Source organism: Pseudomonas arabinosi (assembly GCF_047758675.1).
Lineage (GTDB): Bacteria > Pseudomonadota > Gammaproteobacteria > Pseudomonadales > Pseudomonadaceae > Aquipseudomonas > Aquipseudomonas arabinosi.
In genome coordinates, this window is record NZ_CP180480.1 from 346,029 (window position 1) to 402,781 (window position 56,753).

Below are 56,753 nucleotides of genomic sequence, written 5' to 3' on the forward strand. Positions count from 1 at the left end.
CCGAGCCGACAAGCAGAGCTTCCAGATCGTCAACATGGACGTGCGTTTCGTCTATCGCATCGGCCTGAGCGATCAAGCGGCATTGGCGGCGACCTACAACAGCGCTGATGTCCCGACACTGATCCGCAGCACCGCCAGCCGAATTCTGGTCCACGATTTCGCCTCGCGAACCCTCGACGGTTTGCTCGGCGAAGACAGGGTAGGGCTTGCCGAAGAGATTGGTCGGGCGGTACAGGCTGACTTGCAGAAACTCGACAGCGGCGTGGAAATTCTCGCCACCGTGGTCGAGGCGATTCATCCGCCGGCCGGTGCCGCCAATGCCTATCACGGCGTCCAGGCTGCGCAGATTGGTGCCCAGGCATTGATTTCTCGTGAGCGTGGGGCGGCGGCGGAAGCCACCAACCAGGCGCAATTGCAGGCCAGCATCGCTCGCGATCAAGCGACGGCCAGCGCTCGTGAAATCAGCGCTACCGCTCAAGCGGCGGATCTGCGATTCAGCGCCGAACAAAAGGCCTACGCCAGCGCCGGCCAGGCCTTCGTGCTGGAACAGTACTTCAGCCAACTGTCCCAGGGCCTGGCCAACGCCAGGTTGCTGGTGCTCGATCATCGTCTGGGCGGCAGCAGTAACGCGCCGACCATCGACTTACGCACATTCACGCTGCCGGCTGATCCTGCGCCGGCGCGTAAAACTGCTCAGCCAGGAGCTGCCAATTGAGCCAGTCGCACACTCACGATCACGATGACCACACTGGCCACGATCACGGCCATGGCGGGCATCACCACGGCCATCACCACCACGGTGACCCCCAAGAAGCGGGCCCGTTTCCATGGCGGCGAATGGGCTGGGCAGCGTTGCTGGTGGCGTTCGCCATTGCGGCAGCGAGCCTGGTGCAAGTGCGTTCGGGGGAGGCCACGGTGATCACGCGTTTCGGTAATCCGTCGCGGGTACTGCTGGAGCCGGGTCTTGGCTGGCGTTGGCCTGCTCCTTTTGAAGCAGCGATTCCTGTCGATCTGCGACTGCGCACGACCTCGAGTGGTTTACAGGATGTGGGGACGCGGGACGGTTTGCGCATCATCGTTCAGGCTTACGTGGCGTGGCAGGTTCAGGGCGATCCGGACAACGTGCAACGCTTCATGCGCGCCGTACAGAATCAGCCGGACGAAGCAGCGCGGCAGATTCGTACGTTTGTGGGTTCGGCTCTGGAAACCACGGCCAGCAGTTTTGATCTGGCTAACCTGGTGAACACCGACGCCAACAAAGTACACATCGCTGATTTTGAAGCGCAGTTGCGTCAGCAAATCGATCAACAGCTGCTCACGACCTATGGCGTGAGGGTGCTGCAAGTTGGCATCGAGCGTCTGACCTTGCCGTCGGTTACCCTCACCGCTACGGTCGATCGCATGCGTGCCGAGCGTGAAACAATCGCCACCGAACGCACGGCCATCGGCAAGCGCGAAGCGGCGCAAATCCGTTCCGCTGCTGAGCGTGATGCACGAATCGTCCAAGCCGATGCCACGGTGAAAGCTGCCGATATCGAAGCACAGTCGCGGGTTGAAGCCGCGCAGATTTATGGTCGCGCCTACGCCGGGTCACCACAGCTCTACAACCTGCTGCGCTCCCTCGACACACTAGGCACGATCGTCACGCCCGGTACAAAACTGATTCTGCGCACCGACGCCGCGCCGTTCCGGGTGTTGGTTGACGGTCCGCCGACCCTCGATAACAAGTCCGGGTCGCAGCCATGAATTTAGTTCCACGTGGAACAAATGAGTTAAGCAGTCCCTGGATTCAGGCGGGGCGATTGGCTTTTTTGGCCCTTTACGCCGTGACAGTGTTAGCCGCTTTAGCGTGGGCATTTTCCAATGTGCGGCAGATCGATCCGCAAAATCGCGCGGTGGTTTTGTACTTCGGCGCGCTGGATCGCATCCAGAATGCTGGCCTGCTATTGGCTTGGCCCCGTCCGTTTGAGCAGGTGATTTTGTTGCCTGCGGCGGATCGGGTAATTGAGCGTCGGGTGGAAAACCTACTGCGCACTGATGCGGCGTTGCAGGCAGACCGAGCGGCGAGTTTCGCTACACCGATCAGCGATGCACTCGCCGGCTCTGGTTATTTGCTCACCGGTGACGCGGGCGTGGTGCAACTGGATGTGCGAGTTTTCTACAAAGTCACCGAGCCGTATGCCTTCGTTCTTCAAGGCGAACATGTATTGCCGGCATTGGATCGATTGGTAACTCGCAGCGCGGTGACCCTCACTGCCGCGCGAGATCTGGACACCATTCTAGTGGCGCGACCGGAACTCATTGGCGCGGATAAACAGGCTGCCGAAAGACGTGAACGTCTACGCGGTGATCTGGTGCAAGGCATCAATCAGCGCCTGGCTGACCTGACCGCGACCGGGCAGGGATTAGGAATAGAAGTGGCGCGAGTCGACGTGCAATCGAGTCTGCCCGGTCCGGCGGTCAACGCCTTCAACGCTGTGCTGACTGCCAGTCAACAAGCCGACAAAACCGTGGCCAATGCTCGCACTGAAGCCGAGAAACTGACTCAGACTGCCAACGAACAAGCCGATCGCACGCTGCAAGTCGCTCACGCCCAAGCGAGTGAACGCCTGGCCAAAGCCTCGGCTGACACGGCCACGGTATTGAGCCTGGCCAAGGCGCAACAACAAGGCACCGACCCGCAAATGCTGCTGCGCATCTACCGCGAGCGGATGCCGAAGATTCTTGGTCAGGCCGGCTCAGTGACCACGGTCAACCCGAAAGACGATTCCCGCCTGATCATTCAGGGAGCAGCACAATGACCACCCAAACCGCCGCCGCACCGAGCATGTTGTCCTCGGCTGAACAACGCAGCGCCGCCCGACAATTGACCCTGGCCATGCTCGCATTGGGCCTGCTCGCGCTCGGCCTGACCTGGCGCTGGTTGTCGCCGGAGCAGACGGGCGTCAGTCAATTGCTGCTGGGCTTTGCTTCGTTATTGGTGGCCGTGCCCGTGATGCGTTCAGCTTGGTACAGCTTGCGTTATCCGAGTCTGCACGGGATCACTGATCAATTGATCGCCCTGGCTATGCTGGGGGCGTGGGCAACGGGTGATCTGCTGACCGCAGCGTTGCTGCCGATCATCATGATCTTCGGCCACGTGCTGGAAGAGCGCAGTGTGATCGGCTCGCAGGAGGCGATTCGCGCCCTCGGCAAGCTGACGCGCAGCCACGCGCGCAAGGTTCAGGCCGATGGCTCCATCGTCGAAGTGGATAACGGCACACTCAAGGCTGGCGACCTCGTCGAGGTGCGCGCGGGTGACCGGGTGCCGGCGGATGGTCGGGTGTTGTCCGGTCAGGCGAGCCTGGACACCGCTTCGATTACTGGCGAATCGGTGCCGATGGAGGCGGGCATCGGCATGCAAGTCTTCGGCGGCGCGATCAACCTCGACGGTCTGCTGCGTATTGAAGTGACTCGCACCGGCAATGAGTCGACCCTCGGTAAAGTCATCGCGCTGATGCAAAGTGCCGAGCGTTCCAAACCACCGATCACGCGACTGCTGGAACGCTACGCTGGCAGCTACATGGTGCTGGTGTTGCTGCTGGCCGCTGTGACCTGGTTCGTCACTAACGATGCTCAGGCCATGCTCGCGGTGTTGGTGGCTGCCTGTCCTTGCGCGTTGGTGTTGTCCGCGCCGGCCACGGCGATTGCCGGGGTGGCGGTGGCGGCTCGTCACGGGATTCTGATTCGCAGCTCTGCGTTCCTCGAAGAGTTGGCAGACCTGACTTCACTGGTGGTCGACAAGACCGGAACCCTGACCTTCGGCACCTTGCGTTTGCAATCCATCGACAGTCCGCTCGAGGATCGCAGCCACGTCCTTAAACTCGCCGCCAGCCTCGGGTCCGCCAGCAGTCATCCGGTCAGCCGCGCGCTCGCCGGGTTGGTCACCCAGGAACATTTTCTGCTGCTCTCCGATATCCACGAGCGTCAGGGGCTGGGTGTGGTGGCGATGACGGAGCAGGGCGAGGCGGCGCTCGGGCGTCCGGAGCTGTTCGCGCAATTGGGCATCGCCACTTCAAGCGTCCCCGACCACGATGGCCCGATTGCCGGGTTGGCGCTCAACGGTGAATTCCTCGCCTGGCTTTTGCTGGCCGACAGCGTCAAACCCGAGGCTCGATTTGCCTTGAGCGAGTTACGTGAATTGGGGTTGGGCCGGCAGTTGCTGCTGACAGGTGATCGACAAAGCGTCGCACACACACTGGCGCGGGATGTCGGGATCAGCGACGTTGAAGCTCAAGCGTTGCCCGAGGACAAACTCAATCGCGTGCTGAAGGAAATCGGCAGCGGCTTCCGGCCGATGGTCGTAGGAGACGGGATCAACGATTCGCTGGCGCTCAAGGCCGGTGTGGTCGGCGTGGCCATGGGCGCGGGTGGGGCGGACATCGCGCTGGCCTCGGCCGATATCGTCCTGATCGGCAGCGACCTGCGTCGACTCGGCACGTGTGTGCGCTTGAGTCGCCAATGCCGGCACACGTTGCAGGTTAACGTGATCATCGGTCTGGGCTGGACGCTGGCGATTGTAGTCTTCGCCGCCTTCGGCTGGCTTGGTGCTGCGGGAGCGATGATTGCTGCGCTGTTGCACAACTTCAGCACCTTGCTGGTGTTGGGGAATGCCGGGCGTTTACTGCGTTTTCAGGAACCATTGCTCAAGCTTGAGGATGAGGATTGAGTACGCCGGTTGAATGCTCTAAACAGCGCGATCACGGGCGGTTTCAAGTTTTCAGAACTGTGCGATGAATTCGTAGTCATCTAGGGTGAGGGCAATCACTTTTGTGAATTCGCGACGGTGGGTTCGAGCGTTACGAATCATAGAAAAGGGCTATCAATTCGGTAGCCGGCTATTTTTCAAGGATGGACTACCCTCACATCAGACGTCTGAAACAAGAGGGTCTATCCATGCTCGCGCATCTTCCTCCGGCCTTACAGAATCTGCAGTTACCGCTACGCCTGCGACTCTGGGACGGCCATGAATTCAATCTGGGGCCGACGCCAAGCGTCACTATTGTGGTCAAGGACCCACAAATGGTTACCCAGTTCACTCACCCAAGCCTGGACGCGCTCGGAGCGGCGTTTGTCGAAGGTAAACTTGAGCTGGAAGGCTCCATCAGCGACGTGATCCGCGTCTGCGATGAGTGGAGCCAGGCGTTGCTCGGCGATCAAGACAGTCAGCCAGTGCGCACCGCTCACGACAAAGAAGCCGACGCCAAGGCGATTTCCTACCACTACGACCTTTCCAATGCGTTTTATCAGCTGTGGCTCGACAGTGACATGGCGTATTCCTGCGCCTATTTCGAGACCGGCAGTGAAACGCTGGAGCAGGCCCAGCAAGCCAAATTCCGTCACTTGTGCCGCAAGCTGCGGCTGCAACCAGGGGAATACCTGCTGGATGTCGGCTGCGGTTGGGGCGGACTGGCCCGGTATGCGGCTCGGGAGTTTGGCGCGAAGGTATTCGGGATCACCCTCAGTAAAGAGCAACTGGCACTTGCCCGTGAACGGGTGACTGCCGAAGGCCTGGACGATCTGGTCGAACTGCAACTGCTCGACTACCGCGACCTGCCTCAGGACGGTCGCTTCGACAAAGTGGTCAGTGTCGGTATGTTCGAACACGTTGGTCACGCCAATCTGGCCGAGTACTGCAACACCTTGTTCGGTGCGGTGAAGGAGGGTGGCCTGGTGATGAACCACGGGATCACCGCCAAACACATCGACGGCCGTCCGGTGGGGCGCGGTGCCGGCGAATTCATCGAGAAATACGTGTTCCCCAATGGCGAGCTGCCGCATCTGTCGATGATCTCTGCCGAGATCAGCGAAGCAGGGCTGGAGATCGTCGACGTCGAGAGTCTGCGTCTGCATTACGCGCGTACCCTGGACCACTGGAGCGAACGCCTGGAAGACAATCTGGAAGCGGCTTCCAGGCTGGTGCCCGAGCAGGCCTTACGGATCTGGCGGCTGTACCTGGCGGGATGCGCTTACGCGTTCGCCAAGGGCTGGATCAATCTGCACCAGATTCTCGCGGTAAAAGCCCACCCCGATGGCAGCCATGAACTGCCATGGACGCGAGACGATATCTACAACCCTTAAAGTATCGGTGAAATAAGCCGGGCGACCCGCATGCCGACCTGTTGCAGGCGGCGGGTCTCCCGGCTTTCTTCTTTGGCGATCTCGTGAGCCTGGGCGAAGTCATCGTTGAGCATCTGTTCTACTTCGGCGGCAAACGCGCTGTCGACCGTCAACAGCATCACTTCAAAATTCAGCCGGAACGAGCGGTTGTCCAGATTGGCACTGCCAATGGCGCTGATTTCGCTGTCGATCAACACCACTTTCTGATGCAGGAACCCCGGCTCATAGCGGAACACCCGCACGCCAGCGCGCACGGCTTCGAAGGCATAAAGGCTGGAGGCGGCGTAGACGATCCGGTGGTCCGGTCGAGAGGGCAGCAGCAGCCGTACATCCACGCCTCGCAGAACCGCCAGCCTTAACGCTGCGAACACGGCTTCGTCGGGGATGAAATACGGACTGGTGATCCACACCCGCTCGGTGGCGGCATGGATGGCTTCGACGAAGAATAACGAACAGGTTTCGTAGGAATCCGCCGGACCGCTGGCGAGCAATTGGCAGAGCACGCCGTCGTCCGGGTAAACGTCCGGCAGGATCAGCGGCGGCAATGAGCGGGCAGCCCAAAACCAGTCTTCAGCAAACGATTCCTGCATGCAGGCAACTACCGGCCCGCGTACTTGCACATGGGTATCGCGCCACGGGGCGAGGGGTGGTTTCTCGCCCATGTACTCGTCGCCGACGTTGTGCCCCCCGACGAACCCCAGCACTCCATCGACCACCACAATCTTGCGGTGGTTACGGAAGTTGACCTGGAAGCGGTTAAGCCAGCCGCTGCGGGTGGCAAAGGCTTTGACCTCGACGCCGGCATCGCGCAGCGGCTGCACGTAACTGTGCGGCAGGGAATGGCTGCCGATGCGGTCGTACAATAAATAAACCGCCACGCCTTCGGCGGCTTTCTGCAGTAGTAAGGTTTGCAGGCGTTGGCCGAGGCGATCGTCGTGGATGATGAAAAACTGAATCAGCACCGCTTCCTTCGCATTGCTGATGGCTTCAAAAATGGCGTTGAAGGTGGCTTGGCCGTCGATCAGCAAACGCACTTCATTGTTCGCCAGGCACGGCATGCGCCCCAGTTTCGGCATGGCCCTCAAGGACGCGTAAGCACTTGAGGCGCGAGCGGTCAGCGCCTCTTCTACCCAGGGGCGCCAGTTCAGCTCGGAGATTGCCTTGCGCATTTCTTCGTTGGCCTGGCGCCGCGCCTTGATGTAGCCATCGAAGGTACTGCGGCCGAAGACCAGATAGGGGATGAGCGTGAGGTAGGGAATAAACAGCAACGACAGGGCCCAGGCGATCGATCCCTGGGCGGTCCGGACGGTGAGCACGGCGTGGATGGCAGCGATCAGGCCCAGCGTGTGAAGCAGTGCAATCATGTAGCCGAAAATATGCGGTCCAAAGTAATCCATGGGGCAGCCTTGCTCCTGAAGATTCAATGCTTAACAGACCATGTTCCGTGCAGAATGTCGCTATTTAATTGGCCCATGAACCGAAGCCGCTGGCTGACGTCTAACGGCCACTACTGATCAGGAGTTACTCGATGAACGTTCGTCTTCTGGGTTTGGCCATGGCTGTTGGTTTGTCACTTCCTGTGGCTGCTCAGGCGCAGATGTTGCAGCCCGGTTTGTGGGAAATGACCACAAGCAACATGAAGGTCGATGACCAGAATCTCCCGGATTTGCAGCTGATCCTTGGCCAGATACAGAGCCAGATGACCCCTCAACAGCGCGCGCAGCTCGAAAAGCAGGGCATCACCATGGGCGGCAAGGGGATTCGGGCTTGCCTGACTCCGGAGCAGGTGAAGACAGACAATATCCCGCTGACCGATCCACAGTCGGGCTGCAAGCAGGAAATCACCGACCGCACCGGGAACCAGTGGAAATTCCGCTTCAGCTGTCCGAAAGCGCAGGGCACCGGTGTCGCCACTTTCCTAAGTGATCGTGAGTTCACCACTAAGGTTAACGGCACCTTCAATGCTACCGGCATTCAGCAGAAGGGCAGCCTCGATAGCCGCGCCGTGTGGTTGGGGCAGGATTGCGGGACCGTCAAGCCAAGAGCTTAAAAGCCCGCCAGCAGGCCCGCGCCCTACATGACTGTGTGGGAGCGGGCCTGATTCAACCACTCACACACCGTTTCAACGCTCATCCTGCCGAAATCCTCCCCAGTGCGGCTGCGCACACTGACAAACCTGCCTTCTTCTTCTTTCTCCCCGATCACCACCAGATACGGCACGTGCTGACTGTGCTCGCGAATCTTTTGGCGGACTTTCTCGTGACGCAGATCCGCGCGGGCATGCACTCCACTTCTGCGCAATGCCTCGGTTACTGACTGCGCATAATCCGCCTGACGTTCGTCCATGCTGACGATCATGACGTGTGGCGGTGTGCGCCAGTTATCGAGCTCTTGTTGGCAGGACCAGCACGTACCGTAAATCCGTTGCGGCACCGTACCGCTGATGTGGTCGAGGGTGAACGCTTGCAGCACTCTGGTCGCGGGGACATGCGGGCCAGCGGTCGTCGATTCGAAGTTCCCCAGGCGGTACAGCGATGTCTTTCCTTGACGGCGAATCGAGTGATTGGTCGCCGCCAGCGTCTGCATGCGGGCCTCGATCAGTGGCAAGTCTGTCTGCGTTAAGGATCGCTCGGCAGAGAACTCATGAAAGAACCCGTCGCCTAGCGCCGTTCCTGAGTGCAGTTGCACTTGTGGATGGAGTTGTTTAACGGCCATGGCCAGCATCAGTACACAGGAGCGTCGCAGGATCTCCAGCCCATCAGGCTCTCGAGGCGTGACGATGCTGACCCGGGCATCGGCCTCGATCATGAACTCACAGTCCACCAGGATGCCGTCCACTCGGCCGGCCACCGCCGCTTTTGCCAGCTCGGATCCGATACTCGCGGCGAGCTCGTACACCGACAGTGGCTGGTCGTATTCACGCAATGAACCATCGCTCAGGGTGATGTGAATCATGTCGGTGCTCTCGAGTGCTAGCGCATAAACCGTAGTGGTAAACCCTGACAGTTGTCATTAAGACGTTGGTCGTGCCAGGCAATTTGCCCCGACACGATCGTGCTGCTGACGCTGTGGCGGAAACGCTGTCGGGCAAAAGGTGTCCAGCCGCATTGAGACAGGATCGGCTGCTGGGAAACGGCGACGCCACCGGGTTCCGGTTTGATCAGAACGAGGTCGGCCCAATAGCCTTCGCGCAGATAACCGCGGTCGGGAATGGCGAACAGATCGGCGACCCGGTGACTGGTCTTGGCCACGAGCGTAGTGATCGGCAACACTTCATCCGCGACCAGTTCCAGCAACGCGGGCAGGGCGTGTTGCACCAACGGCAAACCGGAAGGCGCCTGGCTGTACGGCCGCTGTTTTTCGGCCCAGGTGTGGGGCGCATGATCGCTGCCGATCACGTCGAGCCGATGGCTCAGCAATGCTTTACGCAAGGCATCGCGGTCGGCCTGGGTTTTGATCGCCGGATTGCACTTGATCAGGTTGCCGAGGCTCGGGTAATCCCGGTCATCGAACAGCAAGTGGTGCAGGCAGACTTCGGCGGTGATGCGTTTCTGGGCCAGCGGCTTGTCTTCGAACAACGCCAGTTCACGGGCGGTGGTCAGGTGCAGAACATGCAGTCGGGTGCCGTGACGCCTGGCCAGGTCCACGGCCATAGAGGAAGAGCGAAAGCAGGCCTCGGCGTTGCGGATCAGCGGGTGGGCCGCAGCAGGAATGTGTTCACCGAACAAGTCACGCAGGTTCGCGGCGTTGGCGTCGATGCTGGGCGTGTGTTCGCAGTGGGCCAATAAAAGGGTCGGCACCTGCGCGAATAACCGCTCCAGAATCTGTGGGTCATCGACCAGCATGTTGCCGGTCGAAGCGCCCATGAACACTTTGACGCCGGCGACTTCACAGGGATTGAGCCTGGCGACGGTGTCGAGATTGTCGTTGCTCACGCCGAAATGAAAGCCGTAATTGGCGACGGAGTTGATCGCGGCTCGACGCTTTTTGTCGGCCAGTGCGCTGAGGGTCAGGGTCGCCGGATTAGTGTTGGGCATGTCCATGAAGCTGGTGATGCCACCGGCCACCGCAGCCCGGGATTCGGTGTAGAAGCTGCCTTTGTCTGGCGAGCCTGGATCGCGGAAATGCACTTGGTCGTCGATCATTCCGGGCAGCAGCCATTGCCCTTGTGCGTCGATTTCCACGTCGGCATTTTCACCGTGGATGCTGCTGGCGATCTTCACGATTCGACCGTTGCTCACCAACAGATCACCCTCAAACTCACGACCTTCATTCACCAGCCGGGCATTGCGAATCAGCACGCTGCTCATGGTCAGAACTCGTTCTGCAGGGCTTTGTAGCCGCGCACCAGGTCGACGTTGGTACGCGCCACGTCCTCGGAAAACTCCGAGGCGCTGACGCTCACCGGTGGGAACTGCGACAGATCGGTGTTCGGGCCGATGCGGGTGGTGGAGGGCACATAGAAGTCTTCGGGCAAGTCGCGACCGTCGACCACCGAGTTGTGCCGCACCACGCAACCGTCACCGACGGCGCAGTTGAACAGCACGCTGTTGAACCCGATAAACACCCGGTCGCCAACCTTGCACGGACCATGAACGATCGAGCGGTGTGCGATGGAACTGAACTCGCCGATGGTCACTGCCGCGCCGGACTTGGAGTGGATCACCACGCCATCCTGGATGTTCGAGTTGGCGCCGATGGTGATCGGCTCCATCTCGCCTGAGGCATCCACCTCATCAGCACGAATCACCGCGTAAGGACCGACGAAGACGTTCTCGCCGATCACCACTTTGCCGCAGATGATGGCGGTTTTATCCACGTAGGCAGATTCCGCTATCACCGGTAAATCACCGGAAGGATTCTTGCGGATCATGGCTTGCTCAACGCGTTGTACAGGGTGTTGAGGTTGTACTCGAACAACCCGACGAAGGTGCTGGCCGGACCGTTAGCCGCGAGCGCATCGGAATACAACGTGCCACCGATGTGCGCGCCGCTTTCATCGGCAATCTGCTTGAGCAGGCGTGCATCCTTGATGTTTTCCATGAACACCGCTTTGACCTTGGCCTGGCGAATCTGGGTGATCAGCGCAGCGACTTCAGCGGCTGACGGTTCGCGCTCGGTGGACAGGCCTTGAGGCGCCATGAAGTCGATGCCATAAGCCTGACCGAGATAACCGAAGGCGTCATGGGACGTCACGATTTTACGATTGCCCGGTGGCAGCGAACCGAGTTTGACCTTGGCTTCGGCAAGCAGCGCGTAGATCTGTTTCAGGTAGGCCTGACTGTTGCGTTCGTAGTCGGCTTTGTTCGTCGGGTCGGCGGCGATCAGCGCCTTGGTGATGTTGCTGATATACAGCTCAGCGTTCGCCAGATTGTGCCAAGCGTGCGGGTCGGGAATCGTCTCGCCATCTTCATCCAGGGAGCGCGGGATGACGCCGCGGCTCGCGCTGATCACCGGCGCTTTGGTCTCGGTGCTGGTCACCAGACGGTCCAGCCATGGCTCGAAACCCAAGCCGTTTTTGATGATGAGTTTGGCGTTGAGCAACGCCTTGGCATCGTCAGGTGTCGGCTCGTACGTGTGAGCATCGGCATCCGGGCCGACCATGTTGGTGATCTGGATATGGTCGCCGCCGACTTGATGGGTCATGTCGGCGAGGATGCTGAAACTGGTGACTACCTGAAGTTTCTCCGCAGCAGACAGCGACATCGACAGCAGCAAACTGAACACCACGAGTAAAACGCGCATCGGGTAACACCTCATTGGGATGTGAGCAAAGGCGGGCGCCGCAGCAAACCGTGCACCGGTCCGAACACCACGGACAGCAGATACAAACCGCCAGCCACCAGCACGATCGCCGGGCCACTGGGCAGCGAGAAGTAGAAGGACAGCAACAGTCCGAGCCACACCGAGAGGCAGCCGAGCAGAGCGGCGATGGCAATCAACGTCGGCAAGTGACGACTCCAGAAGCGCGACGCGGTGGCGGGCAACATCATCAATCCGACGACCATCAGTGCACCGATGGCCTGGAAACCGATCACCAGATTCAGCACCACCAGGGTTAGAAATACGCCGTGTGCCAGGGGACCAAGTCGGCTGACGGTTTGCAGAAAGAGTGGGTCGAGGGTGTCCAGCAACAGCGGTTTGTAGATGAACGCCATGGCGATCAGGCTGAAGCCGGAGACCCAGAGCATGCCCGTCAACGTCGGGCCATCGACCGCCAGTGCCGAGCCAAACAACAGGTGCAACAGGTCCAGACGTTTGCCGGCGATGCCGAGGATCAGCACACCGCAGGCAAGAGAGATCGGGTAGATCGCGGCGAGGCTGGCGTCTTCCCGCAGGCCGGTGCGACGGGTGATCCAGGCGGCGAGTCCGGCCATGCCGAGACCGGCACCGAGGCCGCCGATGGTCAGCGCCGGCAGACTCAATCCGGCGAACCAGAAACCCAATGCCGCCCCCGGCAGAATGCCGTGAGCCACCGCGTCGCCGATCAGGCTCATCCGTCGCAGGATCAGAAACACGCCCAAGGGTGCGGTGCTGCACGCCAGAACCAACCCGCCGAGAAGTGCTCGACGCATGAACACGAACTCGTGGAACGGTTGCCAAAGATGAGCGGCCGCGAGCATCAAGCCACCCGCGCTTGTGGTTGTTGATGGATCAGATCAACGCTCGATCCGAGGACGCAGCCGGTGCTTTTGATCAGCAACGTTTGAGGAATGTGTTGGCGAACGGCGGCCAGGTCATGGCACACGATCACTTGGGTTCGGCCCTCGGCATGCCAGACGTGAATGTGTTTCCAGAGCAGCGCTTGGCCGAGCTCGTCGAGGGCGGCGTGGGGTTCGTCGAGCAACAGCAGTGGCGAATCCGCGAGACTCAAACGGGCGAGCAGGGCACGTTGTAATTCGCCGCCGGACAAGGCCATCAACGGGCGCTGTTCCAGTCCACTCAGACACCAGTTTTCCAGCACGGCTTTGAGGCGTTGTCTGCGTATCTCGGGAGACTGCGTGCTACCCCAGAAACCGGCGGCCACTAACTCTTGCAAGCTGATGGGGAATTGGCGATCCAGGTGTTGTTGCTGTGGAAGGAACGAGAGGCTGCCCTTGCGTGGAACATCCAGGATGACTTTGCCGGTCAATGGTTTTTGCAACCCCGCGATGACTTTCAGCAGGCTGCTTTTACCCGAACCGTTCGCACCGATTACGGCGGTGAGACTTCCTTGGGCCAGTTCGAAATCCACGGGTGGAGTCAGTGGCTGGCCGGGTGCACCCCATCGCAAGGCTTGGCAATGAATCATGCGGCCTCCCAATTCCAGCGGCTTTCGGCTACCGCGTCGTGTGCGTGGAGGCTTTCCGCGTGGACGACTCGTAGGTGGAAGGCGTTGATGCCGGGGGAGCGTTTCAGGGCCAGGTTCAAACGTCGGGCGGCGTCTTCGCAGAACATCAGGTTCTGCCCGTTGGCCAGTGCGAAGGCTTGTTCGTCGGCGCGTTTTACGGCGGTTTGTACGGCGGTGCCGAGGGCCGCTTCGGCGTCGTTGATGATCGCGATCAGCGGCAAGTCATCCAGATAGTCGTCCAGTCGAAGCCGCAATTTCGCAGTGCTCCGTTGGCTGTGAGGCGTTGCGACGATGCCTTTTGTGGAGCCGAGCCAAGCCAAGACATCGGCGTGTTGCAGCGGCGTGTTGGCGAAGTCATCGACGAATTGCTGTTGAATCAACTGCCGGGAAAGCGCAGCTGAACAGGGACAGGTCGAGGAATAAGGCACCTCGATTTTTAGTTCCACGTGGAACATCGCGTTTTTCAAACGTGCTTCGATGCTTACTGGATAGGTTTTCCAGCCGGCCAATGGACTGACCAGCGCCGGTCTTTTGAGGAGTAAATCGGTGTGGATTTTTAAGTACGCGCTGTTGGACAGTCCCTCATGAGTCTCGAGAAAACGTTCCAAAACTCGCCGCATCAAGGCGGGTGTCAGGTTTTCTCGCTCAAGCATTTCCAGCGCCAAGTACAGCCGCGACATATGAATCCCGCGCGCCTCTCCATCGTCGAGGCTAACGCCCGCGTCGGCCTTTGCACTCATTCGTTGGCCATCGAATAAAACAGGAAGAGCAATGCCGCACATGCCCACCCACTCAAGTGGCAGGGCTTGGCGTGAGGCCTGCGCGGCAATATCCGGCAGAGACGCATTCATGAGCAGGTCCATCGTGGGAGTCGATGCCTTATGTTATGTTATTACATCTAAATCGACCATGCCTTTTTCATGAACAGGCTTTCATCATGCACAGACGTCATTTGCTAAATCTTATCCTGGCCAGCGCGGCCTTCGCTTTACCGCTAGGCGTCTCGGCCACTCAGATTCGTAATGCGCGGCTCTGGCGTTCGGATGACAAGTTGCGATTGGTGTTCGATCTGAGCGGGCCGGTGCAATACAAGACGTTTTCCCTGAGCGCTCCCGAACGGCTGATCATCGATCTGAGAGGTGCCAACCTCAGTGGCGATTTCAGTCAGTTGGCGCTCAGCAACACTGTGATTCGTTCGATCCGCTCTGGGCCCTTCAGGCAGGGCGATACGCGAATCGTCCTCGACCTCAGCGGCCCAGTGCAGCTCGCCAGTTTTTTGCTGCCGCCACAGGACGGTCAGGGACATCGACTGGTACTCGATCTGAAGACGGCTGCGCCGATACAAATGGCGGCTACGCCCGAAACGGCCATCGACAAGGCTCACCCCAAGCGCGACATCATCGTCGTGGTCGACCCCGGTCACGGCGGCAAAGACCCCGGCGCGGTCGGCGCCAAAGGTGAGCGTGAGAAAGACGTGGTGCTGTCCATCGCCCAGCTGTTGGCCAAACGGCTGAAACGCGAGAAGGGCTTCGACGTGAAACTGGTGCGCAACGACGACTTCTTCGTCCCGTTGCGCAAGCGTGTGGAGATCGCTCGCAAGCACAACGCCGACATGTTCATCTCGGTGCATGCCGATGCGGCGCCGCGTCTCACTGCGTCAGGCGCTTCGGTCTACTGCCTGTCCGAGGGTGGAGCAACCTCGGCGACGGCGCGTTTCATGGCGCAGCGTGAGAACGGCGCAGACCTGCTGGGCGCTACCAGCCTGCTCAATCTCAAGGACAAGGACCCGATGCTCGCCGGGGTCATTCTCGACATGTCGATGAACGCGACCCTTGCCGCCAGTTTGCAGTTGGGCAGTACGGTGCTCGGCAGTCTGGCGGGCATCACCACATTGCATCAGAAGCGTGTGGAACAAGCGGGATTTGCGGTGCTGAAATCGCCGGATGTGCCGTCGATCCTGGTAGAAACCGGCTTCATCTCCAACGCTCGTGACAGTCAGCGACTGGTCACCGCGCGTCACCAGCAGGCCGTAGCCGATGGCTTGTTCGAAGGTTTACAGCGCTATTTCCAGAAAAATCCGCCGGTAAACAGCTACATCGCTTGGAAGCAGGAGCAGAAGAAATCCCAGGCCTAACATCCCGTAATTCGGCTACAGGTGAACTTGCCGCTACTGCCACCGGAGCTGGAAAACCGATTGATCGTGGTCCAGCCGACGCGACGGTTGTAGCCGACCCAGGCCTCGCCATCGGAAGCGAGCCCAGTGAAGAACGTGAGTTGTTCGTAGCGACTGTTGGTCTGCGCCCAATGGCGTTTTCCGGCCGCTTCGAAGCCCCGCAGATAGATCGTGCTGCCGACGGTGTTGACGCTGTAGGCGTTGCCGTCGCCATCCACGCAGGCCAGCAGATTGGCGCTTCGGGTGCATTTGGCCAGGCTCGGGATCTGCGCCCAGGCATCGACAGCGACCAGCAGCGAAACGCTCATCAGCGTTATTTTCAGGGCTACACGCATAGGATTTCTCACGGACCGAACGGGCTTGAGCATCGTGCTCTTTGTCATCGTGGGCAAGAGGAGAGTGGCTTGATTGTGTTGTTATACTATAACATCAAGTTAAGCCCGACACTGCGACCGGGCATCCTTGTGAGGAATACCTGATGCCCAATCGTCTCCCCGTCACCGTCCTGTCAGGCTTTCTCGGCGCTGGTAAAAGCACGCTGCTCAACTACGTGCTGCGCAATCGCGACAACCTGCGCGTCGCCGTGATCGTCAATGATATGAGCGAAATCAACATCGATGGCGGCGAAGTCCAGCGCGATGTCACCCTGAATCGCGCGGAAGAAAAACTGGTGGAGATGAGCAATGGCTGCATTTGCTGCACCTTGCGCGAAGACTTGTTGGAAGAGGTGAGCAAACTCGCCAAGGAGGGGCGTTTTGATTATTTATTGATCGAATCCACCGGCATTTCCGAGCCACTGCCCGTGGCGGAAACCTTCACCTTCCGCGATGAAGAAGGGCAGAGCCTGGCCGATATCGCCCGGCTCGACACCATGGTCACCGTGGTCGATGGCATGAACTTCCTGCTCGACTATCAGGCCGCCGAAAGTCTCGCTTCCCGTGGTGAAACCTTGGGCGAGGAGGACGAACGCTCGATCACCGACCTGTTGATCGAGCAGATCGAATTCGCCGACGTGATTCTGATCAGCAAGATCGACTTGATCAGCAGCAGCGAACGCCAGGAGTTGATCGCGATCCTTGAGCGGCTTAACGCCCAGGCGGAAATCATCCCGATGGTCATGGGCGAAATTCCCTTGGAGAAGATCCTCAATACCGGTCGTTTCGACTTCGAGAAGGCCGCTCAGGCGCCGGGCTGGTTACAGGAACTACGTGGCGAACACGTGCCGGAAACCGAGGAATACGGCATCGCCTCGACAGCCTACCGAGCACGCCGACCGTTTCATCCGCAGCGCTTTTTCAGCTTCATCGACCGCCCGTGGGTGAACGGCAAACTACTGCGCTCCAAGGGCTTCTTCTGGCTGGCCAGCAAGCACATGGACGCCGGTAGCTGGTCCCAGGCCGGTGGATTGATGCGCCATGGTTTCGCCGGACGCTGGTGGCGTTTCGTGCCGAAAACCCAGTGGCCGCAGGACGAAGAAAGCACCGCCGGGATCATGGAAAACTGGACCGCAACCAGCGGCGATTGCCGCCAGGAACTGGTGTTCATCGGCCAGAACATGGACTTCGCGCAACTCACCAGCGAGCTCGACAATTGCCTGCTGACCGACGATGAAATGGCGCTGGGCGTCGAGGGCTGGCGATTGATGCCAGACCCATTTGGCCCGTGGCACGAAGAGGAGGCAGCCTGATGTTGGCACCCAGTCTGAAACTGCGGCCGATCATTTATCAGGTTCAAGGTGAGACGCCGAAAGCGCTGACCCGAATACTGGATGACGGCGTAAACCTCGCCGTTTGGCAGCGCCAACTGCCGGCGCACATCGCTGATTTCGGGCGTTTGCTGCTGTCACTGAATGAGCCGCTGGCCGAGTCGCTGGTCCTGGAACTGCCCCGCGATGACACCGAGCCCAACCTTCACGGATTGGCCTCAGGTTTCAGTGATCTCGAAGGTTACGAAGGTTTCATCGCCGACGTCTCCTGGCTGGTCAGTGCTTTCGCCTGTTTGCTGGGCGCCAAGCGTGTCGGCCTGCGCCTGCGAGTCCTGGACAAGGCCATGTGCCCGCGTTTTCACGTCGATCATGTGCCGGTGCGGCTGATCACCACGTATTGCGGGATCGGCAGCCAGTGGCTGAAGGAAGGTGCGATGGATCGCCGACAACTGGGTAAAGCCGAAGCCGAACCCCAGGACGGTCCGCTGATCGAGCAGATCGTCAGCGGCGAAGTCGCGTTGCTCAAAGGCGAGAAATGGCATGGCAACGAAGGTTTCGGCCTTATTCACCGCTCGCCACAGCTTGCGTCCGGGGAGCGGCGGTTGATCCTGACGCTCGACTGGCTAAGCTAGCGGCTCACGGCTTGAGCCAGGTTCCCTGGCTCTGGGCTTCGCAAAACGGCTTCAAATACGCCGCATCCGTGGCTACGCCGTAATAGTGAATATCCTGTCGGTAAGGCATATTGGCGACTTGGGCGTTGTTGCACACGCCGAACGCGCCGGTGGGGCATTGGTCGACGTACTGCACCTCGACTTTCTGGCCGGGAAGGTTCGGCTGGCAGAAACCATCGGCGAACAGTTTTTCCGGGATGTTGCGGTTCTGCTGGCAGACTTTCACGTCGAGTCGCGCAGCCGTGCTATGTACCACGCAAGCCTGGGCCAGCGCGTCGCCAGATATGAGCGCCAAGAGCACCGACAACCCCATCAACCGCATCGTTTACCTCCTCAGAAAACTTCGACCATGTTGCAGAATATTCCCACGCACGTCATTGCTGGTCCCTTGGGTGCCGGCAAGACCAGCCTGATCAAGCACCTGCTGGCGCAGCGGCCGGCGAATGAGCGTTGGGCGGTGCTGATCAACGAGTTCGGCCAGATCGGCCTCGACGCTGCGTTGCTGACCCGGGACGCCGATGGTATCGCACTGGGTGAAGTGGCCGGGGGCTGTTTGTGTTGCGTAAATGGTGCGCCGTTTCAGATCGGTCTCGGGCGTTTGCTGCGCAAGGCGCGGCCGGACCGACTGTTTATCGAACCCTCCGGGCTGGGGCATCCGGCGCAATTGCTCAGGCAGTTGAGTGAGGCGCCGTGGCAAGGCGTGTTGGCTGTTCAACCCTGCGTGCTGGTGCTGGACGCCCAGGCACTTGCTGCCGGCAAACCGCTGCCGGTTGCGCAACAGGAAGCGCTCAAGAGCGCCGGGCTGTTGCTGATGAATAAAGCCGAAAACATCGACGACGCTGATCGCCAGCGAATCGCCGCCCAGTTGCCGACGCGTCCGTTGTATTGGACGCAGCAAGCCGCGTTGCCATTGAGTGAGTTACCAGGGCTTGGGGTTCAGGCCGTAGCGGGTGTGGATAACTTCGTTGCGCCCAAAGGATTGGCGCAGTTGCCGGCCATCTGGACCGATCCTGCGCTGCCAATTTGCTTGAGCCAGGAACAGGAGGGTGGCTGGAGTGTTGGGTGGCGCTGGCATCCAAGTCAGACTTTCGATGCGACGCTTCTTAGCCGTTGGCTTGAAAGCCTTGCCTGGCGGCGGGCGAAGCTGGTTATCCACAGCCTCGACGGTTGGGTTTCGGCGAATGCGCTGGAAAACTCGGTGCTGGACTGGCAGCCCAGCGAATGGCGGCGTGATTCGCGAATCGAGCTGATTTTCAGTGAGCCGCAGGATGTTGATTCATTGCAAAGAGAGCTAACCGACTGCCGGTCGAGCCCGACTTGAATCAAGGACGCCATTTAGTGTGTTCTTGCCGCCACTGGCTCATCTCGATGACCTCAGCGCGCGGTTTCACTACATCGGCCACCGCAGGCGTGTCGTCGAACGGCATCGGGTAGGGCGCCAGCTCAATCTGCGCACTGTGGGCGCCAAACTGGGTGATGGTGCCGTTGTGACGGCTTTCACCGGTCACGGTGAATTCGAAGTTATACACACGGGCGAGGCGCCGCCGGTCGTTTGCGTCTTTAATGAACGCGATCTTCTTCAAGGCCACGTTGCCGTCCAGCAGCTCGATTCCGAGCTTTGCGCAATGCAGCTTGACCCGCTCCAGCGCACGCTCGCGCAAGCCATGGTTGTGCCACAGCCACGCGCCACCGGTGGCAAGCAGCATCAGGACGAAGATATTTCCAAGGGTCAGCATCAACACGTTGCTCCAACAAGATAGTGTCAGCTTAACTGCGTCGCCGGTCTGTCGTACAGGCTGTGTTTAGTCGCATACTGCGCGGCTTGAATTTCAATCGTTTGACGGAAAACTCACCGCATGAAACGTACGCCCCATCTGCTCGCCATCCAGTCCCACGTGGTGTTCGGCCACGCTGGCAACAGCGCCGCGGTTTTCCCGATGCAGCGGGTCGGGGTGAATGTCTGGCCGCTCAATACGGTGCAGTTCTCCAACCACACCCAGTACGGCCAGTGGGCCGGTGAAGTGCTGGCGCCGCATCAGATTCCCGACCTGATCGAGGGCATCGCGGCGATTGGCGAGCTGGGCAACTGCGACGCCGTATTGTCCGGCTATCTCGGCAGTGCTGCCCAAGGCCGGGCGATCCTGACAGGTGTGGCGCGGATCAAGTCGATGAATCCCAAGGCACTGTATCTGTGTGATCCGGTGATGGGCCATCCGGAGAAGGGTTGCAGCGTGCCTGCGGAAGTCAGCGATTTCCTGCTGGAGGAGGCGGCTGCCGTGGCGGACTTCATGTGCCCGAACCAGCTGGAGCTGGACAGTTTTTCGGGGCGCAAGCCGCAATCGTTGTTCGATTGCCTGGCCATGGCGCGAGCGTTGCTGGCGCGCGGTCCGAAGGCTGTGCTGGTCAAGCATCTGGACTATCCCGGTAAACCGGCGGATGTTTTCGAGATGTTGCTGGTGACGGCTGAAGACAGCTGGCATCTGCGCCGTCCGCTGCTGGCGTTCCCGCGTCAGCCGGTGGGCGTCGGCGACCTGACCTCCGGATTGTTTCTGGCTCGCGTTCTGTTGGGCGATAGCCTGGTGGCGGCTTTTGAATTCGCTGCGTCGGCGGTGCATGAAGTGCTGCTGGAAACCCAGGCGTGCTCCAGCTATGAGCTGGAACTGGTACGGGCTCAGGACCGGATCGCCCACCCGCGCGTGCGGTTCGAGGCGACGGCGATCAGTCTCTGATCGGCGTAGACCCCATCGCGAGCAAGCTCGCTCCCACACAGATCTTCAGTGGACACAGAAATTGTGTCCGTCGTAGATCACTTGTGGGAGCGAGCTTGCTCGCGATGACTCACTCAAAAACCCCATCAAACTGACTGAACAGCTCAGGCGTCGCCCTTGATGTCCTGATAGCGCTTTTCCAGTTCCTGACGAATCTGCCGACGTTGCTGGGCCTGCATGAAGCGGCGTTTGTCTTCGCTGTTCTGCGGTTGCAGTGGCGGGACAGCAGCCGGTTTGCGGTCGTCATCCACTGCGACCATGGTGAAGAAGCAGCTGTTGGTATGGCGCACCGAGCGCTCGCGGATGTTCTCGGTCACGACCTTGATGCCCACCTCCATGGAGGTGTTGCCGGTGTAGTTCACCGAGGCCAGAAAGGTCACCAGTTCGCCGACATGAATCGGCTCGCGAAAAATCACCTGGTCCACCGACAGGGTCACTACGTAGCGGCCGGCATAGCGGCTGGCGCACGCGTAGGCCACTTCGTCGAGGTATTTGAGCAAGGTACCGCCGTGGACATTGCCAGAGAAGTTGGCCATGTCGGGGGTCATCAATACCGTCATCGACAGTTGTGCGTTTCCGGGTTCCATAGCGTTCTCACGGTTCAAGGCAGAATTTCGGGAGGGCGGCACCTCTGCGGGGGCCTCGTCAGCTTTTTCAAACCAACAGTTATCGGGACGCCGGGCAGGTGGCTGCCGTCACGCCCGTTTCGATCTGTTTCCATATATTGCACCGCCTTTGCAGTGCAAGTCCCGGTGTTAACCTCCAAAAGTCCCCCTTAAGGAGCCCCACGCCATGCATGCCATCAGTTTTATTCAAGATCTGGCAGTGATCATGTTGATCGCAGGTGTGGTGACCGTGCTGTTTCATCGCTTCAAACAACCGGTGGTACTCGGCTACATCGTCGCCGGTTTCATCATCGGTCCGCACACCCCGCCGTTCAGCCTGATCCACGATGAAGAAACCATCAAAACCCTTGCCGAACTCGGGGTGATTTTCCTGATGTTCTGCCTGGGCCTGGAGTTCAGCCTGCGCAAGCTGTTCAAGGTCGGCGCCACGGCGTTCATTGCGGCGTTCCTGGAAATCGTGCTGATGATCTGGATCGGCTACGAGATCGGTCGCTGGTTCGACTGGAACACCATGGACTCGCTGTTCCTCGGTGCGATCCTGGCGATTTCCTCAACCACCATCATCGTCAAGGCACTCAACGATCTGAAGATGAAGAACGAGCGCTTCGCACAGCTGATTTTCGGCGTGCTGATCGTTGAAGACATCCTTGGCATCGGCATCATCGCCTTGCTGTCGAGCATCGCGGTCAGCGGCACGGTCAGTTCCGGCGAAGTGTTTTCCACGGTCGGCAAGCTCTCGCTGTTCATGATCGTCGCACTGGTCATCGGCATCCTGCTGGTGCCGCGATTGCTGGCCTACGTGGCGAAGTTCGAAAGCAATGAAATGCTGCTGATCACAGTATTGGGGCTGTGTTTCGGCTTCTGTTTGCTGGTGGTCAAACTTGAGTACAGCATGGTGCTCGGTGCCTTCCTGATTGGCGCGATCATGGCTGAGTCCCGGCAATTGCTGAAAATCGAGCGCTTGATCGAACCGGTTCGCGATCTGTTCAGCGCGATCTTCTTTGTCGCCATTGGGCTGATGCTCGATCCTATGATCCTGCTGCAATATGCATGGCCGATTGCGGTGATCACCGTGGCCGTGGTGCTGGGCAAGATGTTTTCTTGCGGCCTTGGCGCCTTTATCGCTGGCAATGATGGACGCACCTCACTTCGCGTCGGGATGGGGCTTTCGCAGATTGGCGAGTTTTCTTTCATCATCGCGGCGCTAGGCATGACGTTGCAGGTCACCAGCAACTTTCTTTACCCGGTCGCCGTAGCCGTCTCGGTGATCACCACGTTGCTGACGCCTTACCTGATCCGCGCGGCTGATCCGCTGTCGATCAAGCTTGCCGCGGTGATGCCGAAGCGACTGGGCAGGGTATTGGGGATGTACGGCGAATGGCTGCGCAGCATCCAGCCTCAGGGCGAGGGCGTGCTGTTGGCGTCGATGATTCGGCGGATTCTGTTGCAGGTGGGCGTCAATCTGGCGCTGGTGATTGCGATCTTCTTCTCGGGCGCTTATTTCGCCGAGCGCATGTCCGCATACCTGCAAGACTGGATCAGTGACCCGAGCTGGCAGAAAGCGTTGATTTGGGGTGGGGCGTTGCTGTTGTCGCTACCGTTCCTGATCGCCGCCTATCGCAAGCTCAAGGCGCTCTCGATGCTGTTGGCGGAGATGGGCGTGAAGCCGGAGATGGCCGGCCGCCACACGCAACGAGTGCGTCGGGTGATCGCCGAAGTGATCCCGATCCTCTCGCTGCTGGTGATTTTCCTGCTGCTGGCAGCCTTGTCGGCCAGTATTCTGCCGACCAACAAGTTGCTGGTGCTGATCGTCGTCGTCGCGGCCGCTGTAGCGGCACTGCTCTGGCGCTGGTTCATCCGCGTGCACACGCGGATGCAGGTGGCGTTGCTCGAAACATTGGACAACCACAAGGATTCGTCCGGGCATTAACCCTGTGGCGCGTCGTCTTAGCTTTCCAGCCAGACGTCCCGCGCCCAGTGCCACACCGATTCCCAGGTTTCTTCGGCGATCAGCTCTTCTTCGGCCAACCACAGCACCACGGTGCCGTCTTCTTCGACCAGGTAGTAGTTGTCACCGTCCTGGCAGATCGGAATCATGCTGCGATCAACACCCGCATCCCAGGCGTTGGCGGCAACGTCCGGCAGGTAGGTGTGGGATTGCGGGTCGGTAACGGTTACCGGTTCCAGGCTGCCGTAGACGACGTCGCTGACGGTCAGCAAAAACTCTCTGAAGACAAACGGGATGTCGATGAACAGCTGTTCTTCGATTTCCACCAGTTGATCTTCGTCGGGCAACTCCAAGGGGACCGGTACCGGTTCGTTGGCTTCACGCAGTTGTTCGATGATTTCTTCCACGTCCGGGATCCTCTTGCTTGATGGCGCGGTTTAGTTGGGGCGGTTTATACAGTAGCTCGCTATAGATGCAACCGCGAAATAGAAAACCCCAGCCGAGGCTGGGGTTTTTATTACAACATGCTTAACGCGGGAGGGATCAGCCGTTCTGGCGGATACCAGCGACCAGCCAAGGCTGGTTCTCGCCCTGCGGACGTTCCATGTTCCAGCTTTCGCTGAACACTTCGCCCTGGTCGAAACGCGAGGTCTTCGACACACCGGTGAAGGTCAGGGTGGCGATGGTCTTGTCGGCGCGATCATCCACGCCGTCCAGTTGAACATTGAGGTTATCAATGTAGGTGGACTGGAAACCGTCGCCCAGATCGGCACGTTCGCGCTTGAGGAACTCCAGCAGTTGCGGGGTCACGAACTCGGCGATCTTGTCCATTTCGTTGGCGTCCCAGTGCTGCTGCAGGGACTGGAAGTGGTTGCGGGCCGCTTCAATGAAGTTCTTCTCATTGAACCAGGCCGGAGCATTGATTACCGGACGAGCGGCAACCGGTGCTGCCGAGCCGCCGAAGATCGAACCCATGGCCGCTGGCTTCTGCTCGAATACTTCACGCTGCATCGGTGCGCCAGCTGGAGCCATGTGCTCTTGCTGCTTGCGACGACGAGCGGCGATGAAGCGGAAGATCAGGAAGGCGATGACCGCCATGATCAGGATGTCGAAGATCTGCATGCCCTGGAAGCCGCCGCCCATGAACATGGAGGCCAACAGGCCACCGGCCGCGATACCGGCCAGAGGGCCGAGCCAGCGCGAAGCACCGCCGGCCTTGGCGGCAGCGCCAGCGGCACCGGCCGCGCCCGCAGTGGCGGCAGCGCCACCTGCGGCAGAAGAAGGAGCCATTTGGCTGGTCTGGTGAGTCGGCGCAGCGCCGGAGCTCTTGCCGCCACCAAAGCGCTTGGCGTTGGCGTCGAGGCTCATCGTCAGGCCAATGCACAACGCCATGGCGATGCTAAGAAAACGTTTCATAAAGGGAATTCCCATTTGTGGATGGCACGCGCGCCATGTTGCACAGCTGAAGTGTTACTGGCTAGCGGCAGAGTGTTTCGGGCTTTTGCCTGACAGGTTGCGTTCAGCTTCAGTCAGCGCAACAAGGCCTGTTAACTTTGGTCCGTAGGACGAGTGGATTAGTTCTGTAGGAAGGGTGTCCGGTCGGATGAACCCTGTGGGAGCGAGCTTGCTCGCGATGAACGATGACGCGGTATTCCTGATACACCGCGTCGGCGCTATCGCGAGCAAGTCGAATCGTCGCTCCCACATTGAATCACTGGTGGGTTTTAGATCGCTTCCAGCTTGGCGTAACCCAGCATCAGCCACTTGCTGCCTTCGCTGAAGTTCACCTGCACCCGAGCCTGAGCCCCGGCACCTTCGAAGTTCAGGATCACGCCGTCACCAAACACCGAATGCCGTACAGCCTGGCCGAGGCTGAAGCCGGTGTCCGGGATCTCGCTACCGCCAAACAGGCTGCTGGAGCTCTGCTGCTGGCCACCGCCGAACGGACGGCTGACGCTGTTGGACAGCCGCACTTCCTGGATCAGGCCTTTCGGCACTTCACGTACGAAACGCGACACCTTGTTGTAGGTCTCGCTGCCGTACAGGCGTCGGGTTTCAGCATAGGTCATCACCAGGTTCTGCATCGCTCGGGTGATACCGACGTAGGCCAGACGGCGCTCCTCTTCAAGACGACCCGGTTCTTCAAGGCTCATCTTGTGCGGGAACAGGCCTTCTTCCATGCCCACCAGGAACACGTAAGGGAATTCCAGGCCCTTGGCGCTGTGCAACGTCATCAGCTGAACGCTGTCTTCGTGCTCGTCAGCCTGAGTGTCACCGGCCTCCAGCGACGCGTGACCGAGGAACGCCGCCAATGGCGTCAGGTCTTCGTCTTCTTCAGCGTTTTCGAAGTTGCGCGCGGCGCTGACTAGTTCCTCAAGGTTTTCTACCCGAGCCTGGCCTTTCTCGCCTTTTTCCGCTTCGTGATAGGCGATCAGCCCGGACTGCTCGATGACGGTCTGGGTCATCAGATGCAGCGGCATTTCCATGCACTTGGCAGCGAGGTTCTCGATCAACTCGATAAATGCACCGAGCGCGCCAGCAGCGCGACCGGTCAGGCCTTTATTGGCGACCAGCAAGCGCATGGCTTCCCACATCGACACATCGCTGTGACGGGCATGGTCGCGAATGGCTTCGACGGTTTTCTCACCAATGCCACGGGCCGGAACGTTGATCACCCGCTCCAGCGCTGCATCGTTGCCGCGACCTTCCAGCAAACGCAGGTAGGCCATGGCGTTTTTGATTTCTGCCCGTTCGAAGAAGCGCTGACCGCCATAGATGCGGTACGGAATGCGCTCACGCAACAAGGCTTCTTCCAAAACGCGCGATTGGGCGTTGGAGCGGTACAAAATCGCAATATCGCTGCGGGCCAAGCCGGTTTTCAGCGCGCTTTCGATGGTTTCCACCACGTAACGTGCTTCATCGTGTTCGTTGAACGCGGCGTACAGGTTGATCGCTTCGCCTTCGCCGCCGTCGGTCCACAGCTCTTTGCCCATGCGCCCGGTATTGTTGGCGATCAGGGCGTTGGCCGCTTTGAGGATACCGGCGGTGGAGCGGTAGTTCTGCTCCAGACGAATGGTTTCGGCATCTGGAAAATCGTCGGAATACTGATAGATGTTTTCGATTTTCGCGCCGCGCCAGCCGTAGATCGACTGATCGTCGTCGCCGACCACCATCAGGCTGTCGCCGCCCTTGGCCAGCAACCGCAACCAGGCGTACTGCACGGCGTTGGTGTCCTGGAACTCGTCCACCAAAATGTGCCGGAAGCGCTTCTGATAGTGCGCCAGCAGGCCAGGATGATCGCGCCACAGGTCGAGGGCGCGCAGCAGCAATTCGGAGAAGTCGATTACGCCAGCGCGCAGGCACGCAGCCTCATAGGCTTCATAAATGCTGCGCATGGTCGCCAGGAACAGATCGCCGCTGGCTTGAATGTGTTGCGGACGCAGACCTTCGTCTTTCTGCCCGTTGATAAACCACTGGGCCTGACGGGCCGGCCAGCGTTGTTCGTCCAGGCCCAGCTCGCGGATCACCCGCTTGACCAGTCGTTGCTGGTCGTCGCTGTCGAGAATCTGGAAAGTCTGGCTCAGGCCGGCTTCCTGCCAGTGCGCCCGCAGCAAGCGGTGCGCCAGGCCGTGGAAGGTGCCGACCCACATGCCGGCCGGGTTGATACCCATCAGCTGCTCGATGCGATGGCGCATCTCGGCAGCGGCCTTATTGGTGAAGGTCACCGACAGGATGGAGTGGGGCGAGGCGTTTTCGACCTGGATCAACCAGGCGATACGGTGCACCAGCACTCGGGTTTTACCGGAACCAGCACCGGCCAGGACCAACTGACGACCCACGCGGGCAGCTACGGCCTGGCGTTGGGCATCGTTGAGGGGGTTCAGCAGAAGGGAGAGATCATCGCGCATCGGGGCATTCTAGGGTGCGCCGTCACACCGGGCAAACCGAGCTTTGCATTAGCCGATGAAAGAAGCACGGATGACGACCGGTCGGTCACTGGCTGCAGGCGTTGGCGGGGCTCGCTTGGCTGCTTTTACACAGGGGCCAGGCAGTCGATACTTTGGTCTATTTATGATCTGGAGCAGTTTGGTCCGGGCATTTGCTTGTGTATGCTCCGTCGACGTTTCGGGCGCATGCTCACCATTATAAGAACAAGAACATTGCCTATGACCCTCAGCACCGACCTGTCGGGCCCCGTTGTGGAGCCCCGGGTTATCCGCAAACAGTACGCCATGGAAATGGCGGTCGAACGCACGCGTCTGCTTTATCAGGGCTCATTGCTGCCCACATTATTCATGTTGATCAATGGTCTGGTCTGCGCTGGCTTGCTTTGGAGTCCGCAGCGTTACTTCCTGGTCAGCGTCTGGCTGGTGTGGCTGTTGTCGCTGGTGGCGTTGCGGGTGATTCAAGTCGCGGCCTTCGATTCGGCGATACCCAATCGTCAGGCCCATCCGATCTGGCGTCGCATGTTTCTACTGGGTTCGGCCATGACCGGCCTGACCCTGGCCGGCGCCGGCATTGCGCTGGTACCCGCCGATAACTTCATGCAACAAGCCTGGGTGTTCGGCCTGATCGGCGCCGCAGCGCTTTCGGCCAGCGTTGCCTACGCGGTCAGCCTGCCGGCGTTCCTGTCCTTTACCTTGCCCTGTCTGTTGCCGGCCATCGGCTATCTGTTCTGGGGCGGCGATGAACAGAGTCAGGGCTGGGGCTGGTTTGGTCTGATTTTACTGGGTGCGTTGAGTGTGGTCGCCTGGCAGGTCAATCGGCTCATCGATAGCGGACTGTTGCGGCGCTTCCAGAATCAGGCACTGATCGAGCATTTACAGCAAGCTCAAAGCTGCAGCGACCAGCTCAATCAAAAGCTGGCCAAGGAAATCGACCAGCGCCGTCGTGCTGAAGACGAGCTACGTCAAATTCAGATCGAGCTGGAAAGCCGTGTTGCCCAGCGCAGCCTGGAGCTGGACGCTGCCAATCAGGCCCTGAGCAAGAGTGAAGCGCGTCTCGCCCTGGCGTTGAAGGCCAGTGAACTCGGGTTGTGGGACTGGAACCTGCAAACCGACGAAGTCCATCACACCCATCTTCAGGAGCTGTTCGGCCTGGAGCCGGAATTCGTGACGGCGATGCTTCGCCACCTCAAGCCGCGCCTGCACCCTGATGACTTGCCGTCGCTCAAACGTGCACTGGTCGAGCATTTGAAGGGCCGCAGCGAGGACTACCAGATTGAGTACCGCGTGCGCCACGGCGATGGCCATTGGGTCTGGATCGAAGACCGTGGCCGAGCGGTTGAGCGCGGCGAAAATGGCCGGGTGATCCGCATGGTCGGCACCCGTCGCGACATCAGCGTCAGCAAGGCTCTGGAGGAGCAACGGCAACTGGCCGCGACGGTGTTCGAAGCCGCCAGCGAAGGTATCGTGATTTTCGATCCGAATTACGCGTTGATCGCGGTTAATCAGGCCTTCAGCCGAGTCACTGGCTATGACATTGAAGACATGATCGGACGCAACGTGGTCGAGTTGGCTTGCAGCCGCGATGCCCGCCGCCACTACGCGGCGATTCATCAGGCGCTGGAGCAGCACGGCAGTTGGCAGGGCGAGCTGGTAGAAACCCGCAAGAATGGCGAGTTGTATCCGCAATGGTTGCAACTGAACGCTGTGCGCGATGCTCGGGGAAATGTGAGCCATATCGTGGGCTTCTTCGCCGATCTATCGGCTCGGCGCGAATCCGAAGAACGCATGCGTTACCTGACGCATTACGACGAATTAACGGGGCTGGCTAACCGTTCTCTGTTCCGCGAACGGCTAAGCGAAGCTCATCAGCGGGTGCGCCAGGGCGGCCACCGCAGTCTGGCGTTGCTGCACATCAATCTGGATCGTTTCAAGCTGCTCAATGACAGCCTTGGCCATGAAATCGCCGACCAGCTCTTGCAGAAAATGGCTCGGCGGCTGGTGAATGCGTTGCCTGAAGCAGACACCATCGCTCGCTTGTCCGGCGATGAGTTTGCCGTGTTGTTCAATGCCTACGGCAACCTGTCGAGCCTGGCGCGGGTGGCGACCCGACTGTCGACCAAGCTGCGCTTGCCGATCACTGTCGACGGCCATGAACTGGTGGTTAGCGCGTCCATGGGCATCAGTATGTTGCCGGACAACGCGCGAGAAATTTCCGCGCTGGTCCATCAGTCAAATATGGCCATGCAGCACGCCAAGCATCTGGGCGGAAATAACTTCCAGTTCTACACCGACAGCCTGCAAGCCAGCACGCTGGAGCGCTTGCAGCTGGAAAATCAGCTGCGTAAGGCCATCGAAGAGAAGCAGCTGAAGGTGTTTTATCAACCGAAGTTGTGCCTCGCCACGGGCCGACTGAATGCCGCCGAGGCGCTGGTGCGCTGGGATCACCCGACCATGGGCCGTGTGCCGCCGGGGGACTTCATCGGCCTGGCCGAGGAAACCGGGTTGATCGGCCCGATCGGCGAGTTCGTGCTGCGTCAGGCTTGCTGGCAAGCCTGTGAGTGGCAGCGTCAGGGACTTGAACCGATACGGGTGTCGGTCAATCTGTCGGTGCATCAATTGCGTCAGGGCAAACTGGTCAGCCTGGTGCGTCAGGTGCTGGAAGAAACCGGTCTGGCGCCGCACTACCTGGAGTTGGAACTCACCGAAAGTCAGTTGCTGGACAGCGTCGAGCACATCATCGCGACCTTCCAGCAATTGCGTGATTTGGGGGTTAAGTTGGCGATTGATGACTTCGGCACCGGGTATTCGTCCCTGAGCTACCTCAAACGCATCCCGGTGGATTACGTGAAGATCGATCAGGCATTTATCCGCGGTCTGGGGGAGGGCAGCGAGGATGCGGCGATCACCCGGGCAATCATTGCCATGGCGCACGGCCTGTCGCTCAAAGTGGTGGCCGAGGGTGTGGAGCGGGCAGAGCAGTTGGCGTTTTTGAAAGCCGAGCACTGCGATGAGGTGCAGGGCTATTTGATTAGCCGCCCGGTCGAGGCCGATGGCCTGGCGGCGCTGTTGCGTGCGGACGCGAAACCCTTGTAAGGGCTACATGGAGCGCATGTGGCGTGAAATGGGGACATCGAGTTACGCATTGAGCAGGCAAAAAGCCGATTCATGTAGTATAACTACAAGCGTGCTACATCCCCGGCACCTGCCAATAACAAAGAGTCCAGCCCTTTGAATCTGCTGCAACACATCGCCCAGTCACGCCACCTCTTACGCAAGTCGGAGCTCAAGGTCGCCGACCACGTGCTGCTCGATCCTGCGGCGGTGATGCACAGCTCCATGGCCGACCTGGCCCACAACGTGGGCATCAGCGAGCCGACCATCGTGCGGTTTTGCCGCGCCATCGGTTGCTCCGGTTTCCAGGATTTGAAGCTGAAGCTGGCGCAGAGCCTGGCTGCCGGCGCGAGTTTTGGTCAGTTCGCGATTCATGAAGACGACTCGGTCGCTGATTACAGCCTGAAAATCTTCGACACCACCCTGCACACCCTGATGGAGGTTCGCGAGAAGCTCGATCCGGTGGAGTTGCAGCGTGCTGTATCGCTCATGTCACAGGCCCAGCGAGTCGAGTTCTATGGCTTTGGTGCGTCGGGTGCAGTGGCGGCCGATGCCCAGCACAAGTTCTTCCGTTTGTTGCTGACGGCGGCGGCGTATTCCGACCCGCACATGCAGGCGATGTCGGCGGTCACGTTGAAACCGACCGACGTGGCGATCTGTATTTCCCAGTCCGGCCGTTCCAAAGATTTGCTGATCACCGCCAATCTGGTGCGCGAAAGCGGCGCTTCGCTGATTACCTTGTGCCCGAGCCAGACACCATTGGCCGAACTGTCGACCGTCAACCTGGCGATCGATGTGCACGAAGACACCGAGATCTATACGCCGCTGACCTCGCGCATTGCCCACCTGGTGGTGATCGACGTGTTGGCGATGGGCGTGGCCATGGCGCGCGGGCCGAGCCTGGTCAATCACCTCAAGAGCGTCAAGCGCAGCCTGCGTAGCTTGCGGCTGTCACCTAAATCGGTCAAAGCGCTGGACGACTGACGTCGTCGTAAGGTCGTTCCGACCTTAATCGCCGGCAAGCCGGTCTCGCTCCCACATTGGAATGCGTTCCCCCTGTGGGAGCGAGCCTGCTCGCGATGGCGTCCTCGAAAACGCCGAAGATTCACATCCCTGTAACCCGCCCGCCGCCAAACCGTCATCCCTCGCGCCTATCTTGAAACTCCCGTAATCGCCTTGGGAGACTCGAAATGGCCCAGCCCTACGAAGAACGCAACAGCGCCGTCAGAACCCGTCGTCAGCAGGAAGACCAGCGCCGCATGGAATTTCGCCGCGCTATCGAAGATCGCTGCGAACGTCGCCAGCTGCTGGCCGACATCGGTGATTTCCCTGAGCTGGAGCTCAACTACTGGCAGGCGGCACCGACAACTTCCCGTCGAAACGCTCAACCAGCACGCTGATCTGCACCCGCTCGCTGCGAATAAACGCAAGGAACGCGTGCGCCACCGGTGACAGCCGTTTTGCCTTGGCTTGCACCAGGCACCAGCTGCGGTACAGCGGCAGCTCTTCGACCGGCAACTCAATCAATCCGCCGGTCGCCAACTCAAGGTTCAGGGCGTGACGCGTCAACAGCGCCACGCCCAGACCCGCCAGCACACATTCACGCTGGGCTTCGGCTGACGAGACTTCCTGGGTCTGGTTGAAGTGCACGCGCTTCTCTTTGAAATATTCTTCGCACGCCAGCCGCGTCCCGGAGCCGGATTCGCGCATCAGCAGTGTGTAGGGTTCAAGATCTTGCAAACGCAGCGGGCCCATGTGGCACAGCGGATGGTCCGGTGGCGCCACGGCAACGATCGGGTTGTTGAGGAATGGCAAGAACTCCAGCCCCATGTCCTGCGGCACCATGGACATGATCACCAGGTCGTCGCGGTTGTCCGACAGTCGTCGAATGACCTGCCCGCGATTGACCACCGTCAGTTGCAGGTTTACTTCCGGATGCTGGCGCTTAAACGCTGCAAACAGGTGCGGCACGAAATACTTGGCGCTGGATTCCACCGCCAGTTTCAGCTGTCCTTGCAGCGATCCCTGCATGTCTGAAAGCTGCATATCGAGGTTTTCCAGGCGTCCGAAAATGTCCCGGCTGGCGCGTTGAAGGGCTTCGGCTGCCTCAGTCATGTAGAGCTTTTTGCCGACGTAATCGAACAACGGCTGACCAATCAGCTCTTCAAGTTGACGAATCTGAAGGCTCACGGCAGGTTGTGTGAGAGACATTTCATCGGCTGCTCGGCTGTATGACCGTAAATCACAGACTTCATTAAAGATCTGTAATTGACGCAATGTCATACGCATCAAAGACTTACGCATTTTATAGACACTCTCGCCGCAGGCTGATGCGCCAACTATAAGTCTTTACTTATGGCTGACCCAATAATTAATCATTTTTGTTAATCCCTTGTGAGGGCTAGTGTGGGGCTGCGACTGAATCGAAACATTTGGTCACGCGTCGACCTGGTCTAGCAGGTCGTGGGTACCACCGGCTCAAGGGAACCTCCAAGTGATAAAAAAGATCCTGATCGCCAACCGTGGTGAGATTGCCGTACGAATCGTACGTGCCTGCGCCGAGATGGGCATTCGCTCGGTCGCGATCTATTCCGACGCCGACCGCCATGCGTTGCATGTGAAGCGTGCGGACGAGGCCCACAGCATCGGCGCCGAGCCACTGGCCGGCTACCTGAATGCGCGCAAGCTGGTGAATCTGGCAGTAGAAACCGGTTGCGATGCGCTGCACCCCGGCTACGGTTTCCTCTCGGAAAACGCTGAACTGGCAGATATCTGCGCCGAGCGCGGCATCAAGTTCATCGGTCCATCGGCTGAAGTGATTCGCCGCATGGGCGACAAGACCGAAGCCCGTCGCAGCATGATCAAGGCTGGCGTACCCGTCACCCCGGGGACCGAAGGCAACGTCGCGGATATCGCCGAAGCCTTGGTTGAAGGCGACCGCATCGGTTATCCGGTGATGCTCAAGGCGACTTCCGGTGGCGGTGGCCGTGGTATCCGTCGCTGCGACAGCCGGGAAGAACTTGAACAAGCATTCCCACGGGTTATTTCCGAAGCCACCAAGGCTTTTGGTTCGGCGGAAGTGTTCCTGGAAAAATGCATCGTCAATCCAAAACACATCGAAGCGCAGATCCTCGGCGACAGCTTTGGCAACGTGGTGCATTTATTCGAGCGTGATTGCTCGATCCAGCGTCGCAACCAGAAGCTCATCGAGATCGCCCCGAGCCCGCAACTGACCCCGGAACAGCGCGCCTACATCGGCGACCTGTCGGTGCGCGCAGCCAAAGCCGTGGGTTACGAGAACGCCGGCACCGTGGAGTTCCTGCTCGCCGAAGGCGAGGTGTACTTCATGGAGATGAACACCCGGGTGCAGGTGGAACACACCATCACCGAAGAAATCACCGGCATCGACATCGTTCGCGAGCAGATTCGCATCGCGTCCGGCCTGCCGCTTTCGGTGAAACAGGAAGACATCCAGCACCGCGGTTTCGCGCTGCAATTCCGGATCAACGCCGAAGACCCGAAAAACAACTTCCTGCCGAGCTTCGGCAAGATCACCCGTTATTACGCGCCCGGCGGCCCCGGCGTGCGCACCGACACGGCGATCTACACCGGTTACACCATTCCGCCGTTCTACGACTCAATGTGCTTGAAGCTGGTGGTCTGGGCGCTGACCTGGGAAGAGGCGATGGACCGTGGCTTGCGCGCCCTCGACGACATGCGACTGCAAGGGGTCAAGACCACCGCCGCGTACTACCAGGAAATTCTGCGTAACCCGGAATTCCGTAGCGGCCAGTTCAACACCAGCTTCGTTGAAAGCCACCCTGAACTGACCAACTACTCGATCAAGCGCAAACCCGAAGAGCTGGCCCTGGCCATCGCCGCCGCCATCGCCGCCCACGCAGGCCTGTGAGGAATAGAACAATGAGCAACCCCCCTGTTTCTAAAAAGATAAACGTTACCGACACAATCCTGCGCGACGCCCACCAATCGCTGCTCGCGACCCGCATGCGCACCGAAGACATGCTGCCGATCTGCGACAAGCTCGATAAAGTCGGCTACTGGTCGCTGGAATGCTGGGGCGGCGCGACCTTCGACGCCTGCGTACGCTTCCTCAAAGAAGATCCGTGGGAGCGTCTGCGCCAACTGCGCGCTGCGCTGCCTAACACTCGCCTGCAAATGCTCCTGCGTGGCCAGAACCTGCTGGGCTACCGCCACTACAGCGACGACGTGGTTAAAGCCTTCGTCGCCAAGGCCGCGGTCAACGGCATCGACGTGTTCCGCATCTTCGACGCCATGAACGATGTGCGTAACCTGCGCGTAGCCATTGAAGCCGTAAAAGCGGCGGGCAAACATGCTCAGGGCACCATCGCCTACACCACCAGCCCGGTGCACACCATCGACGCGTTCGTGGCGCAAGCCCGGCAAATGGAAGCCATGGGTTGCGACTCGGTGGCAATCAAGGACATGGCCGGCCTGTTGACTCCGTACGCCACCGGCGAACTGGTCAAGGCGTTGAAATCCGAGCAGTCGCTGCCCGTGTTCATTCACTCCCACGATACCTCTGGCATGGCCACCATGTGCCAGCTCAAGGCTATCGAAAACGGCGCCGACCACATCGACACCGCGATCTCCAGCTTCGCATCCGGCACCAGCCACCCAGGCACCGAATCGATGGTCGCTGCCCTTAAAGGCACCGAATTCGATACAGGCCTGAACCTGGAACTGCTGCAAGAGATCGGTCTGTACTTCTACGCCGTGCGCAAGAAGTACCACCAGTTCGAAAGCGAGTTCACCGCCGTCGACACCCGCGTTCAAGTCAACCAGGTACCGGGCGGGATGATTTCAAACCTGGCCAACCAGTTGAAAGAGCAGGGCGCCCTGAACCGCATGAGCGAAGTGCTTGCCGAAATCCCGCGCGTTCGTGAAGACCTTGGTTTCCCGCCGCTGGTGACCCCGACTTCGCAGATCGTCGGTACCCAGGCGTTCTTCAACGTGCTGGCCGGCGAGCGCTACAAGACCATCACCAACGAAGTGAAGCTTTACCTGCAAGGCGGCTATGGCAAGGCGCCGGGCACCGTGAACGAAAAACTGCGTCGCCAGGCGATCGGCAGCGAAGAAGTGATCGACGTGCGTCCGGCTGACCTGCTCAAGCCGGAGATGACCAAACTGCGTGCCGAAATCGGTAACGTCGCCAAGTCTGAAGAAGACGTGCTGACCTACGCCATGTTCCCGGACATCGGTCGCAAGTTCCTCGAAGAACGCGCCGCCGGCACCCTGACGCCTGAAGTGCTGCTACCGATTCCTGAAGCCGGCGGCGTGACCTCGGCCGGTGGCGAAGGCGTGCCGACCGAGTTCGTCATCGACGTCCACGGCGAAACCTACCGCGTCGACATCACCGGTGTCGGCGTCAAGGCTGAAGGCAAGCGCCACTTCTACCTGTCGATCGACGGCATGCCGGAAGAAGTGGTGTTCGAACCGCTCAACGAATTCGTCGGCGGCGGCAGCAGCAAGCGCAAGCAAGCCACTGCACCGGGCCACGTCAGCACTACCATGCCGGGCAACATCGTCGACGTGCTGGTCAAGGAAGGCGATACCGTGAAAGCCGGCCAGTCCGTGCTGATCACCGAAGCGATGAAGATGGAAACCGAAGTCCAGGCGGCCATCGCCGGCAAAGTCACCGCCATCCACGTGGCCAAGGGCGACCGGGTGAACCCGGGCGAAATCCTGATCGAGATCGAAGGCTGAGTTAACAGCCTCGATATACCGCTTTAAACCTCGGGGGGGCACGTGCTCCCCTTTTTTTTCGCCCCGGGTTTGTGGCTGTTAGAAACTCATTCGCCACTGACCCGTCACGCCGTGGTTTCGGCTATCGGTGCCGATCTCACCAGTGAGGCCGACGCCCAGGGTGTGTTTTGCTGACAATCCAAGGTCCAGCCCAGCATCGACCAGCAGACTGTCACGATCCAGCGGCGCGCCAGAAACGGTGAAGTTTTTTCCGCCCGTCACCAATCGTTGGCGGGTATCGCTGTAGACGTCCCCGTAAGTGTGTTTCCAGCCGGCACTGAACCGTGGCGTCAGTTTCATGCCGTTATCCAGCGTGTTGAGCTTCGCCAGCCGCAGGCCAAATGTGCTGTTCATGTTGTTCTGGGTTTGACCATGGACCTTCAGCGCCGCTGCGCCGCCTTTTTCTGTGTAAGTGTCGCGCTGATAGCGTTGGTAGCCCAGGCTGGCAAACGGTTCGATGCTGACGTTCGCTTGGCCCAGGTTGTAACCCAATTCCGCAAAAGCCTGCTGGGTGTTGGCATCGTAACGGCCTTCGGGGCGGTCGCTGAAACCTTTGAAGGCAACCCGGCGTTTAGTGCTGCCGTCGTGGCTGCTATAGGTCGCGCCCAGGCGCAGTGACATGGGTCCGTTTTGACGCAGGGCATAAGCTCCCAAATGCCAGCTGTCGAGATCGCCGTCGAGTCCGCGGCTGTCCAGGCGCGTTTCGGATTTGCCGCTCATTACACCGATGCGCCATTCCTCATCAATGCCCCAATCTGCGCCCAAAACCAGGCCTTGGGTGGAGTGTTTCAGAGCGTCGTAATCGCGATCCAGCGTCCCGCCGTGACCCAATGCTTGAAGCCAGACTCGGCCATTGTCCTCGCTGCCGGCGGCCAGGCGTGGTGCATTGCGCCTGGTGGAATTGCTGTAGCTACTGGCGCTGTCCAGCTGACGCATGGCCGAGAGCATGGTCGCGCTGATTGGGCTGTCACTGTTCAGGGTCGCCTTCGCAAGGTTGGCGTTCTGGCCGCCGTCCAGTTGGTCGATGGCCTGGGAGGCTGTTTCGGTGGTGGAGGCAAGTAGGGCCGTGACAGCGGCATTCGCGGTATTAGGAGGTGTCTGCGCCGTCGGACTGGTTTTGGGCTCTTCAATACTGCGGGCGAGTTCCCGACCGTTATCGCTGGTCGCGGCATTCTCGATAGGCACTTCGTTGCGAGCGTAGGTCAGGCGGACGGCCTTTTCGTCGCTGTAATCCGGGTTGGCCGTCATGAATGCGAGATTGTTTTCGATATTGCCGAAATGCCCATCGACCTTATCGGCCTCGATAACGGTGTACTGGGTGGTTTGCGGATAGTCACCCGGTGCTGCGATGATTCTCAGGGTTGCACCGCCCAGGCTGGCGGTACCGTCGACTTTGATTGTTTCGTGACGGCCGTCGGGATTGACTTCATAGGCGAGTACAGCGGTCTTGGAGCGGTTCAAGTCACCTTTGACCTTTGGGGCGCCATGCAAGCTGTTCACGTTGAGACGGCCCTGCACATCCAGGCTAGCGACGGTGCCCGCTCCTGCAAAAGTGCCTTCCTCGTAGACGTCCACATGGCCCTTTATATCGCCGTTGTTGAAGAGCGTTCCGGCTGCAATCGCTCCGCCTTCGATTTCTCCTTTATTGGTCAGTATCCCGTCATTCAGCACCAACACACCTTCGTGAAAATCTCCTGTGCTGGTTAGTGTCCAAGATCCTTGGGAAACATACAGACCGTTGAAGTTGCGGGTGTTCCCCAATTGGCCACCGTCGGTACCAATAAGTTGTATGGCGTTGGTTCCTTTGCCGCCATCGACCCGACCTTCGAAGCTTCCACCATTCTTGATGATGATGAGGTCATCTCGGTCTTCCGGTCTTACGGAAATACCTCGCCGAGCAGGTTGGGGCGAATCAATCTCCTTCTTGAAGGTGCTGTCCGCATTGATAAAGGCTTGGAGCCGGGAAAACGGTTTCGGTATAGATTCCGGCCGCTTGGTTTCCTCAGCGAGGCCCGTCGGTTCAGCTTGCTCTGGTAGTTCTTGGGCGTTTGTAAATTAAGCGCAACCCAGCGCAAGCGCAACGGCCAGCGCCAGGTGTTTTGGTCGGTATTTATGTTGAACGGACATCGAATTCGGCCTCTGTTGACTGGAGGCCAAACTCTAAGAGGCAGGCTATAGGTGCCGATGTCAGCTGCTTCCCGCAGGTTTGCGGGGGTTGTCAGAAGGTTGTGTAGAAAATTGCCAGTCTCCTGAGGAAGGCTGTTTTTACTGTTCGAGCTGACGCTTTTTCTTACAACAAATCGAGACATGGTCGGCTATCGCAACTCGGAAACTCATCTGCCTTTCGCTAACTACGGCTCAAATACGCCTTCCCATAATGCCGCTCCATCCGCGCCTGAATCAGCTCCAACCCGATCGACATCACCCAATAAATCACCGCCGCCGTCGTCAGCATCTCGATGTAGCGATAGCTCGAGCGCCCATACGATTGCGCCAGAAACATCACCTCCCAAACCCCCATCACCGAGATCAGCGACGAGTCTTTGAGCATCGAGATGAATTGGTTGGTGGTCGGCGGGATGATGGTGCGCATGGCTTGGGGCAGGGTGACGCGCCAGAAGATCACGGTTTCGCGCATGCCCAGGGCCAGGGACGCTTCGCGTTGGCCGTGGGGGACGCCGAGGATGCCGGCGCGGAAGATTTCGCTCAGGTACGCGCCGTAGTTCAGCGACAGGGCGATGATGCCGGCGGCGATGGCGCCCGGGACGATGCCGAGTTGTGGCAGGCCGAGGTAGATCAGCAGGATCTGGATCAGTAGCGGTGTGCCACGAAAGAACGAGGCATAGAAGCTCGCAATCCCGAAGGCCACGGCGCTTTTCGACAGCCGCGCCAGGGCGGTGATGAAGCCCAGCAGCGAGGAGGTCACGATCGAGCACAGGCACAAGAACAACGTCAGCGCCGCGCCCTGCAAAAAGCCGTTAGGTGCCAGGTGCAGACCGATCAGGTTCGGCAGTTTGTCGAGGATGATCGAGAACTTCAGGTCGAAGCTCAGGAAGAAACTGGCGAACAACCCGAGCATCGCTGCCCAGGTCAGGTACAGCCGCGTGCGGAAACCGAAGATCCGTTGCAACAGCGACTCAGCCACCGGTTGTGGCGGCTGGGGAGGTTTGGGGAAAGATGTCATTTGCTGATGTCGGCGCCGATCCATTTCTGCGAGAGCTTGCTCAGGGTGCCGTCCTGTTTCAGCTGAGCGAAGACGTCACGCACTTTGGCGTCCCACTGGGCGTCGCCTTTTTCAATGGCCACCGAGTTTGGCTCCGAGTACAGCGGCTCGCCGGCGAGCTTGAAGCGTTTGTCTTCGGTCAGGCGCGGTTGCGCGGTGACAAGGTTGGTGAGGATCGCGTCCAGCCGCACGCCAGCGCCCAGGCCAAGGTCCTGGAATGCCACGTTGTCAGTGTCATACGGCGCGATCTGCACGTTCTCGAACGGGTACTGCAATTGAGTGTCTTCGGCGCCTTCGATCACCAGGTTCTTGTTCAGGTAGCTTTCGTAGCTGGAGGCGCTGGTGAGGCCGACTTTCTTGCCACTCAGGTCTTTGGCACTGTGGATGCTGTCGTCCTTGGCGTTGACCACGATCACGGCTGGCGAGGCGTAGTACTCGACCGGGAAGTCGAAAACTTCGGCGCGGGCCTTGCTCGGGGTCATGGAGCAGATGCAGATGTCGTAGCGCCCACTCCAGCGGCCGGCGGCGATCACGTCCCAGGACGGGGTTTCGAGGCGCAGTTTGACGCCCAGTTTGTCTGCCACGGCCTTGGCCACATCGACGTCGAAGCCATCGAGCTGGTTCTGATCATTGAGGAACGAGAAGGGTGGGTAGCTTTCCATCAACACGCCCACGAGCTCTTTCTTTTTTTCGATGCGATCCAGCGTGGCGCCGCCAAAGGCTTGGGTGGAGGCAGCCAGAATCGTCAGGCCCAGGGCCAGGAGTGGTTGGAATTTCACAGTCGATCCCTGATAAAAAAGAGGTTGTTATTAACCGGATGGTGCGTATTAAATAGTTATAAGAACGACTCTGATAGTGAGTTATTTTCATAAGCTTATGAGTGAAAAGCATATGGGCGCAGCAAGCACAGTAATTCTGGATGGCGGCATGGGTCGTGAGTTGCAGCGTCGAGGTGCGCCGTTCAGACAGCCCGAGTGGTCGGCGCTGGCCTTGAGCGAAGCGCCGCAAGCGGTGGAGGCGGTGCACGCGGCTTATATCGAAAGCGGTGCCAACGTGATCACCAGCAACAGTTACGCGGTGGTGCCGTTTCATATTGGCGAAGAGCGTTTTGCAGCCGAAGGGCAGGCGCTCGCGGCGTTGGCCGGTGAGCTGGCTCGGCGCGCGGTAGAGGCTTCCGGCAAACCGGTGCGTGTGGCCGGTTCATTGCCCCCGCTGTTTGGTTCCTACCGTCCGGACCTTTTCGATGCTGCTCGGGCGACTGAATTGTTGGCGCCGCTGGTGAAGGGGCTCGCGCCTCATGTCGATCTGTGGCTGGCAGAAACCCAGAGTTCGATTGTTGAAGCGCGAGCGATCCATGCGGGTCTACCGAAGGACGGCAAGCCGTTTTGGCTGTCGTTTACCTTGAAGGATGAGGACACGGACGAAGTGCCGCGCTTGCGTTCGGGCGAGCCTGTGGCTGAAGCCGCCGCCGTGGCGGCTGAGCTGGGCGTCGAGACATTGCTGTTCAACTGCAGCCAGCCGGAAGTAATCGGTGCTGCGATTGATGCCGCGCGGGAAACCTTTGAGCGTTTGGGGGTGAAGATTCACATCGGCGCCTACGCCAATGCCTTCCCGCCGCAACCGAAAGAGGCCACGGCCAACGACGGTCTGGACCCGTTGCGTGACGATCTCGATCCGCCGGGTTATTTGCAGTGGGCGGCTGATTGGAAAGAACGCGGCGCCAGTCATTTGGGTGGTTGCTGCGGGATTGGGCCGGAGCATATTGCAGTGTTAGCCCAGAAATTAGCGTGAAGCCAATCGCGAGCAGGCTCGCTCCCACAGGGATTTTCGGTGAACGCAATATTGGGGATCGCCGCAGATCAATTGTGGGAGTGAGCCTGCTCGCGATGGCGTCCGTCCAGGCGCTACCGAATTAGGTGCGGCACTCCGCCAACGTTTTCACCTGCCCCGAATCCGTCTGGTTCTCATCGGACAGCCAGCGCTCAAACCCCGCCCCGATCGCCGGCCATTCCGAGTCCAGAATCGAATACCACGCCGTATCCCGGTTCTGACCCTTGACCACCATGTGCTGGCGGAACACGCCTTCAAAACTGAACCCCAGCCGCTCGGCCGCGTATTTGGAGCGGGCATTGCCGTTGTTGCACTTCCACTCCAGACGGCGATAACCCAGCGCAAAGGATTCCTTGGCCAGCAAATAAACAGCCTCGGTACTTTTCGGCGAGCGCTGCATTGGCGCGCCAAACGTGACATGGCCGATCTCGATCCGACCTTGTGAAGGAACAATCGACATCAAACTGAGGATGCCTTGCACATCGCCGCTGGCACGGTCGATCACGCTGAAGAAATACGGGTCGCTATTGGCCGCATGATTGTTTAGCCAATCGTTGAACACGCTGCGCTCCGGGAAAGGACCGTAAGGCAAATAGTCCCAGAGTTTCGGGTCGGCACCCGGGCCTTGCAGGGCCTTCCACAAACCGTCGGCGTGACGCGCCGGGTCGAGTTTTTCCAGGCGGATGAAACGCCCTTCGATGGTTTGGACGGATGGCGCCGGGACGCCTTTCCAGTCGGCGAGCGAAGTCGACATGCTGTTCTCCTTGAACGTTAAAGGGCTTTGCGAAACTGGATGAAACCGGGACGTTCGGCGATGCGCTCGTAGAGCTGAATCGCTGTGGCGTTGGTTTCGTGGGTCAGCCAGTGGACCTTGCCGCAACCGTCCTCTTTGGCTGTGGCGTAAACGAATTCGATCAACTGCCGGCCAACGCCAGTGCCACGGGTTTCCGGCACTACCAGCAAGTCTTGCAGGTAGCAGGAGTTTTCGATGCTCCAGTTTGAACGATGGTAGATGAAATGCACCATGCCCACCGCTTTGCCATCGGCCCAGGCCAGCGCGGCATGGGTCGGTTCGCTCGGGTCGAGCAGGCGCTGCCAGGTGCTTTGGGTGACGGCCTCAGGCAGTTCAGTGTTGTAGAAACGCAGGTACGCTTGCCACAAGGGTAACCAGGCGGCGTGATCGTCGGCGGTGACCTGGCGGATGTCGATCTGACTCATGTTCATTCCTTAACGCATCAAGTGGGCGAGGGCCTGGTCGTGCACATCAGGGCTGGCGGCAAGCCCCTCGCGCACACCGGTGATGTCTGCAGCGTTGCGGTTCTGGCTGAGCTTGCGCTTGCCTTCCAGGCGCTGGATCGGCAAGGCAAAACCGACGATGGCCTTGAGCATCCCGTCAATGTAGTCGGCGGGGGCATCGGCGACTTTCCATGGATTGACGCGATCCGCTTCATGACGATCAGTCAGCGCGCTGACCAGGGTGCGCAGGCGATCGGCGTCGGTGAACACTTCGGCTGTGCCGTACGCGTGCACGGCGACGTAGTTCCAGGTCGGCACCACTTTGCCGTGCTCGGCTTTGCTCGGGTAAAACCCCGGGCTGACGTAAGCGTCGGCGCCGGCAAAAATCACCAGGGCTTCGGCGCCGTTCTGCAATTCCCGCCATTGCGGATTGGCCTTGGCGAAGTGTCCGTAAAGGGTGCCATTCGGGCCCTGGTCTGAACTCAACAGCAGCGGCAAATGGCTGGCTTGCAGACCTTGTTCCCCGTGTGTGACCAACACAGCGAGGCGGGTGCCGAGTATCTGCTGGTGCAGTTCATGCAAATCATCGATGGCAAAGCTGCTTGGCGTGTACATGGAGATTTTCCTTGGCGAATGCCTGCATCCTAGGCAGGCTAATGGTCTGTTGTAAGAGCCATTAACGACCAATTTCATAGGTCCATTGCCATGACCAGCGAGCCATTGTCCTTGTCATTCAACCCGGCGGGCATCGAACTCGATCGCCGCCAGGGTTTGAGTCGTCAGCTCTATCAAGCCTTGCGGGTGCGAGTGCTCGACGGTCGTCTGGCCAGTGGTACGCGATTACCCGCCAGTCGTGATCTGGCGGCGGCGTTGTCGATTTCCCGAAACAGTGTGGTCCGGGCCTACGATCAGCTCTACGCCGAGGGCTTTATTGAAGGGCGCGTGGGCGATGGGACGTATGTCGCACAATTGCCTCAATCAGTGTTGCCGGTGAAAAAACTATCCACAAAAGTATCCACAGGGTTGTCAACAGGGTTACCCACAGCCTTATCCACAAATTGGCTGGATTTACCTGTGGTTTCATCCAGCAAAGTTATCCACAGCGGCGCATTGGGGCGGGTTGAAAGGAATCATTTGGCCCTGCCTCCCGTCGGTCCACCCCGCGCATTTCGTGTGGGCGTTCCGGCTTTTGATCTGTTCCCTTTCGAGGTCTGGGCCAAGCTGAATGCGGCTTTCTGGCGTAAACCGGATCTCCAGCAGCTGTGTTACGGCGATCCAGCGGGCGATGCTCGATTACGCGGCCTGATTGCCGCGTATTTGCGCAGCTCCCGGGGGATGCAGTGCACGGCTGAGCAAATAGTGATCACCAGTGGCGCACAGCAGGGGATTAGCCTTTGTGCACAGCTGTTGGTAGAGCCCGGCGATGGCGTGGCGATTGAGAATCCGGGGTATAGGGCGGCGGGTCATGCGTTCGCCGTGGCCGGTGCGCGATTACACGGGGTGGCGGTGGACAGCGAGGGCATCGATTGCAGCGAATTGAATGGGCTCAACGATTGTCGATTGGCGTATGTCACGCCGTCGCATCAGTACCCGACCGGGGTGGTGATGAGCCTGGCGCGGCGCCTTGAACTGTTGGCCTGGGCCGAGCGCACCCAAGGCTGGATCGTCGAGGACGACTACGATGGCGAGTACCGTTACAGCGGCGCGCCACTGGCCCCATTGGCGGCGCTCGACCGGCAGGGACGGGTCTTGTATGTCGGGACTTTTGGCAAAGTCGCCTTTCCGGCGCTGCGTCTCGGGTATCTGGTGCTGCCACCGGCGCTCGTGGATGCGTTTTCGCAACGTCGGGCGGTGGATGTCCGGCATTCGGAAGTGAGCACCCAAGCGGTGATGGCCGAGTTCATGGCGGCCGGGCACTTTCAGCGACATATCCGCCGTATGCGGCGCGCGGCCCTGAGCCGGCGAAATACCTTGCTGGCCGGTTGGCCGCAGGGCATTTGCGGGGTGGGCAGCCTGCCGACGGTTGCGGCAGGGCTGCATTTGACGGTGACTGTCGACTCCCGGGCCCTTGAGCAGGACCTGATCGAAAAAGCCGCCAGTGTCGATGTCGAGATCAATGGTCTGAGCAGTTACTGGCTACCGGAATCAAGCACCCCGGTGGACCAGCGAGCGGGGCTGGTCCTGGGGTTTGCGGCGGTGCCCGAGACTGCGATCAGCGAAGCGCTCGCACGCCTGAAAAGTGTCTGGCGCTGACGGTCATGGTCGTCACCGGATTCAGGAGAGAAAGAGAGAAGAGGCCAGTTGAGGACTGATCTCCGACCGATAAATCGAAATCGCCTGCGCATCGCTGGTGGCGCCCCGCACGTCGTACTGCCCCCCGAGGTTGCGCTGCTGAGCGGTTTTCAGATGCGCCGCGGTGAAGTCATGAACCGGCGAATCGGGCTTCGGGTAATGGAAGTGGGCGTACCACAAAACCTGGCGGGTGCCGGAGTCGAGAATCGCGTACTCCAGCAGATAATCCTTTTTGTGGCTTTTGAGCCGACGTCTGCGGGTCGTATCGGGTTTGGAAATCTCGACCTCGTTTTTGCTTTTGAGCCATTCGACGCGGGCGGCAGTGGGCGGTTGTTGCTTGGTCATCTCGACCCGTTTGCGCCGACCTTCTTCGTAAAGCGCGTTCGCCGCCTGCTCAAGTTGCAGTTGCAGGGGGGAGGGACCTTCGATCTGGAGTTCAGTGCTGTTGCTGGTGGTAGGTTTTTGATCGATCTCACTCATGGCGTTGCGTAGTCGAGAGGCGTATTGGTAGTAAATTTCCTCGATCTCTTTGGGGATGCGTGGCACTCGCTTGATGTCGGCCTCGGTGCGCTTTTTGAAGGCGGTCACGCCATCAAGCAGTGCCTTGCTTGCCTGAATGCTCTTGTTCACGTCAGGCTTGGGTTTGACCTCGACGGTTTTTTTGGTGGTGTTTCGTTCGAGCCACACGCCTGGGGTCTTTTCGTGGAACGTGGCAATGACTTTCCCCGTCATTGGAGAAATCACGTCCACCAGGCCGGAATCCTGGCCAGCCGCATTGTTGCGGGTCTGCCCGACCACAGTGCCTTTGAAACGGGTCTTGATGATGCGCTTGACGGGGACCGCGGCCGCCCGCGACGGGCCGGGCTGTGGCTCGATGATCTGGCGCTCGCGCAACAAGGTTGCCAGGTGCTTCACCGCGTCTTGATTGAAGGCAGCGACGCGTTTGCGCATCAGGTCGAGGGAGGGCTGTGACAACTCCTCCGGATAGTCAGTGGGCAGGCCGGCGATGTGCTCGTCCACGGTTGCAAATTGTTCCAGCAGATCACTAAGTGCATCGATTCGTTCGGCCAGACGAAGGACATCATCATCTGCCGCCAGATCCATTGACGACTGGATCGTCAGGCCGGCGTTTTCGACCACGCCTTCCAACGCCGCACGGGCATCGGCTGTGGCCAGCGTGCCGCTGTCGTTCAGACACAACTCCTGAGCCATGCTGATCTGCAACAGCTTCAAGTTCTGCAACGCGAACGGCGGCAGCGCCGCTTTGAAGCGACGGGTGACGTCGGCAGCTTCTTTGCCAAGCAGGCTGAGCTCACTAAAACGCGAGTGGGCAAACTCGATTTTGTTGATATAGGTTTCGGTCAGCTCACTCGTGTGTTGGTGGATTTGCCGAGGGGGACGCGGGTCGTCGAGCGCGTCGTTATTTATCAATGCGAGAGAGAGGCCCATCTGCTTTTCGAAAGTGGTTTTTTGTTGGCGAAACCAATGCATTGCCAGTGATAGCTGAAACTCCAGGCGACTGATCATCGCGGACCTGAAATTGGGAATCGTCTCAAGAGCGTTGTAGGTTTTTATCAGCTCGATGTTGGTGCTGATCGCCATTAGCTGTGAGTCGATCGCATCCAGAAAATGCTGGGTGCTCTCACTGCTGGGGGCCGACACCAACGCAGCTTCAGCAGCGTTGAGCTGCGTCGAAAAGGCGGCCTTTTGCCCCTCGAATGCCATGATTTGTTCCTTGAGTTTGACCCTGTGCTGCTTGTTGGCTTTTTGCAGCTGTTCCCTTCTACCCCCGCCTCTGAGCCTTAAGCGAGTATCGATAAACCACTGGCCCTTGGCGTTCCTGATCAGCAACGGCCCTGTGCGGTGGGGAGACTGGCGCGAGTCGATGATCTGCACGTCACTGTTGTCATTGAGCGTGACTTCGAACCATCTGTGGGCAACCTTGGCGTACCATTTTTTGTTGAGCGTACTCAGGTGCTGATAAGGGCCTGTGTCCTGCGATGGGAAGGAGACGCCTTTGGGTTCCGCGATGGCCAGCCCGTCCAGAAAAACGCCCAGATCCGTGGCCGGGAGTGCAGCGGTCGCGTGAACGTAGATTTCGTGGGACGACGGTAGCTGTGTGGCGGTGACGTCGGGCAATCGAGCGACCGTGATCTTCGTCGCCGTGGTTTCGGGTGTCGGGAGGCTGATCGCGGTTTTCTCGGACGACCGCAAACGTGGGGCGTACCGGGCCGCTGCCTGGTGGGCGAGGACCATGCCGAGGGTCAGCAATAAATCGGTCAGCGCGGTGGCGGACTGTTGGCTGTCGTTGTTTTCCTGACCGTCGACCACTTCCTGCAGGTCGTCCAGGATCTGCCAGATCCAGGCGGCGGTGCCGGCGGTACGCCCCAGGAACGGCAAGGCCAGGTTGAACAGCATCCATGCGCCTTGCTTGAACGTTTCCCAGCGAGCCTCGGCGTTGGACACCGTTTGCCGGTCGGCGAGGGTAATCAAGGCATTGGCGTTGGCGTTGAACATCGCCACCACAGGGTCTTCGTCGAGCAGACTTGCTGCGAGCGAAACCCTGCCCATGCTGGCAAACACCGAAGTGGGGTCGACCAGTAATTGTGTCAGCGTCCAGGCGGATGGCAACTTGCCGGGGAATACGTATTGGGAGTAGTTGAAGCGCACATCATCCGCTAGCCAGGCCAGTACCGATTCGCGCAGGGATCTGTCCTGTTTGATCGCATACAGCAGGTTCGCCTCGCCGGGATACTGAATCAACGGCGGATCGAGCAAGGGACGGTAAAGCAGGCAAGGGCCCTGATCGGCATGACGCGGCCCGATAACGAACATGTTGGCGACTTCATCGCCGAGGCTGTCTTTGCTCTCACCGGTGATAAACGCCAATGGGCGGATGACGATTTTCTGTTCATCCACAAAGCGTTCGGCGGGGTTTTCCAGCATGGCCGCGGCGGTGTATCGATAGCCGCGCTCATCGATGCCGCGCTCGCCACGAATTTTGAATTGCAGCGCCTGCAGAGGTAACTGAACGCGCAGATGCCGGACGTACAGCGCCTGACGTTCCAGGGTTTGTGCCGGGTCGCTTAACAGTTGGCGTTTGATCAGCGCGGGGTAGGTTTCACCGATGTTGAGCGTGGTCACCAGCGTTTCCAGGTAGGCCGCGGTCATCCAGTCCGGCACGGCGGCCCCCGTTTTGTCCTGCACGGTTTTGTTGCCCAACGGCACGGCAACAAGATTTTGCAGGGCCAGCTCGACCAGCGACAGCGTAAGATTTTGCGTCTTGCCGGGTACTATCACCGTCCCCAGCACAGCCACACTGGTGATGCTGATTTGAATGTTTTCAAGGTTCACGGGCGCTGTTTGCGGATGATCAATGTCCATCTGTTTGCGCAGGGCTTGTAACGTGAATTGCGTGAGGGACGGAATGGCGTCCAGGAAGGATTTTCCACCGTCTTGCTCGCGCAGTTGCGCGAGGTCCATCAAGTGGCGGCTGTAGCGGGTGAGATCGGCAGGCTCGGCATTTTTCAGCCAGTCAGGCACGAGTGTCTGGACCTTGCTGAAGTGCGATGTCGGCAGGGCGTGAAAGTCGGAAAAGCTGTTGGTAGCCGCACTGACCTGAGCGGAAAACCCCGGCAGGGACGCGCTCGGATCGTCAGCCAGAGAGCCTATCGCTTCGGCCTCCAGCGCAATCAAGGCGCAGGCCTGGTGATGGAAAAAATTTCCGGAGGGTTCATACAGACGCCACTGCACCGTGCGGTGGGTCATTGAACCGCCGATACGCTTGAGCAGCGTGCCACCCAGCGCCTCAAGAGAATCGTATTGCTTGAAGCCTTCAGCCAGTGAATGGGTGAGCACGAGGTTGCGACTGCCTGATGTCCCGACGAGCACGCAGATGTCCAGAACCTGCAGATGCTGCTTCGTCTGGCCTTGTACGGCATCGATATCGGCATCGATATCGGCATCGGTATCGATATCGATATCGATATCGATCAGGCAGGCCTTGGTCAGGTATTTGTCCTGTACCCGTCGGGTGGCCCGGTCGGGGTCAATGAAAACGCCGTGGGCCATGACCTTTTGATCGGCGTCCCAACCGGGAACGGTATCGATGTTCCAGATGTTTTGCAGCGACACCGACAGTTGATGCCAGCGAGGCGTGTCCGGGCGAATGGCCTGATTCCAGTAATCGAGTTGTTGTTGCTGATAGGCAATGAAGAGCAATGGCGCGAGCTCATTGATCAGGCAGCCGATGGCATCGATTTTCACCGGCAGTTGGGTGGCTGGCTCGTCGCCGGGGTGCAAGGTCAGAAAGTGTTCACCGTCGATGTACGTCACGGTCGTGGCATACAGCCCGGTTCGCACCAGCGCATCAGTGAGGGATTCGAACCGGTTGTTGCCGGGTACGACGCGATCACCCGTGATCCGCCAGGTGGGCGTGACGACGATGGCGACAGTCGGGTCGATCTGCAACTGTGGATAAAGACGATCGAGTTCGGGGCGTAAAGCGGTAGCGGCGACCTCCCGGATCGAGGGGCCGGTAACCAGTTGGGTCAGGACATCTTCTGCATTCGGCGAAGGGGTCTTGGGCATTGGGGTCTCCTGGCTGAGCGTGCAACCCGTTATGGGGTGCACAGTGCTGAGGCAGGGACGGTATCGGTTCGGTTGACGGGGCTGGCGGTACATAAATATCGCGCTAAGCCGTAACGCGATCTGTAGCAGCTGGCGAAGCCTGCTGCTACAGGAGCGTGTTTTGCCTGAGATTTCTTGCGGTATCAGGTCCCGGACTTGATCTTGGTCCAGGCCCGGGTCCGTGCCCGTTCGGCGTCACGGGGCAGCGGTTGCAGGGTGTAAAGCGTGCTCATCGCCGCTTCGGTCGGGTACAGGTTCGGGTTGTTGCGGATCGCCGGGTCGACCAATTCTGTGGCGTCCTTGTTCGGATTCGGGTACCCGACGAAGTCGCTGACCGGTGCAATCACCTGCGGCTGCAACAGGTAATTGATGAAGGTGTAGGCGTCTTCCGGGTTCTTCGCGCCTTTGGGGATCGAGAGCATGTCGAACCAGATCGGCGCGCCTTCTTTCGGCAGCCGCATGTCGACGATCACGCCGTTCTTGGCTTCCTTGGCGCGGTTGGCGGCCTGGGAGAAACTGCCGGAGTAACCGACTGCGACGCAGATGTCTCCGTTGGCGATGTCGGCCATGTACTTCGAAGAATGGAAGTAGGTGACGTACGGACGGATCTTCATCACCAGCGCTTCAGCCTTTTCGTAGTCCGCCGGTTTCTTGCTGTTAGGGTCCAGTCCGAGGTGTTGCAAGGCCAGTGGCAGGATCTCCGACGGCGAGTCGAGTAGCGCGACACCGCACTGCTTGAGCTTGCTGATGTTCTCTTCCTTGAAGATCAGGTCCCAGCTGTCCACCGGTGCGTTGTCACCCAATGCTGCCTTGATCTTGTCCGGGTTGAAGCCGATCAGGATGGTCCCGTACATGTACGGCACGGCAAATTTGTTGCCCGGATCGTTGGCTTCGATCAGCTTCATCAGCTTGGGATCGAGGTGGTTCCAGTTCGGCAGTTTGCTGCGGTCCAGCGGCTGGAAAACGCCGGCCTCGATCTGCTTGGCGAGGAACACGTTGGACGGCACCACCACGTCATAACCGGAGTTGCCGGTCAGCAACTTGGCCTCCAGCGCTTCGTTGGTGTCGAAGATGTCGTAGACCAGTTTGGTCTGGGTGTTCTGGGCCTTGAAGTCTTCCAGCGCTTTAGGGGTGATGTAGTCGAACCAGTTGTAGACGCGCAACGTTCGCTCTTCAGCATGAACGGCACCACTGAGCACTGTGGCGCACAGCACTGTGGGGAAGAGTGCGGGCGCGATAAAACGCTTGAGACGGATCATTGTTCTAATTCCTCATTGGGCGCTTTCGAAACCTTCGAGAACGTTCACGGCGTTGATGCCGATTTCTTCTACCGCGTAGCCGCCTTCCATCACGAACAGCGTCGGCTTGCCGAGGCCCGCGATGCGTGCGCCCATGGCCAGGTAATCCGGGCTGTCGAGCTTGAACTGGGAGATCGGATCGTCCTTGAACGTATCGACTCCGAGGGAGACGACGACGATATCGGCGCCGTATTTTTCGATCTCTTTGCAGGCTTGTTCCAGCGCGGCGCTCCAACTGTCCCAACCGCTGCCGGCCGGCAAAGGGTAGTTGAAGTTGAAACCTTCGCCGGCACCTTCACCCAGCTCATCTTCATAGCCGAGGAAGAACGGGAACTCGGCTTCCGGATGCCCGTGGATCGAGGTGAACAGCACGTCGCTGCGCTCGTAGAAAATCGACTGGGTGCCATTGCCGTGGTGGTAGTCGACGTCGAGGATCGCGACTTTTTTGTGGCCCTGATCGAGGAACGCCTGCGCAGCGATGGCGGCGTTGTTGAGGTAGCAATAACCGCCCATCAAATCGCTGGCGGCGTGGTGTCCCGGTGGACGGCACAAAGCGAAGGCACTGCGGGCGCCGCGTTGAATGACGGCCTGAGCGGTCAACGCGACTTGTGCCGCGCTGTACGCCGCTTGCCAGGTACCGGCGGTAATCGGTGCGCCGCCGTCGAAGCTGTAATAGCCGAGTTGGCCGTGCAGGCTGGTGGGAATGATCCGGCGCAGGGTGCGGGCCGGCCAGGTGTAGGGCAGCAAGTCGCCGTCGGTACCGAATTCGGTCCAGCGCGCCCAGGCACCTTTGAAGAAGTCGAGGTAATCGCGGCTGTGGATGCGCGCGATCGGGTCGAGGCCGAAATCCTGCGGTGCTTCGACCGGACCGAGGTCGCGGTACTGCACGCGCTGCAGAACATGGTCGGCTCGCGAAGGCATTTCGAAGCAGGGCATCAGTTGCCCGTCCATCAATTCACAGCGGCCGTGGTGCAGGTGGTGATCGTCCGAGTAGATCGTCAGCATTTCTTGTTCTCCGCAGGCTGATTCGGTTGAACACAGTCTTGCGGCGCGCGGCGTTTGAGAGAACGGCAGGAAAGGCCAAAAGGGGATCGATATGGCCAAAAGAATTGACCGGAATTCGCCCCTCTGTGGCGAGGGAGCTGGGTCAGGGGCGGAACTGACTCGGCGCTACACCGCTCCAGCGCACGAACGCATGACGGAAACTCGCGGTCTCGCTGAAACCCAATGCCTCGGCGATTTGATAGATCGGCAGTTGGTCCTCACACAGCATTTGCTTGGCCTGCTCGAACCGTAGCTCATCCAGCAATTCCTGATAGCTGCAACCCAGATCCTTCAGGTGCCGACGCAAGGTGCGCGCCGAGCAATTCATCTGTTCGGCCAAACCTTCGAGGCCGGGCGCCGCATTCAACTGCGCGCTGAGTAGCTGGCGAATTCGCCCCAGCCACACCTGGCGCCCCGTGAACTCGGTGTTCTGTTTGCGGCAGCGTTCGGCCATGGCCTGATGGGTGATGACGTCGGCCAGCGGCAAGGGTTGATCGAGCCAGCGTTTATCAAAGGCGAAGGCGTTGTCCCGCGCCTCGAAGTGCAGCGGGCAGTCGAAGTGCTCGGTGTAAGTCGCTTGATAGTCTGGCGCGCTATGTTCAAAGCGAGCCGCGAGCACGGGCAGTGGATGACCGAGCAGGTCGTCGCAGATGACTTTCAACGACACCAGACAGAACTCGGCATTGAATACCGCCAGTGCCGCGCTTTCCCGGTAATCGGCGGCGACGAACCAGACGCGCTCTCCGTCGTCTTCCAGGCTCAGCTCGAAAAGTGTTCCCAACAGCGCCGGATAGCGCATCGCCAACCGCAAAGCGTCACCGAAGGTGGCACTGGTGAGCAGCGCATAACCGAGCATGCCGTAGGACGAAACGTGCATCCGCCGGCCTAACTCCAGGCCGATGTCACGCTTGAGCGCGACGGCGTTGGCGCAGACCTGCATCTCCTGATTGGTGGTGATGCGCGTGTCCGCCCGGCTCAAATCCGCCGGGCTGATGCCGCTTCCAGCCAGCAAGGCTTCGCTGGGCGGGCCCTGGTCCTTGAAGGCGTTGAGAATCAGAGAGACGGCATTGAGGGTGGTGAGGTGGGAGTGGAGCATGCTCGCTTCCGTTCATGAGGTCAGCATGAGGGGAGCAAGTTGCATGCCGCTCCTGTTGGTGCCGGCTTGCCGGCGATAGCCGATTGGTGCAACCTGCCTGCCATTCACCCCTTGGGTGGTGTTGCAGACAACCATAAAGGACTAGGTATGATGTTCACTCCCTCGCGCTCCATTCTCTTTGCCTCCAGTTTGTTGCTCAGCTCGCTGTGCCTTGCCGAGGCCGAGCCGGCCAACGACAGCACCATCAAGGATTCGGCCAAGGCCGCGGTTTCTTCGGCGATTTCGGCCGGCAAGAACCTGTTGGGCGGAGTCAGTGAAGGGGTGCTCGACGGGCGCCAGTCGGCACAGGGCGTTGACGGTGCTTCGATCGTTTCCTCTCGCGAGCAAATGAAGGACCGCATCGATGTTCAGGTGCTGAAGACCGAGGCCGTTGGCGACACTTTCAATGTCACCCTGGGCTTCAAGAACAGCAGCGACAGCCAGCTGCGTTTGATCAACCTCAAGCAGACCGGTGCCTTGCTGGCGATCGATCAGGACGGGTATGCCAACGGGCTTACGGCCAGTCTGGACAACCCCGATCAGGTCACCATTCCGCCAAAAGCGGCCGTGCGGCAGAAATTCATTTTTGAAGGGCCGATCGAGACGTCCAGCACCGTACGAGTGTGGGGCCAGGACTATCAGGTCAAGAAGTAACCCTCACGGCCAGCCGGCTCCTGCAAGACCGTAGGAGCCGGCTGGCCGGCGGTGCAGACACCGCGGTGTATCAGCTCAACTCACCACACAGATCCAGCTCGACCAGACGCCGCACTTCGGCGCTATCCAGGTCGACGCCGAGCAGCGCATTGAGCTTGCCGAACGCCGCTTCGCGAGTCATCCCGCCACCGGACAACACGCCGACACCACGCAACCGACTACCTGCCTCGTAAACATCCAGCTCGACGCCACCTTCATGGCATTGCGTAACCGCGACCACCACAACACCCTTGTCCCGCGCCCGTTCCAGGCTGGCGAGGAACTCTGGATTGTCGCTCGGTCCGGTGCCGCTGCCGTAGCACTCCAGCACCAGGCCTTGAATGCCACTGTCGAGCAGGCCGTCCAATATCTTGGCGCCGATGCCGGGGAACAGCGGCAGCACAGCGACTTTCGCCAATTGCTTGGGCTGGTTGTAGGTCAGCGATGCCGGTATTGAAGAAGCCTTCTCACCGCCACCCTGACGCTCAAGACGCTTGAACGGATGACGACCGAAACTGCGCACCTTCGCGCAACGGGTCGGGTCCAGCAGTTCGCCGTGGAAGTACAGATGAACGCCCGGGGCAAGGCCGTGACCCAAAGCAACCAGCGCGCCACTGAGGTTTTCCCAGGCATCGCTGTCGGTCACGCCGGCCGGCAGCATGGAACCGGTGAACACCACGCGGGCATGCAGGCCGAGCAATTGAAAACTCATGGCCGCCGCGCTGTAGGCGAGGGTGTCGGTGCCGTGCAGGATCAGCACGCTGTCGCAGCCCTGGACATCGACGGCGTCGACCACTGCTTCACGCAATTGCTGCCAGTAAGCCGGGGTCATGTTGGCGCTGTCGATCAGCGGCGACATCTCGCGAAAGCGCCACTGCGGTACGACAAGGTCAGGCTGGCTGTGCAGATATTCGCGCATCCGGGCTTCGAAACCGGACGCCGGGGCCAGGCCATGAGCGCTGGCTTGCATACCGATGGTGCCACCGGTGTAGAGCACCATGACGTGCTGGGCGGCAGGGTAGGTCGAGGAATTCATGGAGACGCTCCGAGAACAATGAGTTCCATTGTGGGGGTGGCGGTGCGACGTTTCGACTTGCTCGCGAATGCGGTTGATCATTCAACACTGATGTCGATTGACACACCGCTTTCGCGAGCAAGCCCGCTCCCACAGGGGATTACGCACTTTAACCGATCAGCGTTGCGCTGCGGGTACGCCTTGCGGCTCAGCTTCAGCCTTGGTGGCGGCGGCTGGCGGATTGGCTGGCCAGGCTTTCAGGTCCAGGTCCAGATCCGGGAATTTGCTCGAATCGAACACAGGCGTCTTGATGCCGGCCGCGCGCTGGTCATCGTAGTCACGCAGGATGCGCATGCCGACTTTGAACAGCAGGAACAGCGCGATCAGGTTCACGAACGCCAGCAGGGTCATGGTGATGTCCGCGAAGGCGAACACCGTGCCCAGGTTCTCGATCGCACCCCAGAAGATCAACACCAATACCAAGGCACGGTAGCCCATCAGCGCCCAGCGGTTTTCACCGATCAGGAAGCGCAGGTTGCTCTCGCCCAGGTAGTAGTTGTAGAGGATCGAGGTGAACACGAACAACGACAGGGCCACGGAGATGAACACCCGACCCCAGTCACCCACCACGGCGGCCAGGGAGTTCTGGGTCAGGGCAATGCCGTCGCCTTCGAAACCAGGGGTATAGAAACCCGAAAGCAGGATCAGCAACGCGGTGCAGGTGCAGATCACGAAGGTGTCGAGGAACACGCTGAACGCCTGAACCACGCCTTGTGCCACCGGGTGCTCGACCGAAGCCACAGCGGCCACGTTAGGCGCACTGCCCAGGCCCGCTTCGTTGGCGAACACGCCGCGTTTCACGCCCATGATGATCGCGCTGCCGACCAGGCCGCCGAAGGCCTGATCCAGACCGAAGGCGCTTTTGACGATGGTCATCAGCATGGCTGGAACGTGGTCGAACTGCAGCACGATCACGTACAGGGTCACGCCGATGTAGACCAGGGTTTTCACTGGAACCAACAGGTCAGCGACCTTGGCGATACGCTTGATCCCGCCGATGAACACCAGGCCCAGCAACACGGCCAGGGCCGCTCCGGTGTAATGCGGATCGAATTTGAAGGCGTCCTGCAGCGAGTGAGTCACGGCGTGGGATTGCAGGCCGTTGAAGGCGAAGCCGAAGGTCACGAGCAGCAGGAACGCCATGACCATGCCCAACCAGCGTTTTTGCAGGCCGTGCTGAATGTAATAGGACGGACCGCCACGGTAGGTGCCGTCGGAATCGCAGCGCTTGTAGAGCTGGCCGAGGGAGCATTCGAAGAAGCTGCTGGACATGCCGACCAGCGCGGTCACCCACATCCAGAACACCGCACCGGGGCCGCCCATGGTCACGGCGATGCCGACACCGGCGATGTTGCCTGCACCGACGCGGCCGGCGAGGCTGAGCATCAGGGCCTGGAACGAGCTGAGTTGACCGGCGCTGCTTTTCAGGCTGTCACGGAACACCGCGAACATGTGGAAGAAGTGACGCAGTTGTACGAAACGCGAGCGGATCGTGAAGTAGCCACCGAGCCCGACAATGAGCACGATCAGTACTTTCTCTGAGAGGAAGCCGTTGATGACTTCGAGCATGGAGTATTCCTCGCTGTTTTTTGTGTAGGCAAATGCTGTGCGGTCAGAAACATCGCGTTACACCGGATTGCGCGCGGCAAAACAGGTGAGGCGAAGGTTCGTCCCGATTTCATATTGCGGGTTTGTTATTAGTTCGGGTTTCGCATGGGTTTGGGCCTCGTTACCGACGACCGCTCACGCGAAGAGGGGCGGCACTATACCGATGAGCGTGCCGTCCGTCTGCACGGTTGTGGTGCAAGCGATAAATCCAAGCCTTTGAAACACCTGACTTTTTTGAAGTCAGGCTCGTGTGGAAGGGCGAGAGCCCCAATTCCACAGAAGTCTTTTTTCCTGCCAATGAGTTAAAAAAAAGGGCTTGGGGAATAAATCCCCAAGCCCTCAAAAGGTGAGAGGTGTCTAGTCCCTCGACCTGGTGAGCGGTGCTACAAGTAACGCGTCGGATCAGGCTTTAAGCGGAACCAGACGCGGAGCAATCATGTTTTCCGGGCGCAGGATGTCGGCGAGCAT

At 59.6% G+C, this 56,753-nt stretch carries 48 protein-coding genes and 1 pseudogene (2 of these 49 cut by a window edge); 20 read left to right on the forward strand and 29 right to left on the reverse strand.

Annotation, left to right across the window (positions count from 1 at the left end; all coding sequences use genetic code 11):
• The 5 genes from hflK (ACMXYJ_RS01515) to cfaB form a co-directional block, all read left to right on the forward strand.
• Window positions 1-715, forward strand: partial view of a protease modulator HflK gene (gene hflK / locus ACMXYJ_RS01515; protein WP_415760665.1) — the end only. Its footprint begins 1,244 nt before the window's first position; 715 of the gene's 1,959 nt are visible here — the last part of the coding sequence; the start codon falls outside the window, past its left edge; it ends in the stop codon at window positions 713-715.
• Entirely contained in the window at window positions 712-1,746 is a 1,035-nt protein-coding gene (gene hflC, locus ACMXYJ_RS01520; RefSeq protein ID WP_129439821.1) for a protease modulator HflC, read from the forward strand. Before hflK (ACMXYJ_RS01515) ends, hflC begins: the two co-directional genes overlap by 4 nt.
• Window positions 1,743-2,801 carry a protease modulator HflK gene (gene hflK / locus ACMXYJ_RS01525; protein ID WP_415758544.1) on the forward strand — a complete coding sequence of 353 codons (1,059 nt, stop codon included), beginning with the start codon at window positions 1,743-1,745 and terminating at the stop codon, window positions 2,799-2,801. The genes hflC and hflK (ACMXYJ_RS01525) overlap by 4 nt, the downstream gene beginning before the upstream one ends.
• The gene (locus ACMXYJ_RS01530) at window positions 2,798-4,708 is read left to right on the forward strand and encodes a cation-translocating P-type ATPase (protein WP_415758545.1); all 1,911 of its coding nucleotides are present in this window, start codon (window positions 2,798-2,800) and stop codon (window positions 4,706-4,708) included. Before hflK (ACMXYJ_RS01525) ends, ACMXYJ_RS01530 begins: the two co-directional genes overlap by 4 nt.
• 227 nt (window positions 4,709-4,935) lie before the next feature.
• Window positions 4,936-6,120: a C17 cyclopropane fatty acid synthase CfaB gene (gene cfaB / locus ACMXYJ_RS01535; protein WP_223431337.1), complete on the forward strand. Its 1,185-nt coding sequence runs from the start codon at window positions 4,936-4,938 to the stop codon at window positions 6,118-6,120.
• Here the strand turns inward: cfaB and cls are convergent.
• Window positions 6,117-7,556, reverse strand: coding sequence for a cardiolipin synthase (gene cls, locus ACMXYJ_RS01540; RefSeq protein ID WP_415758546.1), 1,440 nt, complete (start codon window positions 7,554-7,556; stop codon window positions 6,117-6,119). The two genes, cfaB and cls, sit on opposite strands and share 4 nt — an antisense overlap.
• 131 nt (window positions 7,557-7,687) lie before the next feature.
• On the opposite strand from cls, the gene ACMXYJ_RS01545 reads away from it, so the two are divergent.
• Window positions 7,688-8,209, forward strand: a complete 522-nt coding sequence (locus ACMXYJ_RS01545; protein WP_415758547.1) for a DUF3617 domain-containing protein — start codon at window positions 7,688-7,690, stop codon at window positions 8,207-8,209.
• Between the two features lie 23 nt (window positions 8,210-8,232).
• Here ACMXYJ_RS01545 and ACMXYJ_RS01550 read toward each other — a convergent pair whose 3' ends face one another.
• From ACMXYJ_RS01550 to folE2, 7 genes are read right to left on the reverse strand one after another with little or no spacing between them, the layout of a single operon-like run.
• Entirely contained in the window at window positions 8,233-9,114 is an 882-nt protein-coding gene (locus ACMXYJ_RS01550; protein WP_415758548.1) for a His/Gly/Thr/Pro-type tRNA ligase C-terminal domain-containing protein, read from the reverse strand.
• Between the two features lie 17 nt (window positions 9,115-9,131).
• On the reverse strand, window positions 9,132-10,469 hold the full coding sequence (locus ACMXYJ_RS01555; protein WP_415758549.1) for a dihydroorotase: 1,338 nt from the start codon (window positions 10,467-10,469) through the stop codon (window positions 9,132-9,134).
• 2 nt (window positions 10,470-10,471) lie between these two features.
• Complete coding sequence (locus tag ACMXYJ_RS01560; RefSeq protein WP_415758550.1) at window positions 10,472-11,032, reverse strand: DapH/DapD/GlmU-related protein; 561 nt, start codon at window positions 11,030-11,032, stop codon at window positions 10,472-10,474.
• Entirely contained in the window at window positions 11,029-11,904 is an 876-nt protein-coding gene (locus ACMXYJ_RS01565) for a metal ABC transporter substrate-binding protein (RefSeq protein WP_415758551.1), read from the reverse strand. The genes ACMXYJ_RS01560 and ACMXYJ_RS01565 overlap by 4 nt, the downstream gene beginning before the upstream one ends.
• Window positions 11,905-11,915: 11 nt before the next feature.
• The gene (locus tag ACMXYJ_RS01570) at window positions 11,916-12,782 is read right to left on the reverse strand and encodes a metal ABC transporter permease (protein WP_415758552.1); all 867 of its coding nucleotides are present in this window, start codon (window positions 12,780-12,782) and stop codon (window positions 11,916-11,918) included.
• The gene (locus tag ACMXYJ_RS01575; RefSeq protein WP_415758553.1) at window positions 12,782-13,450 is read right to left on the reverse strand and encodes a metal ABC transporter ATP-binding protein; all 669 of its coding nucleotides are present in this window, start codon (window positions 13,448-13,450) and stop codon (window positions 12,782-12,784) included. Before ACMXYJ_RS01575 ends, ACMXYJ_RS01570 begins: the two co-directional genes overlap by 1 nt.
• On the reverse strand, window positions 13,447-14,340 hold the full coding sequence (gene folE2 / locus ACMXYJ_RS01580) for a GTP cyclohydrolase FolE2 (RefSeq protein ID WP_415758554.1): 894 nt from the start codon (window positions 14,338-14,340) through the stop codon (window positions 13,447-13,449). Before folE2 ends, ACMXYJ_RS01575 begins: the two co-directional genes overlap by 4 nt.
• Before the next feature lie 86 nt (window positions 14,341-14,426).
• Between folE2 and ACMXYJ_RS01585 the strand changes: the two genes are divergently transcribed.
• Window positions 14,427-15,623, forward strand: coding sequence for an N-acetylmuramoyl-L-alanine amidase (locus ACMXYJ_RS01585; RefSeq protein ID WP_415758555.1), 1,197 nt, complete (start codon window positions 14,427-14,429; stop codon window positions 15,621-15,623).
• On the opposite strand, the gene ACMXYJ_RS01590 is transcribed toward ACMXYJ_RS01585, so the two are convergent.
• On the reverse strand, window positions 15,620-15,997 hold the full coding sequence (locus tag ACMXYJ_RS01590) for a glutamine synthetase (RefSeq protein ID WP_415758556.1): 378 nt from the start codon (window positions 15,995-15,997) through the stop codon (window positions 15,620-15,622). The two genes, ACMXYJ_RS01585 and ACMXYJ_RS01590, sit on opposite strands and share 4 nt — an antisense overlap.
• Window positions 15,998-16,140: 143 nt before the next feature.
• On the opposite strand from ACMXYJ_RS01590, the gene zigA reads away from it, so the two are divergent.
• Both zigA and ACMXYJ_RS01600 read left to right on the forward strand, forming a co-directional pair.
• Window positions 16,141-17,349 carry a zinc metallochaperone GTPase ZigA gene (zigA, locus tag ACMXYJ_RS01595; RefSeq protein WP_415758557.1) on the forward strand — a complete coding sequence of 403 codons (1,209 nt, stop codon included), beginning with the start codon at window positions 16,141-16,143 and terminating at the stop codon, window positions 17,347-17,349.
• A complete protein-coding gene (locus ACMXYJ_RS01600; protein WP_415758558.1) occupies window positions 17,349-17,999 on the forward strand; it encodes a DUF1826 domain-containing protein in 651 nt (216 codons plus the stop codon). Before zigA ends, ACMXYJ_RS01600 begins: the two co-directional genes overlap by 1 nt.
• Window positions 18,000-18,003: 4 nt before the next feature.
• Here the strand turns inward: ACMXYJ_RS01600 and ACMXYJ_RS01605 are convergent, their stop codons facing one another.
• Window positions 18,004-18,360: an NADH:ubiquinone oxidoreductase gene (locus ACMXYJ_RS01605; protein WP_415758559.1), complete on the reverse strand. Its 357-nt coding sequence runs from the start codon at window positions 18,358-18,360 to the stop codon at window positions 18,004-18,006.
• Window positions 18,361-18,387: 27 nt separating this feature from the next.
• Between ACMXYJ_RS01605 and ACMXYJ_RS01610 the strand changes: the two genes are divergently transcribed.
• Window positions 18,388-19,359, forward strand: a complete 972-nt coding sequence (locus tag ACMXYJ_RS01610) for a CobW family GTP-binding protein (protein WP_415758560.1) — start codon at window positions 18,388-18,390, stop codon at window positions 19,357-19,359.
• Between the two features lies 1 nt (window position 19,360).
• Here ACMXYJ_RS01610 and ACMXYJ_RS01615 read toward each other — a convergent pair whose 3' ends face one another.
• Window positions 19,361-19,774 carry a DUF3301 domain-containing protein gene (locus ACMXYJ_RS01615; protein WP_347803310.1) on the reverse strand — a complete coding sequence of 138 codons (414 nt, stop codon included), beginning with the start codon at window positions 19,772-19,774 and terminating at the stop codon, window positions 19,361-19,363.
• Between the two features lie 120 nt (window positions 19,775-19,894).
• Here ACMXYJ_RS01615 and pdxY point away from each other — a divergent pair, with 120 nt between their 5' ends.
• The gene (gene pdxY, locus ACMXYJ_RS01620) at window positions 19,895-20,767 is read left to right on the forward strand and encodes a pyridoxal kinase PdxY (RefSeq protein WP_415758561.1); all 873 of its coding nucleotides are present in this window, start codon (window positions 19,895-19,897) and stop codon (window positions 20,765-20,767) included.
• Window positions 20,768-20,910: 143 nt separating this feature from the next.
• Here pdxY and ACMXYJ_RS01625 read toward each other — a convergent pair whose 3' ends face one another.
• Window positions 20,911-21,393, reverse strand: a complete 483-nt coding sequence (locus ACMXYJ_RS01625) for an acyl-CoA thioesterase (protein WP_074872148.1) — start codon at window positions 21,391-21,393, stop codon at window positions 20,911-20,913.
• A gap of 205 nt (window positions 21,394-21,598) precedes the next feature.
• Between ACMXYJ_RS01625 and ACMXYJ_RS01630 the strand changes: the two genes are divergently transcribed.
• A complete protein-coding gene (locus ACMXYJ_RS01630) occupies window positions 21,599-23,362 on the forward strand; it encodes a cation:proton antiporter (protein WP_415758562.1) in 1,764 nt (587 codons plus the stop codon).
• A gap of 17 nt (window positions 23,363-23,379) precedes the next feature.
• Here the strand turns inward: ACMXYJ_RS01630 and ACMXYJ_RS01635 are convergent, their stop codons facing one another.
• The 3 genes from ACMXYJ_RS01635 to uvrD form a co-directional block, all read right to left on the reverse strand.
• A complete protein-coding gene (locus tag ACMXYJ_RS01635; RefSeq protein WP_008156656.1) occupies window positions 23,380-23,787 on the reverse strand; it encodes an SMI1/KNR4 family protein in 408 nt (135 codons plus the stop codon).
• Window positions 23,788-23,923: 136 nt separating this feature from the next.
• On the reverse strand, window positions 23,924-24,796 hold the full coding sequence (locus tag ACMXYJ_RS01640; RefSeq protein WP_033059623.1) for a Tim44 domain-containing protein: 873 nt from the start codon (window positions 24,794-24,796) through the stop codon (window positions 23,924-23,926).
• A 308-nt stretch (window positions 24,797-25,104) separates the two neighbouring features.
• Complete coding sequence (uvrD, locus tag ACMXYJ_RS01645) at window positions 25,105-27,288, reverse strand: DNA helicase II (RefSeq protein WP_415758563.1); 2,184 nt, start codon at window positions 27,286-27,288, stop codon at window positions 25,105-25,107.
• Window positions 27,289-27,546: 258 nt separating this feature from the next.
• On the opposite strand from uvrD, the gene ACMXYJ_RS01650 reads away from it, so the two are divergent.
• From ACMXYJ_RS01650 to ACMXYJ_RS01660, 3 genes are all read left to right on the forward strand, one after another.
• Complete coding sequence (locus tag ACMXYJ_RS01650) at window positions 27,547-30,420, forward strand: EAL domain-containing protein (protein WP_415758564.1); 2,874 nt, start codon at window positions 27,547-27,549, stop codon at window positions 30,418-30,420.
• 135 nt (window positions 30,421-30,555) lie between these two features.
• Window positions 30,556-31,422 (forward strand): transcriptional regulator HexR, encoded by an 867-nt coding sequence (hexR, locus tag ACMXYJ_RS01655; protein WP_008156648.1) that lies wholly within the window; start codon window positions 30,556-30,558, stop codon window positions 31,420-31,422.
• A gap of 206 nt (window positions 31,423-31,628) precedes the next feature.
• Complete coding sequence (locus ACMXYJ_RS01660) at window positions 31,629-31,838, forward strand: PA3496 family putative envelope integrity protein (protein ID WP_415758565.1); 210 nt, start codon at window positions 31,629-31,631, stop codon at window positions 31,836-31,838.
• Here ACMXYJ_RS01660 and ACMXYJ_RS01665 read toward each other — a convergent pair.
• The gene (locus ACMXYJ_RS01665) at window positions 31,780-32,742 is read right to left on the reverse strand and encodes a LysR family transcriptional regulator (RefSeq protein ID WP_415758566.1); all 963 of its coding nucleotides are present in this window, start codon (window positions 32,740-32,742) and stop codon (window positions 31,780-31,782) included. The two genes, ACMXYJ_RS01660 and ACMXYJ_RS01665, sit on opposite strands and share 59 nt — an antisense overlap.
• Window positions 32,743-32,932: 190 nt before the next feature.
• On the opposite strand from ACMXYJ_RS01665, the gene ACMXYJ_RS01670 reads away from it, so the two are divergent.
• Both ACMXYJ_RS01670 and oadA read left to right on the forward strand, forming a co-directional pair.
• Entirely contained in the window at window positions 32,933-34,348 is a 1,416-nt protein-coding gene (locus ACMXYJ_RS01670) for an acetyl-CoA carboxylase biotin carboxylase subunit (protein WP_046030798.1), read from the forward strand.
• 11 nt (window positions 34,349-34,359) lie between these two features.
• Window positions 34,360-36,183: a sodium-extruding oxaloacetate decarboxylase subunit alpha gene (gene oadA, locus ACMXYJ_RS01675; RefSeq protein WP_415758567.1), complete on the forward strand. Its 1,824-nt coding sequence runs from the start codon at window positions 34,360-34,362 to the stop codon at window positions 36,181-36,183.
• 78 nt (window positions 36,184-36,261) lie between these two features.
• Here oadA and ACMXYJ_RS01680 read toward each other — a convergent pair.
• From ACMXYJ_RS01680 to ACMXYJ_RS01690, 3 genes and pseudogenes are all read right to left on the reverse strand, one after another.
• Window positions 36,262-38,349, reverse strand: a pseudogene (locus ACMXYJ_RS01680) (autotransporter outer membrane beta-barrel domain-containing protein).
• A gap of 220 nt (window positions 38,350-38,569) precedes the next feature.
• A complete protein-coding gene (locus ACMXYJ_RS01685; protein WP_046044976.1) occupies window positions 38,570-39,406 on the reverse strand; it encodes an amino acid ABC transporter permease in 837 nt (278 codons plus the stop codon).
• Window positions 39,403-40,224: an ABC transporter substrate-binding protein gene (locus ACMXYJ_RS01690; protein ID WP_415758568.1), complete on the reverse strand. Its 822-nt coding sequence runs from the start codon at window positions 40,222-40,224 to the stop codon at window positions 39,403-39,405. Before ACMXYJ_RS01690 ends, ACMXYJ_RS01685 begins: the two co-directional genes overlap by 4 nt.
• Before the next feature lie 112 nt (window positions 40,225-40,336).
• On the opposite strand from ACMXYJ_RS01690, the gene ACMXYJ_RS01695 reads away from it, so the two are divergent.
• On the forward strand, window positions 40,337-41,236 hold the full coding sequence (locus ACMXYJ_RS01695) for a homocysteine S-methyltransferase family protein (protein WP_415758569.1): 900 nt from the start codon (window positions 40,337-40,339) through the stop codon (window positions 41,234-41,236).
• Window positions 41,237-41,357: 121 nt separating this feature from the next.
• On the opposite strand, the gene ACMXYJ_RS01700 is transcribed toward ACMXYJ_RS01695, so the two are convergent.
• The 3 genes from ACMXYJ_RS01700 to ACMXYJ_RS01710 are packed head-to-tail and all read right to left on the reverse strand — an operon-like array spanning window position 41,358 to window position 43,126.
• Entirely contained in the window at window positions 41,358-42,029 is a 672-nt protein-coding gene (locus tag ACMXYJ_RS01700) for a GNAT family N-acetyltransferase (protein WP_415758570.1), read from the reverse strand.
• Between the two features lie 17 nt (window positions 42,030-42,046).
• Entirely contained in the window at window positions 42,047-42,493 is a 447-nt protein-coding gene (locus ACMXYJ_RS01705) for a GNAT family N-acetyltransferase (protein WP_415758571.1), read from the reverse strand.
• A 9-nt stretch (window positions 42,494-42,502) separates the two neighbouring features.
• A complete protein-coding gene (locus ACMXYJ_RS01710; protein WP_415758572.1) occupies window positions 42,503-43,126 on the reverse strand; it encodes an FMN-binding negative transcriptional regulator in 624 nt (207 codons plus the stop codon).
• A 90-nt stretch (window positions 43,127-43,216) separates the two neighbouring features.
• Here ACMXYJ_RS01710 and ACMXYJ_RS01715 point away from each other — a divergent pair, with 90 nt between their 5' ends.
• Window positions 43,217-44,764 (forward strand): PLP-dependent aminotransferase family protein, encoded by a 1,548-nt coding sequence (locus ACMXYJ_RS01715; protein ID WP_415758573.1) that lies wholly within the window; start codon window positions 43,217-43,219, stop codon window positions 44,762-44,764.
• A gap of 21 nt (window positions 44,765-44,785) precedes the next feature.
• Here the strand turns inward: ACMXYJ_RS01715 and ACMXYJ_RS01720 are convergent, their stop codons facing one another.
• From ACMXYJ_RS01720 to ACMXYJ_RS01735, 4 genes are all read right to left on the reverse strand, one after another.
• Window positions 44,786-49,393, reverse strand: coding sequence for a dermonecrotic toxin domain-containing protein (locus ACMXYJ_RS01720; protein ID WP_415758574.1), 4,608 nt, complete (start codon window positions 49,391-49,393; stop codon window positions 44,786-44,788).
• 182 nt (window positions 49,394-49,575) lie between these two features.
• On the reverse strand, window positions 49,576-50,691 hold the full coding sequence (locus ACMXYJ_RS01725; protein ID WP_415758575.1) for a polyamine ABC transporter substrate-binding protein: 1,116 nt from the start codon (window positions 50,689-50,691) through the stop codon (window positions 49,576-49,578).
• A 12-nt stretch (window positions 50,692-50,703) separates the two neighbouring features.
• The gene (locus tag ACMXYJ_RS01730) at window positions 50,704-51,735 is read right to left on the reverse strand and encodes a histone deacetylase family protein (RefSeq protein WP_046044984.1); all 1,032 of its coding nucleotides are present in this window, start codon (window positions 51,733-51,735) and stop codon (window positions 50,704-50,706) included.
• A 142-nt stretch (window positions 51,736-51,877) separates the two neighbouring features.
• Window positions 51,878-52,870, reverse strand: a complete 993-nt coding sequence (locus ACMXYJ_RS01735; RefSeq protein WP_415758576.1) for an AraC family transcriptional regulator — start codon at window positions 52,868-52,870, stop codon at window positions 51,878-51,880.
• 147 nt (window positions 52,871-53,017) lie between these two features.
• Here ACMXYJ_RS01735 and ACMXYJ_RS01740 point away from each other — a divergent pair, with 147 nt between their 5' ends.
• A complete protein-coding gene (locus ACMXYJ_RS01740) occupies window positions 53,018-53,563 on the forward strand; it encodes a hypothetical protein (RefSeq protein WP_415758577.1) in 546 nt (181 codons plus the stop codon).
• Between the two features lie 70 nt (window positions 53,564-53,633).
• On the opposite strand, the gene ACMXYJ_RS01745 is transcribed toward ACMXYJ_RS01740, so the two are convergent.
• From ACMXYJ_RS01745 to aspA, 3 genes are all read right to left on the reverse strand, one after another.
• Entirely contained in the window at window positions 53,634-54,638 is a 1,005-nt protein-coding gene (locus tag ACMXYJ_RS01745) for an asparaginase (RefSeq protein ID WP_415758578.1), read from the reverse strand.
• Between the two features lie 156 nt (window positions 54,639-54,794).
• Window positions 54,795-56,246, reverse strand: coding sequence for an alanine/glycine:cation symporter family protein (locus ACMXYJ_RS01750; RefSeq protein WP_415758579.1), 1,452 nt, complete (start codon window positions 56,244-56,246; stop codon window positions 54,795-54,797).
• A gap of 441 nt (window positions 56,247-56,687) precedes the next feature.
• On the reverse strand, window positions 56,688-56,753 hold the final stretch of the coding sequence (gene aspA, locus ACMXYJ_RS01755) for an aspartate ammonia-lyase (RefSeq protein WP_046044988.1). Its footprint extends 1,359 nt past the window's final position; 66 of the gene's 1,425 nt are visible here — the last part of the coding sequence; its start codon lies beyond the right edge, outside the window — the gene reads right to left on this strand; it ends in the stop codon at window positions 56,688-56,690.

What these genes read in the sequence shown, in the direction of transcription:
- ACMXYJ_RS01640 (WP_033059623.1), bottom strand. Translation starts at nt 24,796, where the DNA reads ATGAAACGTTTTCTTAGCATCGCCATGGCGTTGTGCATTGGCCTGACG.
- ACMXYJ_RS01665 (WP_415758566.1), bottom strand. Translation starts at nt 32,742, where the DNA reads ATGCGTAAGTCTTTGATGCGTATGACATTGCGTCAATTACAGATCTTT.
- ACMXYJ_RS01685 (WP_046044976.1), bottom strand. Translation starts at nt 39,406, where the DNA reads ATGACATCTTTCCCCAAACCTCCCCAGCCGCCACAACCGGTGGCTGAG.
- oadA (WP_415758567.1), top strand. Translation starts at nt 34,360, where the DNA reads ATGAGCAACCCCCCTGTTTCTAAAAAGATAAACGTTACCGACACAATC.
- ACMXYJ_RS01585 (WP_415758555.1), top strand. Translation starts at nt 14,427, where the DNA reads ATGCACAGACGTCATTTGCTAAATCTTATCCTGGCCAGCGCGGCCTTC.
- ACMXYJ_RS01715 (WP_415758573.1), top strand. Translation starts at nt 43,217, where the DNA reads ATGACCAGCGAGCCATTGTCCTTGTCATTCAACCCGGCGGGCATCGAA.
- ACMXYJ_RS01630 (WP_415758562.1), top strand. Translation starts at nt 21,599, where the DNA reads ATGCATGCCATCAGTTTTATTCAAGATCTGGCAGTGATCATGTTGATC.
- ACMXYJ_RS01650 (WP_415758564.1), top strand. Translation starts at nt 27,547, where the DNA reads ATGACCCTCAGCACCGACCTGTCGGGCCCCGTTGTGGAGCCCCGGGTT.
- ACMXYJ_RS01560 (WP_415758550.1), bottom strand. Translation starts at nt 11,032, where the DNA reads ATGATCCGCAAGAATCCTTCCGGTGATTTACCGGTGATAGCGGAATCT.
- ACMXYJ_RS01605 (WP_415758559.1), bottom strand. Translation starts at nt 18,360, where the DNA reads ATGCGGTTGATGGGGTTGTCGGTGCTCTTGGCGCTCATATCTGGCGAC.
- ACMXYJ_RS01720 (WP_415758574.1), bottom strand. Translation starts at nt 49,393, where the DNA reads ATGCCCAAGACCCCTTCGCCGAATGCAGAAGATGTCCTGACCCAACTG.
- ACMXYJ_RS01615 (WP_347803310.1), bottom strand. Translation starts at nt 19,774, where the DNA reads ATGCTGACCCTTGGAAATATCTTCGTCCTGATGCTGCTTGCCACCGGT.
- hflK (WP_415758544.1), top strand. Translation starts at nt 1,743, where the DNA reads ATGAATTTAGTTCCACGTGGAACAAATGAGTTAAGCAGTCCCTGGATT.
- ACMXYJ_RS01565 (WP_415758551.1), bottom strand. Translation starts at nt 11,904, where the DNA reads ATGCGCGTTTTACTCGTGGTGTTCAGTTTGCTGCTGTCGATGTCGCTG.
- pdxY (WP_415758561.1), top strand. Translation starts at nt 19,895, where the DNA reads ATGAAACGTACGCCCCATCTGCTCGCCATCCAGTCCCACGTGGTGTTC.
- ACMXYJ_RS01545 (WP_415758547.1), top strand. Translation starts at nt 7,688, where the DNA reads ATGAACGTTCGTCTTCTGGGTTTGGCCATGGCTGTTGGTTTGTCACTT.
- ACMXYJ_RS01550 (WP_415758548.1), bottom strand. Translation starts at nt 9,114, where the DNA reads ATGATTCACATCACCCTGAGCGATGGTTCATTGCGTGAATACGACCAG.
- uvrD (WP_415758563.1), bottom strand. Translation starts at nt 27,288, where the DNA reads ATGCGCGATGATCTCTCCCTTCTGCTGAACCCCCTCAACGATGCCCAA.
- ACMXYJ_RS01750 (WP_415758579.1), bottom strand. Translation starts at nt 56,246, where the DNA reads ATGCTCGAAGTCATCAACGGCTTCCTCTCAGAGAAAGTACTGATCGTG.
- zigA (WP_415758557.1), top strand. Translation starts at nt 16,141, where the DNA reads ATGCCCAATCGTCTCCCCGTCACCGTCCTGTCAGGCTTTCTCGGCGCT.
- cfaB (WP_223431337.1), top strand. Translation starts at nt 4,936, where the DNA reads ATGCTCGCGCATCTTCCTCCGGCCTTACAGAATCTGCAGTTACCGCTA.
- ACMXYJ_RS01705 (WP_415758571.1), bottom strand. Translation starts at nt 42,493, where the DNA reads ATGAGTCAGATCGACATCCGCCAGGTCACCGCCGACGATCACGCCGCC.
- ACMXYJ_RS01555 (WP_415758549.1), bottom strand. Translation starts at nt 10,469, where the DNA reads ATGAGCAGCGTGCTGATTCGCAATGCCCGGCTGGTGAATGAAGGTCGT.
- ACMXYJ_RS01745 (WP_415758578.1), bottom strand. Translation starts at nt 54,638, where the DNA reads ATGAATTCCTCGACCTACCCTGCCGCCCAGCACGTCATGGTGCTCTAC.
- ACMXYJ_RS01710 (WP_415758572.1), bottom strand. Translation starts at nt 43,126, where the DNA reads ATGTACACGCCAAGCAGCTTTGCCATCGATGATTTGCATGAACTGCAC.
- cls (WP_415758546.1), bottom strand. Translation starts at nt 7,556, where the DNA reads ATGGATTACTTTGGACCGCATATTTTCGGCTACATGATTGCACTGCTT.
- ACMXYJ_RS01575 (WP_415758553.1), bottom strand. Translation starts at nt 13,450, where the DNA reads ATGATTCATTGCCAAGCCTTGCGATGGGGTGCACCCGGCCAGCCACTG.
- ACMXYJ_RS01530 (WP_415758545.1), top strand. Translation starts at nt 2,798, where the DNA reads ATGACCACCCAAACCGCCGCCGCACCGAGCATGTTGTCCTCGGCTGAA.
- ACMXYJ_RS01625 (WP_074872148.1), bottom strand. Translation starts at nt 21,393, where the DNA reads ATGGAACCCGGAAACGCACAACTGTCGATGACGGTATTGATGACCCCC.
- ACMXYJ_RS01600 (WP_415758558.1), top strand. Translation starts at nt 17,349, where the DNA reads ATGTTGGCACCCAGTCTGAAACTGCGGCCGATCATTTATCAGGTTCAA.
- ACMXYJ_RS01700 (WP_415758570.1), bottom strand. Translation starts at nt 42,029, where the DNA reads ATGTCGACTTCGCTCGCCGACTGGAAAGGCGTCCCGGCGCCATCCGTC.
- ACMXYJ_RS01660 (WP_415758565.1), top strand. Translation starts at nt 31,629, where the DNA reads ATGGCCCAGCCCTACGAAGAACGCAACAGCGCCGTCAGAACCCGTCGT.
- ACMXYJ_RS01725 (WP_415758575.1), bottom strand. Translation starts at nt 50,691, where the DNA reads ATGATCCGTCTCAAGCGTTTTATCGCGCCCGCACTCTTCCCCACAGTG.
- ACMXYJ_RS01740 (WP_415758577.1), top strand. Translation starts at nt 53,018, where the DNA reads ATGATGTTCACTCCCTCGCGCTCCATTCTCTTTGCCTCCAGTTTGTTG.
- folE2 (WP_415758554.1), bottom strand. Translation starts at nt 14,340, where the DNA reads ATGAATGCGTCTCTGCCGGATATTGCCGCGCAGGCCTCACGCCAAGCC.
- ACMXYJ_RS01590 (WP_415758556.1), bottom strand. Translation starts at nt 15,997, where the DNA reads ATGCGTGTAGCCCTGAAAATAACGCTGATGAGCGTTTCGCTGCTGGTC.
- ACMXYJ_RS01610 (WP_415758560.1), top strand. Translation starts at nt 18,388, where the DNA reads ATGTTGCAGAATATTCCCACGCACGTCATTGCTGGTCCCTTGGGTGCC.
- ACMXYJ_RS01695 (WP_415758569.1), top strand. Translation starts at nt 40,337, where the DNA reads ATGGGCGCAGCAAGCACAGTAATTCTGGATGGCGGCATGGGTCGTGAG.
- ACMXYJ_RS01735 (WP_415758576.1), bottom strand. Translation starts at nt 52,870, where the DNA reads ATGCTCCACTCCCACCTCACCACCCTCAATGCCGTCTCTCTGATTCTC.
- ACMXYJ_RS01570 (WP_415758552.1), bottom strand. Translation starts at nt 12,782, where the DNA reads ATGCTCGCGGCCGCTCATCTTTGGCAACCGTTCCACGAGTTCGTGTTC.
- ACMXYJ_RS01730 (WP_046044984.1), bottom strand. Translation starts at nt 51,735, where the DNA reads ATGCTGACGATCTACTCGGACGATCACCACCTGCACCACGGCCGCTGT.